We start from the raw sequence: 48,298 nt of genomic DNA on the forward strand, positions 1-48,298 counted from the left end.
TACTTCGACCAGACCTACCAAGCCATCGCCGGCCTGGTCTCCGACCGCGCGGCCATGCGGTAATCAACCACCAGCCAACCCGCCAGGCCAGCACAGCCCGACCTCAATCGAGCACCACGTCGTAAGCAGCGCGCACACCGACCGAGCGGCGTGGGGTGTGTCAGATGCGGCAGGCGTGGATGCGGGTGACCAGGATGGCGCGGGCGCCGACGGTCACCAGTTCGTCCATGATGCTCTGCGCCTGGTCGGCGGGGACCATCGCGCGGACGGCAGCCCACCCCTTCTTGTGCAGCGGCGAGACGGTCGGCGACTCCAGGCCGGGCGTGAGGGCCACGGCCGCCTCCACACCCTCCATGCGGATGTCGTAATCCATCAGTACGTAGCTGCGTGCGACCAGAACACTCTGCAGACGGCGCAGGAAGCGCTGGGCGCGCTCATCGGTGGTGTCTGCGCCGGCGGGGCGGATGACGATCCCCTCGGACTCCATGATGGGCTCACCGATGATCTGCAGCCCGAGGTTGGCCAGGGTGGTGCCGGTCTCGACGACGTCCGCGATGACCTGGGCGACGCCGAGCTCCAGGGCAGTTTCCACGGCTCCGTGGAGGCGGACGATCCCGCCGGCGTGGACGCCGTGTTCGGCCAGGTGCTTTTCGACCACGCCGGGGTAGGAGGTGGCGATGGTCACCCCGTCCAGGTCCTGCACCGCCCCGGCGGTTCCGGGTGTGCCGGCGAAGTGGAAGGTGGAGCGGGCGAAGCCGAGTTGCAGGACTTCCTCGGCTGCGGCTGCGGAGTCCAGCAGCAGGTCGCGGCCGGTGATGCCGATGTCGAGTTTGCCGGAGCCGACGTAGACGGCGATGTCCCGGGGGCGGAGGAAGAAGAACTGCACCTCGTTGGCGTCGTCGAGGATGACGAGTTCCTTGGCGTCGGTGCGTTGGCGGTAGCCGGCCTCATGGAGCATGGCCGCCGCTGGTCCGGACAGTGATCCCTTGTTCGGGACGGCGATGCGCAGCATGGGGATTCCTTCACGGTTTCGGTGGGTGATCTTGCGGATACTTATCGTGCCAGAGTCGTGGTCTGGGCGGGACTGGATATTGCGCGCGCCGATGTGGGGATCGGTGCCTGTCACAGGGTTCGCCTGCGGCGGTGCTGCCTCGGAACAGGGTTTGGAAGTTGGCGGGGCTGAGGTAGCGGGTGTAGAGCGGGTCGCTGGTGAGCTGGGCGCGGGTGCGGCCACAGAAGGCGGCGTCCAGGTACATCAGGCGCCGCAGTAGCGCGGCGTGGATCCGGCGGCGGGTGATGTCCAGGGTCTGGCCGGGGGCCAGGGCCCGCAGAGCGCGGGTGTTGATCAGCTGGTTGGTGTCGAGCAGCCGCAAGCGCCCGTGGGTGTCCAAGGCGAGGTTACGGAACCGGATGTCGATGATGTCGGGCAGGAGAATCTCCTCGACCGCGACCCGTGCCAGCAGGGCCCTGGTCGCCGCGACGAACTGTTCGAGCTGTGCGGCGGTGCCCGGCGCCAGGCCGCCGGCGCGGACGCGGTTCAGCGGCCGGGAGGCGTCGACGCCCACCCACTCCTTGACCAGCACCGTGGTGGCGAGGTGGACATGCCGGTGATGGGCGATCAGGCGCTGGGCGGGGATCAGGCCGGGGAGGGCGGAGTACGCCTGGCGAAGGTAGGCGTACTCCGTGTTGATCCTCTCGACCGTCAGTTCTGTGTCGGGCCGGAACAGCTGGATGCAGTGCCGGCTGCCCGGTCGGCGGAAGACCTCGCTGTGCTCGCCGTCGCCGATCCGCTCGTACCCGGCGGGCGGAGAGATCAGCAGGGGCGTGGAAGTCACCCGGGGACCATCGCGCGGTCGCCGGTCAGCACCAGCGCATCATCAACGACCAGGGCGTCCGCACCGAGGCGCCGCACGCACGCCACCGCTTGTCCGGCGGTCTCCACCAGCGGTTCGCCGGGGCCGTTGAACGAGGTGTTCAGCAACACCGGCGGGTGGCCCCGCTGGACCAGGGCGTCCAGGACGGCAGAGACGAAGTCCTCCTGTCCGGGCTCCAGCCGCTGCGGGCGGGTCGTGCCGTCGACGTGCGCCACGGCGGGCAGCGCGGTGGCACCGGAGCAGGTGAGGCGGGCGGCGCCGATCATGTACCGCTCCAAGTGCCCGGCCGGCTCCCACAGTCCGGGGTCGGTGTGGGTCACCGGCCCGAAGGGGCGCCACTGCTCACGGCGCTTGAGGGAGTTCATCCACTGCCGCATCTGCGCGGTGACCGGGGAGGCGAGGAAGGAGCGGTGGCACAGGGCGCGGGGGCCGACCTCGCTGCGGCCCCGGCAGACCGCCACGATGCGGCCCTCTGCCAGCAGGTCCGCCACCCGGTCGACATCCAGTTCCTGCGCGGTGACGGAGCCGAGGTCGGTGGGCAGCGGGCCGGGCAGGCCGCCGGTGTAGGCGGAGAACACCACCGCCTCGCGGGGGGCCGCGAGGGACCAGGCGGCGCCGAGGGCCACGCCGGCGTCGTGCGGAACAGGCGGTACGTACAGCTCGCCGGGCAGGCGGCCGTTGGCCGCGCAGTTCAGGCCGACACCGCCCGCGATGCATAGGTTGTCGATGCCGGTCATCTCCCGGACCTGGCCGGCCATCCAGCTCACCACCGTCTCGACGGTGGTCTGCACGGCGGCGGCCACTTTGACCGCGTTCGGGTCGGCGTCCAGGTTCGCGGTGGGCTGTTGCGGTCCGGCCGCCCCGGCGAACTGGCGGATGCGTTTGTGCCAGCGGTCCTTGGTCGCGTAGTAGTCGTCGCCCGTGCTGGTGCCCAGCGCGGAGATCAGACCGTGCGGGCCGACGCTCAACCACCCCGGATCCGGCACGTTGTCGGTGGCGCCGTAGGCGGCCAGGCCCATCGTCTTCCCGGCGCCGCGTCGGCCGAGCCCCAGCCACAGGCTGGCGGCTTCGTAGAGGTGGCCGAGGCTGAAGACCTGCGGCCAGCGCTCCAGCCGCACCAGCGGCTGGCCGCGGCGGGCCCGGTAGATGGAGATGCACTCGTCCTCGCCGTTGCCGTCGACCACCAGGACGGCCGCCTGGTCGTAGGGGCTGGCGTGGAAGGCGGAGGCGGCGTGGGCCTGATGGTGGGGGTGGAACTGCAGGTCCGGCAGCTGCGGCCCGTAGAAGCCGAGCTGGCCCAGCAGGTGACGGGGGCTGTCGAAGTGCCAGGGGGCGCCCTGGCGGGCGCTCATGCGCGGTTCGTCCCAGCCCACGGCCACCACGTCGACGTCGGCCGCGTCGATCCCGGCGGTTTCCAGGCACCGGGCGACCGCCAGCGCCGGCGCCTTTACCCCGGCCGAGTGGCGGACCCGGTTCAGCCGTTCCTCCTCGATGAAGGCCAGCACGGTGCCGTGCTCGTCGACCAGGCAGGCGGCGGGATCGTGGAAGATGCCAAGCCCCGCGTTGACTCCCAGGATGTACGTCATCGCACTCCAGCTCCTTCCGCGACCGGCGAGGCGGTGCCCGCGCTGATCGCTGCCTCGTACCCGTCGAACATGGCGCCCAGGGTGAACCGCCCGGCGCTGGAGCGGCCCGCGGCCGCGATGCGGGCGTGCGGCGTCGTCGGTCACAGCCGCTCCAGCGCGGCCGCGATGGCGTTCGGGGCGGCGGGCGGGACCACCAGCCCGGAGGTCTCATCGTCGATGTACTCCAGCGGACCGCCGTGCCCGGTCGCGATGACCGGGACGCCCGCGAGCATGGCTTCGACGTTGGCGTACCCGAACGGCTCCGGCTCCCGGGAGGCCAGCACCGCGACGTGCGCCGCGGTGTAGCAGGCGGCGACCTCCTCACTGCTGAGCTCATCGAGCAGGACCACCTTCCCGGTCAGGCCGAGGTCGGCGATCGCCTGGGTGAGGTCGTCCTCGTGGTTGGGGTACCGGGTGTCGAGCAGGCCGGCGCCGTTGAAGAGCACGACGGTGTCCTCCAGCAGGCCCCGCTCATCCAGCCGGGCGGCGGCCCGGATGACGTCCTCGTGGCCCTTCCACGGCACCCGGCGGGCCGAGACGAGCACGATGCGGCACTTGGCGGGCAGCCGGTTGCGGTCCCGGACCCGGGCGAAGACGCCGTCAGCGCGCGCCTGCCGCAGCCGGTCCTCGAAGTGGCCGACGTCCAGGCCGTTGAGGACCGTGCGCACTCTGCGGCCGGGAACCCCGGCGTCGACCAGCGCCCGCCGTACCGACTCCGAGACCGCGATCAGCTGCACCATCCCACCGGTGTCCGCGGCGATCCGCTGCGCGAGGTAGCCGAACCGGCGCTCGGCATCGGCCCCGTCATGGACCACGCCCATCACGCGCAGCTCTTCCGCCTCGTCCAGGAGGCCGAACTGCCGGGCTTTCAGGACGCTGACGATGGGGTTGGTGTTCTGCAGCAGCAGGTCCGGCACCCCGGCGGCGTGGTCGGCCTGGGCGTACTGCTCGAGAGTGCGAGCAGGCTGATGGCAATGGTGCCCGCCTTGTAGGACGCGCCACGCAGGGCGTAGTCGGCGAGCGTGGAGCGGTGGCTGGTGGCCCATCGACGGATACGGCAGCGCCGGTGCTGACAATGGGCTGGATCGTGTGTGACGGGCATGTCCGCTCCTTGGAGAGGGTGGTGACCCGTGCCGGTCGAGCGAGGTGTGCGGGGCTGGGCTGGGTGGCTGCCCCCTGGGTGTACGTCGGCGACGGGGGTACCGGGCGGGTGGAGGCGCCATGGGGGGCGGGAGACTACCGATGGGCCGGTGCGTCTTAGCAGGCGCGGGCCTCAGTGTGTGCGGGGCAGCGGTACGGGTGCCCGCCTGGCCGGAGAATCCTCGCCCCCGGTGTCACCGGCCTGGTACTGCGGTGGGGGTCAACAAGAGGGCAGGCACTGCTGGAGTTCGGCTGCGAGGTTTTGGTCAGGCCAGGTGATCAGGCCGTACCCGGGATGAGTCTCGGTCTTCAGCCGCTGGACGGCCTGCGTGAGGGAGCTCGAAAGCGTCCCGGTGCGGGTGTGGAAGGCGGTGATCGAGACGTCATCGCTGTGGACGGGCTGCAACGCGTGGAGGGTGCGCAGCAGCATGACGGCCTCGGGGATGCCGGCTGGCGGGCAGTAGGCGGGTACGGGATGGCGGCGGCGGGCGCCGATGCTGTCCTTGCCTCGCTTCTTTCGGCGGGCCTTGGCATCCAGTGCTTCCAGGACTGCAGCCTGCCGGGCCCAGTGGCGGGCGTCGCGCAGGTCACCGCGTTTGAGATGCAGCAGGTACAGGCAGGCGGCGGAGGCGGGCTTGCCCGCGCCGGCGGCGAACTGCCACAGGCGCTCCGCGCCGTCCTCCCGGTCGGCGAGGTGCAGCAGGCAGCCGAAGGTCAGTGCGCCGTCCGGGTCGATCGCATGAGTAGAGGCCAGCTCGGCAATCTGCTCAGCGGCGCCGGTGTTGCTGATGAGCCGGACGGACAGCTCGCGCAGGTACCGGGCTGCTCGCGCGTGCGGCGCGGCATCCGGGAAGGACTGGCCGCCGAGGAGGAAGAGGGAGTCCCCCGCCGGGAGGGCGTATGCGGGGGCGCCCCCGGCTCCGGTGTGCCGGACCGCTTCGGCGAAGTCTGCCTCGATGCGTCGGCCGGAGGCGGCGATTTCCTCTTCGCCTGCTGGGTCGGCGGGGATTCCGGCATCGGCCAGGACGTCATCGAGGCGACGCTGTAGGGGCATGGGACGTACTCCTATTCGTCGACGCGATCCGGCGCGGGATCCAGGTTCAGGTCCCGGGCGATCCGCAGGCGGGCACGGTCGCGGTGGGAGGGCACCGTCGCGGAGGTCACTCCCATGATGCGGGCTGTCTTGTCCATGGAGTATTCCTGGACGTACATCAGGACCATCACGTCGAACGCTCGCCTTGCGCAGGGTGGCCTGCTTGTTCTCCGGGTCGGCCCAGCAGGTCGCGAAGATCATGTAGGGAGTGTCGCCGTAGGGGACGAATCCGAGCGTCGCCCACGTCTCGCGCAGCCGGTCGCGGGCGCTGGTCCACTCGTCCTTGCTCATGCCCGTCGCGTCGATTTAGGTGCCGGGTGCACCATCACCGCGCTGCAGCCGGGTGCGAGGCGGCGGAAGGCTGGGGAAGAGGCAGTGTTCCAACCCTGCGCTATACGGAGTCCGTGGGTGAGCTGGCGCCAGAGGTCAGCCCATCGAGTGCCGATACGGCGGTGTGGGAGTGCCCGCCCTCCTGGAGGGCGGGCACTCCCACACGGTTTTGCGGTGGTGAGTCGGTTGCGACGGTGTTCTTCGGCGATCGCTCATTGGCTTGTGCTCGTCGATCGCGTTCGTCACCTTCCTGCTGGCGGTTCATCAGATAGTGCGAACTCGCGGTTGTCAGCTGGTTAGGCCAGATGGGCGTGGATACGCTCGGTCGCGTCGTCCGAAGGGGGCGGCACCCGTCGCGTGCTGCACGCGCCCAGGCCGTCCCGGCCGTCATGCGCTGGCACGGATCACGCTCGGGCAGTTCCCACGGGAGTGGACATGAGTTCTGTAGGTCGTAAGACCGTCGCGGTGATGGCCGCGGCTTTGGCATCGCTGGGCGCGGGGAGCGGTGTCACCGCGTCTGCGACCACCCCATCGGCCGCGTCGTGCAGCGGGGCGGAATGCCCCAGCCTGAAGCCGACCAGGCTCACGACCAGCCAGGCCACCTTGAATGTCACCCAGATGCAACTGGAGAACATCAACGCGATGGCGGTCGACGCGGTGACCGGGGAGCCCATCCGCGGTGCGAAGATCGTGTTCGCCACCATGGGCGGCCGGACGCTGGGGATGGCCTACACGGACGACTCCGGCATTGCCGCGATCGCCGCTCCGGAGGACTTGGGTCCCGGAACCCTCCAGGAGTTGCTGGGCGGCTACGAAGCCGCGATGGTCGGCGACGGCATTCACGCCCCGGCCGGGGCCCACGGAGCGATCACCATCGGCACCGACCAGGGCCCAGGTGTCCCGGGCGCCCCGTGCTCCATCTGCAGTGACCGCGGGCTCAAGCAAGACGTGGTCCCGGTCGACTGGAGCCGGTAAGGATGCGGATCTTCCACCGGCGGTCCCGGGCGGCCGACCACAATGCCCCGGCCCGTCGTTCGGCCGGCCCGCGGGAGAGTGGCGCTGTGGCCCCGGTCGGCGCGGTCAACGGCTACACGGTCCTGGAGACCGTGGCCGCGCTGCCCGTCAGTACCTGGCGCTACCTCTGGGAGCCCGAAGACGTGCGCCACCTCGGGCCGATGGCCCAGGACTGGCACGCCGCCTTCGGCTTCAACCAGGACGACACCAAGATCCCCGTCGTCGACGGCCTCGGCGTCGCCCTGGTGTGCGTCCAGGCACTGCACCGCCGCGTGGAAGAACTCACGGCCGAAGTGGATCGTCTGCGAGAAGCCGCGAGCGTGAACACGCCCGAGGCCGCGTGACGACGCCAGACGGCCTGCTGTGGTGCTCCAGCGGTCGGAGGCCGGACGGCCAGTGGCCACGGGCGCGTCCCAGGCCGAGCGCGGCGCACGGTCGCCGCCCACTCCCTGAGAGGGCTGGGGGGAGTCGGCCCCTGCGGAACACTCATCGCGATCCAGAAGGCAGGACACCATGACAGGGCAGGACACCTTGGCACGACACGACACCGTGACGGGACCATCCGCGGCGATGGATCAGCGGTCGCCGGTGTGTACGGACGCGATCTGGCGGCTTCCGGTGACGGTCTGTCGCATCACTCAGTTCCTGGGTGAGCAGACGGCCGGCGCCCTACTGGAGCGCGCCATCGCCTCCGCTGGCGACACATTGAAGCCCTCCATGATTCGTGACCGGGAGGTGGTCCCCGACTTTCGCCGGTCCCGCTCGTGCCAGGAATTCGCCGCGTCTGAGTTGATGGCAGCCATCGATGAGGTACTGGAGGCGGTCGAGCACACTCTGGGAGTCTCCTGCCAGCACACCGAACCCAGCTACAGCCTCAACGTGCACAACGACGGCGACTTTTACCGGCCGCACCAGGACACCAGCGCCGAGTTCGCCCCCCGGCGTCTGCTCACGTTCGTGTATTACCTGCACCGCACACCCCGGCCTTTCGACGGTGGCGAGCTGCGTGTGTTCGACGCCGCCCTGCCGCTACACACCGACACAGCTGGAAAGTGGGAGGAGCGCACCTGGCGGGACTGGGAGCCCGAGCACGACAGCATCGTGTTCTTCCGACCCACCGCCTGGCATGAGGTACGGCCGGTTAGCTGCCCGAGCAAGCAGCACGCGGACAGCCGCTTCGCCATCAACGGCTGGCTGTGCAGCCCTGACCCCGCGAACCGCAGGAATGACGTGAGCCTGTGAGACTCATCGTCCCCGACGCCGACTGACGCGGATGCATCCCCGTCAGTCGGGCTCGTTCCAGTCGGGATTTTCGCTGAGCGCCTTCGAACCGGCCGTCGCCGTGCCTCACGGAGCTGGTTCCGTGAGGCACGGCTCCGACTCGCGACCATGCCGTTCCTGGTTCCCTGGACTGGGCAGGACAGTGAGCGGGCTAGCTCCCGGCGAGGATGGCGCCTCCGTCAACGGTGAGCACGGTTCCGGTGACGAAGCGGTTCTTCATCAGGTACAGGTGCGCCGCGGCGATCTGGTCCGCTTCGCCGATCGACTTGGTGAGCGTCCGATCAGCGAGGGTCGCGAACAGCGCGGCACGCTGCGGCTCCGGAACCGGGTCCCACAGCGGCGTCCGAATTGCTCCCGGCCGGACCGCGTTGACGCGGACGGGGGCGAGCTCGGCAGCCAGCCCTCGCGTCAGGCCCTCTGTGGCGGCGGCGGCGCCGGCCGCGAGCGCTGTACCGGGTGCGGGGCGAACAGCGACCGTCCCGGACGTCAGCACGATCGAGCCTCCCGGCCGGACGCGCCGCGCCGCGTGCTTGACCGTGGCGACCGCTCCCCAGAAGCGGACCTCGAACAGCTCCCGGGCGGCGTCGAGCGGCAGGTCTGCCAGCGGCTGCGGACGCACCGTGTCACCCGCTGTGTAAACCACGTGGTCGAGCTCGCCGACGCGGGCGAACAGGGCAGCGACGTCAGCCTCGTCGCGGGTGTTGACGACCGCCCCCTCACAGGTGTCCGGCAACTGCGCGAGCGCGGCCTTCAGGCGCCCCTGGTCGCTCGACGCGATCGTGACTGCCGCCCCGGCCGCCGCTGCGGCGCGGGCCGTGGCCAGTCCCATCCCTGAACTGCCGCCGATGATGACGATGCGCTGACCTGAAAGCGCCATGGTGCCTACTCCTATGCCTCGATGTCGATGACTCACTGAGTCATCAACATAGCAGTGACGATGACGCACCGAGTCATCGCTGTTATGATGGTGGCCATGCCGCGATGGGACCCATGCGCCGAAGACCGGCTCCGCGAGGCAGCGCTGGAGCTGTTCCTTGAGCATGGGTACGAGAACGTCACCGTCGCGGAAATCACCGAGCGGGCCGGGCTGACCCGGCGCACGTTCTCCCGTTACTTCACGGACAAGCGGGACGTGCTGTTTGCCGGATCCGAACAACTTCCGGTCGCCCTCGCCCACTCCGTCCGGCACGCTGACGACACCCTCTCGCCCTTCGAGGCCCTCCTGACCGCTCTCGTGGACGTCGCCGGCGTGCTGGCCGACCAGGCCCCGCTCGCCGCGCAACGGCGCGCGGTCGTCCGGGCCAGCCCGGAGCTGCAGGAACGGGGGCGGACCAAGTTTGCCGCCGCGACCGAGGCGGTGGCGGACGCGCTGCGGGACCGAGGCACCACCGAATCGGAGGCGACGCTGCTCGCGCAGGTCGGTGTCGCCATCTTCCGCACCGCGTTCGAGCGCTGGACCGACCAGCCGGACGACATCGGCCTGCCGGCCCGCATCCGGGAGGCGGCTGCCGAGCTCGCCGCCAGCCTGGGCGCGGTGGACTTCGCCGCGCTGCCCCGCCCGTGAAGCGATGACCGCGCACGGATGAGCGCTGCTTGTACTAGGGTTGCCCCATCTGCTGTTCGCCGCGGAGAGGCAGCGCGCCAAGAAGCTCAAGGGCGCGTCCCGGCGGAGCGTCGCGGGCCTGCCGAGCCGGGAGGCGGCGGCGCGGCGGGCGCAGTGGCAGATACACAAGGCGAACCTGCAGGATCGCGGGAAGTTGATCGACACCCGCGATGTGCTGGTCGCGTACGGCGTGCGGCAGGAGCTGAAGCAGCGGGGGTGGAACCGGAAGAAGTGGCCGCCGCTGCCACAGCAGGCACTGATCGGCGGGCGCTGGCCGGGCTCCCGGGACGTGCACTGCCCAGATCAGATTTCGGTACGGCTGCCGTCCGATCTGGTGCTGCGGGTACGCTCCGCGTGCTGGCACACCAGCGCGAAGTCGATCGCCCTGCCGCGGGACTGACGTGATGAGCACCCCGACGCGCTGCCGTGGGAGGGGTTCCGGTCGGCGGAGGAGGATCAGGCGCTGGCGGAGTACGAGGTGCTGGCCGCTGGAGTGACGACGGCCGGGGAGATCTGGCGGGCCGGGCTCAAGCTCGGCGTGGCCCATGCGGCGACCATCTCCATTTTCCTCCAACCGCAGCCTGCCGAATGAGGGGCGGGGGCCGGCGCAGGCCCCCGCCGAGTACGAGGTCAGGGCGGCGAACCTTCAGCGCCGCTCACAGGGCCGGAACGGCCCTGATGCCGAGCCCGGGGTGGCGAATAGCAGTTCAGTTCAGAGTGCCCGGCTCGTGCCGCACGACGCTCCGGCTGGTCGCGTCCCAAACCCAGACCCATGACTTCCGCCACAACGCTGGGAAATCCATGCGTTCCTCACAGAACGGGTTCCCATCTGGGCCCGGGCAGCTCTCGCGGTCGCTCTGTCGATCCATTCGCCCGTCCCGACAGGGGACGGGCGAAACGCTGGGTCACCGACCAGGATCGCCGCGAGGCCGCCCAGCCGGACGCCCCCGCCGGAGCCCAGAGGCAAGCGCCACTCACGCTCGTGCATCCACAGCGAGTCGGAGTCCGTGCGCACCGCCCAGTGCCCAAGCCCGGCCTGCTCGAACTGCGCTCGGACACCGTAAGGCACGTACGCGACGGAGCCGCCGCCGGCGTTGAGCATCTGGTTGCGGGTGATGACGATGCCCCACGGTGCGAATCCTCGCTCGGCAATCAGGTGGGCGAGGTGGTCCGGCGGGCTCTCCGAGAAGCACACACACGCCCTGGTGGTGCCAAAGGGCGGGAAGCCCTTCGGGTGCAGATCTTTTGAGGGTGTCTGGCACGAGCGTGACCTGCGGGTTCGTGATCCAGCACCGCTACGCCGTGTCAGTTACGCCCGGCCGCTCGGCGCCGACGCGGACGAACGGGTGCTGTGGGATTCCGGTTCCGCTGCACCGGATGCGACCATTCCCGCACCGACGTCTCCTACCTCCCCGACCTGAGCGCCTACCTGGACGACCTCCTGCGCAACCGCGAGCGCATCCGGGCCGCCGTCGAACTCGACGACTGGGCCCGCGCCGAGGCCCTGCCCTCCGAAGCGGAGATCTCCCGAGCGCGGAGCCCGATCACCCGGATCCGCCAAGGCATGAACGACCCGGACGCCACCGCACCGTCATGCTCGGCATGCCCCGCATGCGCGTCACCCCACTCGATACCCGCCAGGAGAAGCAGAGTTGAGCAACCCGCCGACCCTCGCCATGCACGTCGGCCGCCAGGCCGACTCCCACCGCCGACGCACCCGCCTCCACGACGCCCTGAGCCGGGCCCAGCGCGCCGGAGCGGAGATCACCCCCAGCTCCATCGCCCGCGCCGCCGGCGTCGACCGGTCCTTCCTCTATCGCCACCCCGACCTGCTGGCACAGATCCACACCGCACACCAACACGCCCCGACGCCCCGGACAACACCGCGAGGGTCAGCCGAGCCTCCCTGCACGCCGAACTCCTGGCCTCCCAGCACCGCACCACCCGACAGGCCGCCCGCATCCGCCAGCTCGAACGGAAACTGTCCGAACAACTCGGCCAGCAGTCCTGGCAGGACAGCGGAAGCTGCGCCCCCGACGACATCGACGCCCTCCAACAGAAGATCATCAACCTCGAGCAGCAGATCACCGATGTCCGCCTGCACCTCGAGGAACGAGAACAAGACCTCACCGCCGCCCGCGCAGCCAACCGCGCACTCATGACCGAAATCAACGCCACCCGCCCCACCCGATGAACCATGCACCACAGGTGTCGGTCAAGCACTCAAGACGCGGACCCACTCTCATTTCCACAAACTCCAGCTCCGCAACCACAGGCAACGAAACGACCCCAAGAGAACCGGCGCCATCGGGCTCGAGGGCAGCTCCCCTTGTCGCGGAGCACCCGGTGCCCTTGGGCGACCCTGCCACTGACCCTCTCCTACGCACGCGAGTGCTCGGCGGCGGCGTCAACGAGTACAGACACACGGCGTGACCAGCAGCGATGCGTTTCTGAACGGCACAGGTTTCCGGCAGGCGCAGCGTCCGGGATGAAGTGGGCGTAGCTTTCACGTAGGTGCTGGGTGACGCGGTCGTCAGTGGCCTCGTAGTTCAGCTGGCGTTGGAAGAACCGCAGTCGGCAGGTCGCGACTGTTCACCAACTCCTGTAATTCGGCGGCCTGTTTTACAGAGAGCTCCATGCCAGAATCAACGAGCTCCATCGATTCAAGTAACGACTGCAGGATCACGAGACGCTAGAGCGCTCCTCGGTGCTGCGGAGAAAAAATCCGGGCGCGGCGGATAATATCAAACCATCAATAGCTATTCGTAAATACGCTATATGTGCGCCGTGTTTCGCCTCTTAGCGCTCCACTGAACGGTTGACACCGTGTCGTAAGTCTTGTCTTAAGAACCACCCTGATGGGTTAATTCCTGTGTCCGCTTCGGCAGGCGTACGAATCATCGACGGACACGAGGAAGCCCTGAATCGGCGGCAGCTGATGCCGGAGCGGCGGTGTTCCGATAGCCCCGTGCGATGCAGGCGGCCGCAGACCGCCAATCAGCACCAGCGCAAGGCCATCGAGATACCACCTGGCCAGTGGACACGAGAGCTGGCTCGCATCCACCCGGGACGTACTCCGGTCGGAGCATTCCCATCACTGCTCGGCAATGTACCGCATTCCGAGCGAGGAGGAATCCCATGCCCATCAGTCCAAACCAAGGATCCAGCGGCGGCGGCACACTCGTCACCGTCACCGGCACAAATCTGAGCGGCACCTCGGCGGTGCGCTTCGGCCACCGCCGTCCCCATCGTCTCGCCCACCCAGGTCACCGCCCTCTCCCCCTCTGGCAATGGGGCAGTCGGCGTCACCCTGACCGCTCCGGGAGCAGGACTGGGACCTCGTCAGGGGGCAGAAGGGAGAGCCGTGACCCGGTGGCAGTGGTACTGGGCGGCGTGGCTGGTGATCGGCTTCCTGCTGCCGGAGACGTGGGCACTACTGACGGGCTCTCGGAACACCCTGTCGGACACGGTGTGGTCGTGGTTCGGCGTGCGTGAGGGCGTACCGATCTGGCAGTGGAACGTCCTGCACCTCGTTCTGTTCGCGTTCATGGTGTGGCTGCTCGGCCACATGGCATTCCGAATCTGGCCGTAACCGGGCGCAGGCCCACAACAAGAACGGAGGCGCCTCATGGCGTCCATCAATTGGAAACAGTTCGCCAAGAGCCCACAGGGTCTCGTGTCTCTCGCCGCAGCGGCCGTGGTGGCTCTGGGCACGGCGGGGATCATCTCCCAGAACATCTCCGGAGCGATCCAGACGCCGCTGGTGGCGATCCTCGGCCTGCTGGCGGCGGCCGGGCACACTGCAGCGGCTGCGCAGGTCGCTGCTCGGCCGACCAAGCCCGCGCCGCCGGTGGCTCCGGTGCCGCCCGCGCCGCCGTATCCGCCCGTGCCGGGTCCGGGAGCCTGATATGCGGACGATGTACGACGGGGTGACGCCGGGGAACATCCCGGCCAGCGCCACAATGGTCGCCGGGTACGCCGACGGCCTGTATGCCAACGTGCCGGAGATGCGGGCCCGGTTCCCGCACGCCACCGTCGTCAGCATCGCGGTGCGCTACACCACTCGCGCGCAGGTACTCGACGTCGAGAACGGCGACGCCACTCCAGCCGAGGCCGTCCTGTGGTGCACCGACACCATGTCGGACAAGCCCAACGGCGAGTTGACGGTCTACTGCAACACCTCGACCTGGCCCGCGGTCCGCTCCGCGTTCCAGACTGCCCACGTAAGCGAACCGAACTACTGGGTGGCGCAGTACGACAACGACCCGGCCATCCCGGTCGGCGCCATCGCCAAGCAGTACGAGAACACCACCGCTTGGGACAAGTCCGTGGTCGCGGAGTACTGGCCCGGCGTCGACCAGCAGGCGGCGCCGGCGGCCGCCGAGATCTACCCGGGGGCGTCCACGGGCCACTGGTACGACAGCGGCCCCAACAAGGGCGACCCGATGACCACGAACACTATCGTGTGGCATTCCACCGAGACGACCGTCCTGCCGGACTACAACGGCGGGTCGATCGCGCCGAACCTCACAGCCGTGCCGGACTTCAAGGCACAGAGGCTCCTTTGGTACCAGCACTTCGGATTCGACACCTCATCAAGGGCGCTGGTCCACACGGCCGGGCAGATCGCCACCAACACGCTGAACGTTGCCCAGGTGGAGATTGTCGGCACGTGTGACCCGGCCACCCACGCGGCCTGGTCCAAGGCGGGCACCCCGCATCTGTACATGCCGGAACTCCCGGACTGGGCTGTGCGCGACCTGGCCGCTTTCGCGAAGTGGTGCCACGACGCGCACGGAGTGCCGCTCACCTCCGGCCTGACGTGGAAGCCATACCCCGCCTCTTACGGGGTCAACGGCGTCCGCATGAGCACCACGGCCTGGTCCAACTTCAAGGGCCACTGCGGGCACATGCACGTCCCGGAGAACGACCACGGGGACCCGGGCGCTTTCCCGATCGCCGCGGTCCTCACCACCAAGCCCACCCCTGCCCCGGCGCCTGCCCCCATGCCTTTCTCGGAGGTCGACATGCCCCTGTTCACCGTTACGCCGACCGGCCTGTGCGGCACGAGCTTTCTGCGCGGGGGCGCCCGCACCGTGGGCTTCTTCACCGACAACACCCTCATCGGCGGTGCGACTGACCCGGGCGCCACGCTGCGCGTCGTCGTCTGGTCGGACACCCACGGCGCCGAGGTTCACGACGGCGTCGTGGTCAACAACACGAGCGGGAAGCAGGTGGTCATCCAGTTCACGGATCCGGCCGCGACGCACAGCGTGACCGTGACCCGCACGGACAAGGGCGCCCCTTACCCGGTGTTCGCCGAGGTGAGCTGAGGTAGCTGCTCCTGCTGAGGCCGCTGCCGATCGTCGGCCTTCCCTCCAGGAGCATGTGCGATGAGTGAGTCCCGTACGCCCGCGCAGGTCCTGCGTGAGGCCCGCCAGAAGGACGCCCGCGACAAGCGCGCCCGGGTCCTGGCCGTGGTCGACCAGATGCTCTCGGAGAATGAGCCAGTCACCTTCACCGCGGTGGCCAAGGCCGAGAAGGTCTCGCGCTGGCTCGTCTACGCCAAAGGCGTGCGCGAGTACATCGAGCAGGCCCGCCTGCGCCAGGCCCGTCAGCCGCGCGAGGACGGTGCCCGGAAGGCTCCGGCCGACTGGAAGGCCGAACAGCAGATCACCCGGGAGGACAACCGACGGCTGCGCGAGGAAGTCGAACGTTTCAAGGCCGCCCTGCGCCGCTCCCTGGGCCAGCAGATCGACCAGGCCGGCGCCGCCGACCTCGGCGCCCTCGTCGACGAACTCACCGTCGCCAACCAGCGTCTCGAAGACGCCCTCGCTCAGGAGCGGTCGCAGCGAGGAACTGCAGGGCCGGCTGACCGAGACGGAGGACGATCTCGCCGCGACGCGGACCAGCCTGCGCCGCATGATCCGATCGGAGAACCAGCAACCCGCCTCGTGAGGCACGGCACCGGCCGCCGCTCACCGCGTGCGGCGGTCGGGCCGACCCGACGGGAACAGGCACGACCTGAGCAGGGTCCAGGTTGCGGGAGGTGGCTGCCGCGTCACTCGCGGCGTGTGGGTCCTTCACCAGGCGCGGGCGATTGTGTTGGTGGCCAAGGTGACGGAGCCGTCGCGGGCCAGGGTCTGGCCGTTGACGGTTACACCGGCGTTCACAGTGATCGAGATCGCGGCCAGGATTCTGCCTACGAAGGCGGTATCGGTGCCTAGGGTTGCCGGACTTCCGATCTGCCAGATGACATTGCGGGCCGTGGCACCGCCTGTGAGGAGCACGCGGCTTGCGGTTGCAGTCGTCAGGGTCGATCCGATTTGGAAGATCCATTCGGCGTTGCGGTTGCCCTGGGCATCCAGCGTGAGCGTGCCGGTGAGCCCGATGGATCGGCGACGTCCACAACGGACCCACTCGCAACACCCTAGTGTTTCGGCATTCCCACAGGCGAGAAGCCTGATGTGGAGCAAACATTCACCGCGGGACTATCACGTTTGGGTGCAGATCTTTTGAGGGTTTGGCCCACCTGCGATTTCGTACGGATTGAGTCCATTGTTGCCCCGCAGCCGTCGCGGCCGACCTGCGTGAACCCGCAGGTCACGCTCGTGCCAGACACCCTCAAAAGATCTGCACCCAAGCCCTTCTGCACACGGCTGCCAAGGATCGAGTTCAGCCTCTCCCGGGGCCGCATCCGCCGGATTTCGTCGGGCACTTCCAGCGGAAAGGGCCGCCCTGTGCCCCGGCTCGTGAAGTGCACCAGCTCGTCGCTCTGAGCCGGATCCACTGGGCCCAGCACCGGTATGTTCCCCACCCATCCCCACCCTGCCCGTCAGTAGCGGAAGCCGAACAGCCGGGTCTATCAGGAATTAGGCTCTGACAAGATTTTCGTAGCCGGTGATCGAATGCGTCGAGGTGCGTGGTTTTTCCCTGTTCCGGGTGCAGGATGGGACGTGTATGACGTCGAGTTGGAGATCCTGCTGCCGCAGCTGGCCGCAGTGCGGATCGAGGGAGTGCAGGTCGGCACTGTCTACGACGCCTTTGAGGACTCGCTGCGATGGTGAACCACTCCTCGGCTGACAGCGCCGGGTTCGTACCGCTGGCACCTCCGACAACCTGGCAAGGGTGGGATGCTTTCGTGCACCGGGCACCGGTGTCCGGTGCAAGACTCGGACGGCGTCACATGGTCACAGGCTGACCGCGAGGACCCACCGCGGTACATGACCCGTGGGCCAGCGGCCCCCGGTGCGCGCCTGCACCGAGCCACTACTGACTCGCGGCTGGTCCGCCCCCGTCGGGAACAAGGCCGTCGAACCACCGCAGCCCAGCCGGCCCGGCCGACCGCGGTGCGGTGGGTCGGCGGAATGACGCCGAGCGCGAGGAGGCCGACGAAGGCGGCCAGCGGCACGTTGACGCAGAAGACGGCGGCCCAGCCGAAGACCTGCGTAAAAACACCGCCGAGCAGCGAACCGAGCACCATGGCGCTGCTACCGGTGGCTCCTGGCCCAGGGCCCGGTTGCGTTCGCCCTCTGGCGAAGGTGATGGTGATAGGGAGAGAGTGGCCAGGGCGCGGCAGACACCGCCGAGGAACATCCGCGTCCGATCTTCCCTGGCGACCGTGCGGTGAACGTCGTGCGATGCCCGCACGACGTCGGAGGCAAGCGTGGGCAATTCCTCGTCAGGAATCCGCCAGGTGCGGGAAACGGAACTCGGTGCGCGTGCGGTACTCCTCGCCGGGCTGCAGGACGGTGCTCGGGTACTCCGGGCGGTTCGGCGAGTCGGGGAAGTGCTGGGTCTCCAGGCACACGGCGCCGTGGCGCTCGTAGGGCTTGGCGTCGGCCCGGGCCAGCGAGCCGTCCAGGGCGTTGCCGGTGTAGACCTGGATGCCGAGCTCGGTGGTCCACACCTCCATCCGCCGGCCGCTGTCGGGGTCGGCGAGGCGGGCCGCGCGGCGCAGCTCCCCTGTGGCGGCGGCCGGGGAGAGCACCCAGCAGTGGTCGTAGCCCCCGGCGTCGGTGAGCTGGCCGTCCTGATCGGCGATCCGGTCGCCGATCGGGTGGGCGTGGCGGAAGTCGAAGGCGGTGCCCTCAGTGGGTGCAGGCGGGCCCAGCGGGATCGCCTCGGCGGTCACGGGCAGGTACGCCTCGGAGTCCAGTGCCAGGGTGTGGCCGAGCACGTCGCCGCGGCCGGCTCCGGCGAGGTTGAAGTACGAGTGGTTGGTGAGGTTGACGACGGTGGGCCGGTCGGTGCGGGCCCGGTAGTCGACGGCGAGGGTGCCGCTGCGGTCGAGGCTGTAGGTGACCGCGACGTCCAGGGTGCCGGGGAATCCCATGTCACCGTGGGGGCTGCGCAGTTCGAGCCGCAGTGCGGCCAGGTCGCCGCCGTTGCCGGAGGCCGGGCGGCCGTCCCACAGCCGCCGGTGGAAGCCGTCGGGGCCGCCGTGCAGCGCGTGGCCGCGGTCGGCGGCGGGCACGTGGTGGGTCACTCCGTCGAGGGTGAAGCGACCGCCCGCGATGCGGTTGCCGTAACGGCCGACGAGCGCGCCGAGGTAGGGGTTGGGCGCGGTGTACTGCGCCATGCCGGGCAGGCCGAGCACGATGTCGTCGACGCGCCCGGACGGTCCCGGCACGCGCAGGCTGTGCACGATGCCGCCGTAGGTGAGCACGTCCGCACGGACCCCGCCGCCGGAGTCCAGCCGCCAGCGGTGCACGGGTCGGCCGTCGGGCGCGGTGCCGAACGGTGAGCCGGTCAGGGTGGGGCGGGACATCGACATCGTCATCCTCGGTCGTCCTCGGTGGGGAGGTGGTGGCGGCGCTGAGGTTGGTGCCGGTCAGGCTCTTCGGATCGCGGTGGACTCGCGCACGATCAGCCGGTAGCCGGGCAGGATCCGCTGGGGCGCCGGCGGCGTGTCCTCCCCCCGGGCGGCGATCCGCTCCACGAGGCAGTCCACGGCGAGGCGGGCGAGACCCGACTTGTCCGGGGCTACGGTGCTGAGGGAGACCGCTCCGTAGCGCCCCTCCTCGATGTCGTCGAAGCCGACCACGGCGATGTCCTCGGGCACGCGCAGGCCGCGTTCGACCAGGGTCCGCATGGCGCCGAGCGCGACCAGGTCGTTGTAGGCGAAGACGGCGTCGGGGCGCTTGTCCCGGTCGAGCAGGCAGGCCATAGCGGCGGCGCCGTCGGCCCGGTCGTAGCCCTCGGTGGCCACCACCATGGACTCGTCGGGGACCAGGCCGGCCGAGGTGATCGCCTCTCGCCAGCCGCGCAGCCGCAGATGGGCGGGCTGGCGGGCGCTCTCGCGGCGCGCGCCGAGGAAGGCCACCCGGCGCCGGCCGAGGTCGAGCAGGTGGCGCACCGCGATCCGGGCCGCGCCGACGTTGTCGATCATGATGTGGTCATAGGGGACGTCGTACTCGCGCTCGCCCAGCAGCACCATCGGCGGGTCCTCGGGCCGGGCCAGCAGGTCCTCGCGCTCCAGCCGGATCGGGCTGAGGATCAGACCGTCGATGACGTGCGAGCGGAAGCCCTGCGAGACCAGTATCTCCTTCTCGCGCAGGCCCGCGGTGTGGTCGAGCAGCACCGTCAGGTCGTGTCGGGCGGCCGCGTCGATCACAGCGCCGGCGACCTCCGCGAAGTAGGGGTTGCCCAGCTCGGGGATGGCCAGCGTGATAAGGCCGGTGCGGCCCTTGCGCAGGTGGCGGGCTGTCAGGTTGGGCCGGTAGCCCAGCTCGTCGATGGCCCGCTGGACCCGCTGGCGGGTGCGAGGGGTCACGTGCGGGTAGTCGTTGACGACGTTCGAGACGGTCTTCGCCGACACGCCGGCCCGCAGCGCGACATCCTTCAGGCTGACGCCCACGGCAATCCTTTCTCAGGGGGCCGGAGGGATGGTCCGGCTGTCTGCTGGGCGGCCGCGCGGGCGCCAGGTTCGGCAACGGGTGCTCATTCCAGCTGCTGGGTGCGGCTGAGCAGGGTCTGCATGAGGACTACCACAGCGAGGAAGGCGCCGTTCACGGTGTCGGTGAAGGCGGAGCCGTACTGCGAGAAGTAGTGGTCGATGAGGTTGTGGATGACCGCGAGCAGCAGAACGCCGCTGACGGTGCCGCTGACCGACCCGCTGCCTCCGGTGAGCAGGGTGCCGCCGATGACGACCGAGGCGATGGCGGTCAGTTCGTAGCCGACGCCGATGGTGGTCACGCCGGAGCCCAGGCGCGCGCCGCCGAGCGCTCCCGCGGCGGCGGCGAGCGTGCCCGACAACAGGTAGACCAGTACCTTGGCGCGGGCCACCGGCAGGCCGAGCAGCAGCGCCGCGTTCTCGTTGCCGCCCATCGCGGTGAGGGTGGCGCCGAAGCGGGTGCGGGTCAGCAGCAGGGCGCCCAGCGCGAAGAGCGCGGCCACGATCAGCACGGGCGTCCAGGTGCCGGCCCCGAGCGGGCGGAACGCGGAGTGCTGCGGCACGAGGTAGGTGGTCGCGCCCTCGTCGGTGATGGCCTGCAACAGCCCGCGCAGCCCGAGCAGTCCGACCAGGGTGACGATGAAGGGCGCCATGCGGGCCTTGGCGACGAGCAGTCCCTGCACGGTGCCCCAGGCGGCTCCGACGGCCGGCGGCAGCAGGATCGCCAGCCATGTGCCGTGGGTGGACCCGTAGGCGCCGAGCACTCCCCCGAGCGCGTACATCGAGCCGACCGACAGGTCGATGCCGCCCGTGATGATGACGAAGGTCATACCGAGCGCCAGCAGCCACACGAACGCGTTGTTACCGAGGATGCTGCTGATGTTGGACCAGGTCGGGAAGGTGGAGGAGGTCGCGGAGGCGATGGCGACGACCAGCACCAGCACGGCCAGCGCGCCGCGCCGCTGGATCTGTGAGGCGATCCGTTCGCCGAGGGTGGAGCGCGCTGTGCCCGCCCCCGCGGTCGTCAGGACGGTGGAGGTCATCGGGTACCACGCTCCTGGGAGGCGTACACGGCGAAGCAGATGATGGCCGCCTCGACGATCTGGGTGTACGAGGTGTGCACGTTGTGCTGGGTGAGCACCGCGGTGATCAGCTGCATGAACAGCGCTCCGGCGACGGTACCGAGCACCCGCACCCGGCCGCCCGACAGCGGGGTGCCGCCGACGACGACCGCGGTGATCGCGTCGAGCTCCATGTTCAGGCCCTGGTTGGCGGGGTCGGCCTCGGCGCCGTGGCCGACGATGAGCACGCCGGCCAGCGCGGCCAGCACCCCTGAGATCATGTAGACGGTGATCAGCACGCGCCGCACGGGCAGCCCGGACAGCCGGCTGGCCTGCCGGTTGTCGCCGACGGCCACCAGCTGCCTGCCGAAGGTCGTGCGGCGCACCAGCAGGCCGGTGAGCAGCGCGCACACCCCGGCGATCCACGCCATCTCGGGCAGCCCCGCGATGTTGCGCGAGCCGAGGTCGAGAATGCCGGACTGGGTGACGGGTTTGGCGGAGTTGCCGTTGATGATCTCGGCCAGGCCGCGTACACCGATCATCAGCGACAGGGTGGCGACGATGGGCTGGATGCGGGCGAAGGCGACCATCGCACCGCCGACCGCTCCTGACGCGGCGCCCAGCAGGAGGGCGGCGACCACGACTCCGCCAAGCCCGTACCCGGCGTAGAGCGGCACGACGGAGGCGGCCAGCGCGATGACGGCGCCGACCGACAGGTCAATGCCCTCGGTGCCGATGACCAGGGCCATGCCGAGCGCGACGAGCAGGGTAGGCGCCACCTGGAAGAGCTGGACGCGGATGTTGCTCATCTCGACGAACGACGTGTCAAGTCCTACGGCGACGAGGAACAGCGCGACCAGGGCGGCGTAGACGCCGAACTCCTGGAGCAGGCGCAGCAGGCGGGCCCGGTCGGCGACGGGGCCGGGCCAGGTGAGCGAGGTCATCGCTGGTTCTCCTTGACGGGTGCAGGCTCGGACGTCCCGCCCGGGTCCGTGGCGGCTTCCTCCGACGGGCCTTCGCCCTGCGGATCGTGCGCGGCGGGCTCAGCCGGCTCCTCGCCCTGCGCATCGTGCACGGCAGGCTCAGCAGGGGCCTCGCCCGTCGCATCGTGCGGGGCGGGCTCGCCGGCCGTCTCCTCGGGCGCGGTGGCGAGCGCGTCGAGCAGGCCCTCCTCGGTGACCTCCTCGTCGGCCAGGTGCCCGACGACGTGGCCGTCCTTGAGGATCACCACGCGGTCGGAGCCCTCGATCAGCTCCTCCAGGTCGGAGGAGATCAGCAGTACGCCGAGGCCGTCGCCGGCGAGTTCGTCGATCAGCCCCTGTACTTCGGCCTTCGCGCCGACGTCGATGCCGCGGGTCGGCTCGTCGAGCAGCAGCACCTTGGGGTTGAGGCACAGCCAGCGGGCGAGCAGCACCTTCTGCTGGTTGCCGCCCGACAGGTCGCTGACCTTCTGGTCGGGACCGGACGCCTTGATCCGCAGCCGCTCCATGAAGAACGTGACGATCTCGTCCTGCTTGGCCTGCGAGACCAAGCCGGCGCGCGAGAGCCGCGGCAGCGCGGCGAGCGAGATGTTCTCGCGCACCGACAGGTTGGGGATGATGCCCTCGGCCTTGCGGTCCTCGGGGAGCATCACGACCCCGGCCCGGATCGCGGCCGCGGGGCTGCGCCGGTGCATCGCGCGCCCTTCGACCTCGACGGTGCCGCTCTCGGTGGCGAGCGCGCCGACGATCGCCTTCGCGGTCTCGCTGCGGCCAGCGCCCAGCAGCCCGCCGAGGCCCACGACTTCGCCGGGGTGGACGTCGAGCGAGACGCCATGCAAGCGGTGACGGATCGACAGGCCGGTTGCCCTCAGGACGGGTTGGCCCTCCTGACGGTCGTGGCGGTCGGTGTCGAACGCGGTGGTGCCCTTGTCCCGTACGGCCGACATCTCCCGGCCGAGCATCAGTGAGACCAGCCGGAGCCGCTGGAGTTCGGCGATGGCCCCGGTGTGCACGACCGCGCCGTCGCGCATCACGGTGACCCGGTCGCAGATCGCGTACAGCTCGTCGAGCCGGTGGCTGACGTAGACCACCGCGATACCCTGCTCCTTCAGGTCGCGGATGACCGAGAAGAGGGTGTCGACCTCGCGCGGCTCCAGTGAGGAGGTGGGCTCATCCATGATGACCACGCGCGCGTCGACCTGCACCGCGCGGGCCAGCGCCACCATCTGCTGGGCGCCCAGGCCCAGGCTGCGCAGCGGCCGGGTGACGTCGACGTGCACGCCGTAGCGGTCGAGCACCTCGGTGGCCTCGCGGTTCATCCGGGCGACGTCGACCAGCCCGAAGCGGCGCGGTTCACGGCCGAGGTGGAGGTTGCGCGCGACCGACATCAGGGGGACGAGGTTGACCTCCTGGTAGATGGTGGAGATCCCGGCGGCCTGTGCCTCCAGCGGGTTCCTGAAGTCGAGTGCGCGGCCGGCCAGCCGCACCGTCCCTGAGTCCGGACGGTAGACCCCGGTCATCACCTTGATCAGGGTGGACTTGCCCGCGCCGTTCTCGCCGATCAGCGCGTGCACCTCGGCGGGGCGCAGGGCGAAGTCCACGTCGCGCAGCGCGTGCACGCCGGCGAAGCTCTTGTTCACCCCGGCGACCTCCAGGACGGAGTCGCCGCGGGGCTCGGGGTCCTTGTGGACCACGTCTGCCTCCTCGTACGGGACTGCCGGGCGCGGTGGTACGGCGCGGCAGCCGGTGCGGCGGGTCCGGTGGCCGCGGGAGGAGGACCTCCGCGGCCACCGGACCCGGCGGCTCGGTCAGTACACCAGGCCCTGGGAGAGCGCCTGCTTGGCGTTGCTCGCGGTGAAGTGGCCGTCCTTGATGATCACCTTGGGCTGCACGCCTGTGGTGCCGTAGAAGTCCTGCAGCGACTGGAAGGCGAGCGGACCGAACCGCGGGTTGGTCTCGATGTCGGCGACGGCCTGGCCGCCGGCGACGTTCTGGACCATCTGCGAGATGCCGTCGATGGTGACGATCTTGACGTCCTTGCCGGGGGTCTTGCCGGCGGACTTGATCGCCTGGATGGCGCCGAGTGCCATCTCGTCGTTCTCGGCGTAGACCGCGTTGATGTCGGAGTGCGCCTGGAGCAGCTGCTCCATCACCTTCTGGCCGTCGGTCTGGGCGAAGTTGCCGGTCTGCGAGGCCACGACCTTCACGTTCGGGTATTTGGCCTTGACCCGGTCCTCGAAGCCCTTGGTCCGGTCGGTGGTGACGTTGTTGCCGGGGGTGCCGGTCAGGATCGCCACGTGCGCGTTGCCGCCGGTGGCGCCCACGAGGTCGTCGGCGGCTATCTGCGCCTGGCCGTAGAAGTCCGAGCCGATGAAGGCGATGAAGTCGCCGCACGCGGTGCCGGTCACGGTGCGGTCGATGGTGAGCACCGGGATCTTCTTCGCCTTGGCCTGCGCCAGCGCGGGGCCGAGGCCGTCGGAGTTCTCCGGGGCCACGATCAGGGCCTTGGCGCCCTGGGCGATCATGTCCTCGATCTGCGAGTTCTGCGCGTTGACGTCGGCGTTGGCGTTGCGCTCGATGAGCTTGACGCCCAGTTGCTTGGCCTGCGCCTCGATGCTCTTGGTCTCGGTGGCCCTGAAGGGGTTGCTGGTCGACTCGGACTGCGAGAAGCCGACCACCGTCTTACCGTCGGTGATGTCGAGCTTGGGCACTCCGCCGCCGTACGTCTGGTACGTGCAGCCCTTGCCGGTGGCGGAGTCGGTGGGTGTGGCGAGCTGCTGGGCGGCCGCGGTGTTGTTGGCACTCGCGCCGGCGTCGGACTTGGGCGAGTCGTTGCCGGAGTTGGTGCAGGCGGTCGCGGTCAGGCACAGGCCGGCGGTCAGTACCGCGGCGGAGACGGCCTTGGCCCGGAGGGAGGCGTACATGCGCCGATCACATCCTCGTCGAAACGGTCGGGGCGTGCGGGGTTCTGGTGGAAGAGCGAAGAGGAAACCAGCCGGGCGGGCTTGGGGAGCGACCTGGCCTGACAGGTTGTTACAACGATGTAGAAGGACCTTGGGGTACGGCCCCGAACGCTGTCAAGACATCGGTCCGTCTTCGTCGCAATCGGCTTCGGCGGCGGGCCCGCAGGACGGCCCTGGAGGGCACTGATTTGCGTCTCCTGGCCCCCCCCAGCTCTCCGCGAGACACTTCGGGCAACGCTGACTGACCATCAAACCGGCAGGTGAGGTGGGGTGTTCGGGGTCCTCCGGCAGGCCCCGGAGGGCACGGAAACACCTCCGAAATATGTTGGACCCGAAGGGTGGACATGACATCCGGGCTGTGCTGTCATCGTCCTGCTCCGCTTTTACATCGTTGTAGGAACTACCTCCGACGCCTGCCGTGCGGTCGCTGCCGGGCCCTCCGCGCGATCCCTCCACGGTTCCTTCCGGCGGCTCGACGCGCCTGCCCGCCCTCGCGCGCACTTCCCTGCCCTTCACCGCTGTCCCCGAGCGGCTCCTCCAGGAGAACCGATGACCCCAAGGAACGACGACGCCGACCTGCCCACGGGCGGATCGAACGACCCCGACTCCCCGGCCGGCTCCGGCGCCCCCGCCGAACGCCTGAGCCGCCGCGGCCTGATCCGGTGGACCGGCGCAGCCGGCCTCGGCGCGGCCGGCGCGGGCCTGCTGCCGGGCCTCACCCAGAGCGCGCAGGCCGCGCCCCTGCCCGCGCAGGACGCGTCCGCGACCGGCAACGCCGCCCCGGCCACCTCGGGCGGCCGCTTCCCCACCCCGGCTGCTCCGTCCTTCGACCCGATCCGGCCGCCCGCCATCCCGCTGGCCGTGCGCTCGCCCTACCTGAGCACGTGGCTGAACGCCGACCTGCCGACCGGTCACTGGTCCAACTTCTGGACCGGCCGCACCACCGCCATGACCGGCATCATCCAGGTCGACGGCACCAGCTACCTGTTCCTGGGTGCGCCGAACGTCCCGAACCACCCGCTCTCCCGCGGCGCGGTGCAGCGCTCCCTGACGCTCACCGCGACCCGCTCGCAGTTCGTCTTCGAGGCCGGGGGGGCACAGCTGACGCTGACCTTCCTGTCCCCCGTCGAGCCTGGCGACCTGCGCCGCCAGTCGATGCCGCTGTCGTACGTCGTCGCGGACGTGCGCAGCGTCGACGGGAAGGCGCACGACGTCGCGCTGTACTTCGACATCTCCGGCGAGTGGGCCTCGGGCGACTCGGGGACAAAGATCCGCTGGTCCCAGGACCAGTTGTCCGGCTCCGGCGGCACCTCGGCGACCTCGCTGTCCTTCACCCCCGACAGCCCCGGGGTACTCAAGGAGAACGGCGACATGGCCGCCTGGGGCACCGTCGTGTGGAGCGCCACCAACCGCCCGGGCCTGACCTGGCAGATCGGCGCGGACACCGCCGTGCGCGGCACCGCCCTGGCCGGTGACGCGCTGGCCAACACCGCGGACACCCGCCAGCCGCGCGCCATCAACGACAGCTGGCCGGTCTTCGCCTTCCGCTTCGACCTCGGCAGCGTCCATGGCCCGACCCGCGCGCTGCTGTCCGTCGGCCACGTCCGCGAGCCCGCTGTGAGCTACCTCGGCGCGCAGCTGCCGCCGCTGTGGAAGTCGTACTGGTCGAACTGGCAGGACATGGCCGCCTTCTTCCACTCCGACGCGGCCGCCGCGCAGAACCGCACCGCGGCCCTGGACCGCAAGGTGCGGCAGGAGGCGACGGCCGCGGGCGGCGCCAAGTACGCGGCGCTGTGCGCCCTCTCGCTGCGGCAGGCGTACGCGGGCACCGAGCTGGTCAGCCGCAACGGCAAGCCGTGGGCGTTCTTGAAGGAGATCTCCTCCGACGGCAACGTCTCGACCATCGACGTGACCTACCCGGCGATGCCGGTCTTCCTCTACCTGGACCCGCAGTACCTCGCACTGATCCTCGAACCGCTTTTGGACTACCCGGAGAACGGCGGCTGGCCCAAGGAGTTCGCCGAGCACGACCTCGGTTCCAGCTATCCCAACGCGACCGGGCACAATGACGGCAACGAGGAGGACATGCCGGTCGAGGAGTCCGCCAACATGCTGCTGATGACCGCCGCCTACCTGGCGCGCAGCAACTCCGCCACGGCCCGCGCGTTCGCCTCGGCGCACTACCCGATCCTCAAGCAGTGGGCCGACTACCTGGTGGCCAACGCCCTCGACCCGGGCTACCAGAACCAGACCGACGACTTCACCGGCTTCATCGCGCACAGCGCGAACCTCGCCCTGAAGGGCATCCTCGCCATCGGGGCCATGGGGCAGATCGCCACCGCGGCGGGCAACTCCTCCGACGCCGCCCGCTACGCCGGCACCGCCAAGGACTACATCACCCAATGGGTGGACAAGGCCCAGGACACCACCAAGGACCACCTCAAGCTCGCCTACGACCAGCCCGGCACCTGGAGCCTGAAGTACAACGGCTACCCCGACTCGCTGCTCGGGCTGAATCTGGTGCCGCGCGCGGTCGCCCAGGCGGAGGCGGACTGGTACCTGTCGCAGGCCAACCAGTTCGGCGTTCCGCTGGACCTGCGGCACAGCTACACCAAGGGCGACTGGGAGATGTGGACCGCCGCATGGCTGCGCGGCCACCCGGTCAGCGACCTGCTGGTCTCCGCGCTCTACGAGTTCGCGCACACCTCCCCCTCGCGTGCGCCGTTCACCGACTGGTACGACACCGCCTCGGACAGCCAGAACGGCTTCCAGGCCCGCCCGGTCGTCGGCGGCATCTTCGCGCTGCTCAGCCTGCGCGGATAGCGGGCGCACCCCCGACTGGTGCCGGCGGTGGTGCCTCCACCGCCGGCACCCGCCCCACCTCACCCTCCCCCCGCGAAGTCCAGAACAACGGGACGTCCAGAACAACGGGACGTCCAGAAAGGACCTCCGCATGGAACGACGTGCGTTCCTCACCGGCTCGCTTGCCGTCACCGGCGGCGTCGCGCTTACGGGCACGACCGCGCTGCCTGCTTCGGCCACCGAGTCCGGGGGGCCGATCCGGCTCGTGGGCGGCGCCCGGGCCACCGGCCACTACACCGCCAACCGTGCCCCGCTGCAAAAGGAGGCGTTCCTGCGGCTGCCGCCCGGCAGCATCATCCCCAAGGGCTGGCTGCGCACCCAGCTCGACCTGCAGCTCAACGGCCTCAACGGGCGCATGCCCGAGGTCTCCGACTACCTGACCGCCGACAGCGGCTGGGCGGTGCCCTCGGGCGTCGGCTGGGAGGAACTGCCCTACTGGCTACGCGGATTCGGCGACCTGGGCTATGTCACCGGCGACGCGGCCACGCTGGAGCTGACGAAGACCTGGATGGACCGCATCCTGGCCACCCGGCAGTCCGACGGCTTCTTCGGCCCGACGTCCCTGCGCACATCGCTGAACGGACTGCCCGACTTCTGGCCGTACATGCCGGTGCTCGACGCGATGCGCACCTGGTACGAGTACAGCGCCGACGACCGGATCATCGACACCCTCACCGGCTGGCTGAAGTTCCTCGACGGGCTGCCGGGCACACAGTTCGGGCAGGGCTGGGGCTCCGCCCGGGTCGGCGACACCATCGACACCGCGTACTGGCTCTACAACCGCACCGGCGACGCCTTCCTGCTCGACCTGGTGCGCACCGTGCACGCCAACAGCGCCGACTACACCCACACCATCCCGACCTGGCACAACGTCAACCTCGCCCAAGGATTCCGTGAACCGGCACAGTACGGCGTGCTGGCCGGCGACCCGTCCTTCCTGGCCGCCACCCACCGGGTCTACGACACGGTCATGGGCACCTACGGGCAGTTCCCCGGCGGCGGCTTCGCCGGCGACGAGAACGTGCGCTTCGGATTCCACGACCCACGGCAGGGCTTCGAGACCTGCGGCGTTGTCGAGTTCATGCACAGCCACGAACTGCTCACCCGGATCACCGGCGACTCCTTGTGGACCGACCGCTGCGAGGAACTGGCCCTCAACACGCTGCCCGCCGCGCTCGACCCGCAGCACAAGGGCACCCACTACGTCACAGGCGCCAACACCGTGCAGCTCGACAACGTGCCCAAATCCCACGGCCAGTTCAACAACTCCTTCGCGATGCAGGCGTACATGCCCGGCATCCACCAGTACCGCTGCTGCCCGCACAACTACGGCATGGGCTGGCCGTACTACGCGGAGGAGATGTGGCTGGCCAGCACCGACGGCGGGCTGTGCGCGTCGCTGTACGCGGAGTCCTCGGTGCGGGCGAAGGTCGGCCCGGCCGGCGGCACCGAGGTCACCGTCACCGAGCAGACCGCCTATCCCTTCGACGACACCGTGACGCTGACGCTGTCCACGCCCCGCCCGGTCCGCTTCCCGCTCTACCTGCGGGTGCCCGGGTGGTGCCAGGACCCGTCGGTACGGATCGGCGGCCGCCCGGTGAAGGCGGCAACCAGCGGCGGCTACCTCGTGCTCGACCGCACCTGGCAGCACCGCGACACCGTGCAGTTGCGCCTGCCGATGCGCACCACCGTCCGCACCTGGGGCGTCAACGACGACGGGGTCTCCGTCGCCCACGGCCCGCTGACGTACTCCCTGCAGATCGAGGAGGACTGGCAGCAGTTCGCCGGCACCGCCGACTGGCCCGAGTACGAAGTCAGGCCCGCCTCGCCGTGGAACTACGCCCTGGAGGTCGACGCGCGCGACCCGGCCCGCTCGTTCACGTTCGAGCACACCCGGGCCGCCGCGGCCGACCCCTTCACCCAGACCGGCACGCCGGTGCGGATGCGGGCGAAGGGCCGCCGGCTGATCGCCTGGCAGGTCGACGACCAGAACGTGACGGCGCCGCTTCAGCCGGGCCCGGCGCGCACCGGCGAGACCGTCGAGCAGCTCACCCTGATCCCGGCCGCCGCGGCCCGCCTGCGGGTCACCGCCTTCCCCACGGTGGGCTCCGGCTCTCGCGCCACCGATTGGGCGGCGGTCAGCGCGTCCTTCAGCGGCGTGGACAGCCCGCAGGCGCTGCTGATGAACGCGACCGCGCAGCCGACCGACTCCTACGACCAGTCCCTGCCGCGCTTCACCTGGTGGGACCACACCGGAACCGCTGAGTGGGTGGCCTACACCTTCGCCGAGCCGGTGCGGGTCAGTGCCGTGTCGGTGTACTGGTACGACGACACCGGCCACGGCGCCTGCCGGGTCCCGCAGTCCTGGGTGCTGGAATACCTTGCGCCGGACGGGAGTTGGCAGCCCTCCGGCGGCGACCCCGGGTACGGCACGGCCAAGGGCGCCTTCGTCCGGGTGGCCGTCACCCCGGTCACGACCACCGCGCTGCGCGTACGCGTCCAGCTCCAGCCCGGGGTCTCCGGCGGCCTGCTGACCTGGCGGGTCGAACACTAGACGCACCAGCGGAAGCAGGGCGCGACGCAACAACGCAACAACGGAACAGGGCACAACGCACCAACGGCACGGTCCGGTCGCGCGCGACCGGACGTCCGCGCGCCCGGCGCACGCCACCACCGTGCCGGCACGCGGCATTGCACAGGCAACGGCAGGCAACGAGGATGCGGAGGACGACCGCGATGAACTCGACCAGACCGGCGTGGTACAGGCCCTTGGCACCGACGTCCAGTCCCCCGCCGGCGCCCCGCCCCGCGCGGCGCGGCGCCGTACGGCGGCGGCTGGCCGTCGTCGTGACGCTGAGCACGGCGGCGACGGCGCTGGCCGCCGGAGGGGTGGCCGCGCACGCGCCCCACGGACAACACGCCATCCCGTCGGTGACCGTCTCCGACGCGCGGTTCGAGGTGCTCTCGCCGACGCTGGTCCGCACTGAGTATGCGGGCGACGGCGCCTTCACCGACGACGCCACCTTCAACGCGATCGGCCGTGACGGCTTCACCCCGACCCCTTACACCTCCACTACCTCCGACGGCTGGCTGACCCTGAAGACCAGCAAGCTGACCCTGCGGTACAAGGTCGGCTCCGGCCCGTTCACCGCGCAGAACCTCACGGTGGACCTCAAGGCGGGCACCGCCTCGATGACCGCCGCCCCCTGGAACGGGTTGACCTGCTCTCTCAACGCCCTGTGCGAAGCGGAGGACCTGACCGCCAGCGGGTTGAGCGTGGCCTCGGACCACTCCGGCGCCACCGGCACGGGCTTCGTGGCCGGCTTCCAGTCCACCGGCAACGCGCTGTCGGCGGACGTGGTCGTCCCCTCCACGGGGAGCTTCGAGTTCGACGCCCGGTACGCCAACGCACTCGGCGGCGACGGCCAGGACACCACCCGCACCCTGTCGCTGTCGGTGGACGGCGGCGCCGCCCGGACGGTGAGCCTGCCGGTCACCGCGAACTGGGACACCTGGAGCGTGGCGAAGGTGCCGCTGGACGTGGGCGCCGGCCACCACACGGTGGTGCTCGCCCGCACCTCGGCGGACTCCGGCAACGTCAACATCGACAGCGTCGCCGTCGTGAACCCGGGCGGCCCCTACCCCCCGACTTCCTCCTCCGCCATCGCCGACTGCCGGTTCGGGGTCAGCTGCGAGGCCGAGGCGGGCCGTGCCACCGGCTCCGCGAAGGTGGCCACCGACCACCAGGGCTACTCGGGCGGGGGCTTCGTCGCCGAGCTCAACCAGGGCGCGGGCCTGACCCACCGGATCGTCGGCGTGCCCGCGGACGGCACGTACGTGCTGCACCTGCGGTACGCCAACGGCCCCGGCGGCGACGGCCTGCACCAGGCCCGCACCATGACGGTGACGGCGGGCGGCAGCACGAGCACGCTGTCCCTTCCGGCGACCACCGACTGGAACACCTGGAGCACAGCCTCGGTGCCGGTCACGCTGACTGCGGGCACCGACGACATCACCCTCGGCTGCCCGGACGCCACCAGCTGCCATGTCAACGCCGACGCGGTCGCGGTCACCGCCACGGGCGCACCCGCCCCCGCGCCGCACCTGTCGCTGGGCGGCTACCGCCGCGGCCTCGACGGTGTCAACGGCGACAACGGCAGCCCCGCCACCACCCCCGGCCTGCTCTACCAGGACGGCTGGTACCTGCTCGACGACAGCTCCTCCGCGCTGTACGACACGGCCGCGGGGAAAATGACGCCCCGGCCGGGACACGGCGGCGCGCCCTACCAGGACGGCTACCTCTTCGGCTTCGGCCACGACTACGAGCAGGGCCTGTCGGACCTGGCCACGCTCACCGGCCCATCGGAGCTGCTGCCCGAGTGGGCCTACGGCGTCTGGTACTCGGAGTACATGGACCGCACGGCGGCCGACTACGAGAACACCATCCTGCCCGCCTTCCGCTCCGAGGGCGTACCGCTCGACGTCCTGGTCACCGACACCGACTTCAAGTCACCGGCCACCTGGGACGGTTGGGAGATGGACCCGACCAAGTTCCCCGATCCCACGGCGTTCTTCTCCTGGGCGGCGAGCCAGGGCTTGCACAACACCCTCAACATCCACCCGAGCATCGTCAGCGACGACCCGCAGTTCGCCCAGGCACAGGCCACCGCGAAGGGCAAGCTCACCCAGAGCGGCTGCAGCGGCCAGGTGTGCACCTACACCTTCGACTTCGGCGACCCCGACCAGCTGAAGGCGTACCTCGACCTGCACCAGCCGATGGAGCAGCAGGGCGCCGACTTCTGGTGGCTGGACTGGTGCTGTGACAACTCGCTGTCGTCCCTGAAGGGCGTCACCCCCGACGCCTGGATCAACCAGCAGTACGCCACCGACGCCGACAAGACGGTGGGGCGCGGCTTCGTGCTCTCGCGCGCCTTCGGCTCCCTGCAGTCCGGCGGCTACAGCAGTCCCACCGGGCTGCCGACCGGCCCGTGGGCGGACAAGCGCTCGACCGTCCACTTCACCGGCGACACCTCCTCGACCTGGGGCACCCTCAAGATGGAGGTGGGCTACACACCTGGCGAGTCCGCGGCCACGGGCCTTTCCGCGGTCAGCCACGACATTGGCGGCTTCAACGACGCGACCGGCCTGAAGGGCTCGGAGACGTACAGCGACGGCGGGCAGACGAAGTCCACCACCAAGCTGCCCGACGACCTGTACGCGCGCTGGGTGCAGCTCGGCACGTTCCAGCCCGTCGACCGGCTGCACGGCAACCACAGCGACCGACTGCCCTGGCAGTACGGCGCAGCGGCGCGGGCGTCGGCCGACAAGTTCCTGAACCTGCGCGAGGACCTGGTCCCGTACACCTACAGCCTCGCCCAGCAGGCGCAGGCTACCGGTGTGCCCGTGGTCAGGCCGACGTACCTGGAGTACCCGGAGGAGGCGAACGCCTACGCCACGGCCGGCAGTGAGTATCTCTACGGCCCCGACATGCTGGTCGCCCCGGTGACCACGCCGGGCACCACGGCCACGACCTCGGTGTGGTTCCCGCCGGGCCAGTGGACCGACTATTTCACCGGCAAGACCTATCAGGGCGGCACCACCCAGGACATCACCACCGACCTGAGCACGATGCCGGTGTTCGTCAAGGCCGGTGCCGTGGTGCCGACCCGCACCGGCAACGTCCCCGACAACGACCAGAGCCCGCTGACGAACGCCACGCTGACCGTCGCGCCCGGCGCCTCGGGCTCCTCCACCCTCTACGAGGACAACGGCACCTCCGCCGCCCGGCACGCCACCACCACCGTCCACGTCAAGCAGGCGGGCACCGCCCGCACGGTGCGGATCGACCCGGCCAAGGGCTCCTTCCCCGGCCAGGTCACCACCCGCACCTGGACGGTGGCGTTCCTGGGCGCCACGGCGCCGCACACGGTGACCGCGTCCGGTGTGCGCCTGTCGCCGCATGCGTGGCACTTCGACGCCGCCACCGGGCGGCTGACCGTCACCCTGCCCCCGCGCAGTGTGCGCACCCCGGTCACCGTCACCTACCGGTGAGACCCGACTGGTATCGCTTGAGCGGCGATCCTGGGCGGTAGCACCGCTCGACCACACAGCAGGGTGGGGGCGCGGAGTGATCCGCGCCCCCACCGTTTCATGTGTGCGCCGGGGTCAGTGCAGCAGTTCCACCTCCGCCTGGGACGTGGCGGAGCCGCCGCTGTTGGCGGTCACCACCAGGCGGTAGGTGAAGTTCCGCTGAGTAAGCCCGGGGCGCGGTGCCGGGATTGCTCCCGCCTCGGTGATTCACTGCGGCTCGGATGTTGGTGACTGAGTGTCATCCGAAAGAAGTGCCTCTACCTGCGATGATGCGAGCTGTCGAAGAACACATCGCTGCAAGGTGGGGGCACCGAATCCGTGCGCAAGAGTAGTGGACGACTCGCCGGTCTGGCCATGTCGGCCGAGGGGAAGGGGCAGGTCGGGCACGCGGGCGGGGTGCACCTTCAGGTGCTCGCCGAGCGGGTCGGGCTCGGCGAGGAGCTCACGTACGCGATGCGCCGGACCGGCTTCGCCGCGCGGGCGGGTGCTGACGGATCTGGCCTGCGCGATCGTGCTCGGCGCGGTCGCCATCGCCGACATCGCCGTCCTCGAACACCAGCGCCCCGTACTCACGGACACCGCGTCGGCGTCCACGGTGTTGCGCACCCTGGAGGAGACGGGCGCGGTCGTCGGCTGGGGCGTGCAGGTCCAGAGCCCGGTGCGGCCTTCCGCAGTTGTAGTGCTCGGCGTACTCAGCGAGGATTCGCCGCGCGTGCTGCTCGTTGTAGATCAGCAGCCGGTCGGTGCACTCGGCTCGGACGGTGCGTACGAACCTCTTTGCGTGGGCGTTCATCTGGGACCTGGCCTCGGGCGAGCCGGTCGACCAACCCCTCACCGGACTGCGATCGACACGGATTCCTGGACCGCCGTACGCCAGGCGACGGCCAGCCCGATGATCCCACCGCCGATCACCAACACGTCGGCACGGGTGCGTGGCACGTCTGCGACTCTCCCCTCGCCGGTATGACCCGGATCAGCGTGTACGCTCCCCACCGTAGCGCAGGGCCGGGGGCCGCCCGAAGACGAATGGAAGGGGCTGCGGTGGAGGGCTGGTTCGGCCTGCTGACCGACCCCCCAGGCCTGGCCGTGCCCGTGGCTGCCGCACATCTCAACCAACTTACCCAGCAACGACAGTTGGCGCGAATATGCCCAAGCCCTGCTGCGCCGGCTGCTGCTGAGAGCGGGATCGCCTCGCATAGCGATACCGACCAGGTGCGGTGGATGGGTGCGGCGTTCACCCGATGCCCTTATGAGGACGCCCGGTCTCCTCAGGGTCAGGAGGAGTCGCAGCCATTGGCCGCGTCTCAGCGCAGCGGTGCCATGTGATCTTGGCATCAGTTGGGCCAGCCGTAAGACACGAACCGGTGCTCCGGGGACCACGGTTGGGGTGTCGATCGCGCTGATGTCGTGGTGGGCCACCTCGGACGAGATGGCTGCGACGCAAGAGCTGAGACGTGGCTTGAAGCGATTGAGCGTGCAAGATTGGTCTCTTCAGGGCCGAGAAGTTACTGCGGCGAGATGCGGTGTCGTCGGGTCCTGTTCTTCCGGATTCACCCGGCGGGGATCCCCCCCCGCCGGACATGCGTAAGGAGCCCACTATGTTCACATCGATCGAGGGCCGGTCGGTGGTCGTCACCGGTGGCACCAAGGGCATCGGCAAGGGCATTGCCCGGGTCTTCGCCCGGGCGGGTGCCCAGGTCCTGGTGACCGGCCGGGACGCGGATACCGCGGCCGCTACCGCCAAGGAGCTGACCGCGCTGGGGGGCGGGCCGGTCACGTATGCGGTGGCGGATGTCTCGCGCGCCGAGGACAACGCCCAGGTGGCCGAAACAGCGATCGAGCGTCAGGGCGGGATCGACGTGGTCTGCGCGAACGCCGGGATCTTCCCCGCCGCCAAACTCGCCGCGATGACCGAGGAGGACATCGACATCATGTTCGGCATCAACGTCAAGGGCACAATACTCGCGGTGCGGGCCTGCCTGCCCGCTCTGATCACCTCCGGCCGGGGCCGGGTCATCCTCACCTCGTCGATCACCGGGCCAATCACCGGCTACCCGGGCTGGTCCCACTACGGAGCCAGCAAGGCAGCGCAGTTGGGCTACATGCGGAGCGCGGCGATCGAACTCGCGCCGCACGGCATCACCGTCAACGCGGTCCTCCCGGGCAATATCGCGACCGAGGGGATGGCCGAGCGGGGAGAGGACCACCGCCGGTCCATGGAGGCATCCATTCCCTTGGGCCGGCTCGGCGAAGCCGACGAGATCGGCAACGCCGCGTTGTTCCTGGCCACCGATGAGGCCGCTTACATCACCGGGCAGGCCCTGGCGGTCGACGGCGGGCAGGTACTGCCGGAGTCGTTCGCCGCTCTGGAGTGAGCGCAGTCCGGGCGTTGTGCCGCTGCTCGGTGCCCCGTCGTCGGCATGGTGACCGCGGCGGTGACTCTGTTGGTGATCTTCGGGGGTCATCCGGCCGCTGCGTTACAGAGGGTGTGGAATCGGCTTGATCGTGTACGCCCTCGGGGCGTTTCAGCGATCCAGTCGGCGGTGCGGGTGAGGTTGCAGGCCATGGCGGTGAGTACATGCTGGACGTGCGTCTTGGCGAGCCCTCGGTAGCGCGTACGGCGCAGACCGTTACGTCGGACAGCCTGGGAGAGCGTCGCCTCGAAGCCGGCGCGGATGGCATAGCGCCGTTGCCACTGCTCGGTCTGCTGGTCGAGGCGGTTACGGACCTGGATCTCGTGCAACGGCCGTGGGAGCAGGGCGATCGTTCGGGGTCCGGTGGCCGAGGCGGTGCACGAGGGGCGGTCCGGGCAGGCCAGGCAGTCGGCCTTGGCAAAGCGGAACTGGAGGTACTCGTGGCCGTTGATACGGAGCGTCCCCGGCTGGGTGCTGGGTCTTGCCCCGAGGACACGTTGCCTGCTGTAGGTCCCAGTCGATCGTGAAGGCGGACTTCCCGAAGCCCTCGCCGCCTGGCGGACACTGTGGCCCCAGCCAACCTTTACGGCCCGGACCGGCCACGGACCAGGCGCAGCAGCCCGGTCCGGGTCTCCTCCGCCGGCATGTCCAGCTCCTGGATGAACCAGTCCACGTCGCCGAGGTCCCCGCACACGTCGTGCAGCCACAGGCAGCGGACGTAAAGGCCGAGGTCAGCGAGCGACAGACGGCTGCCGGTGATTGGGGCGTGGCGCACTACCAGCGCGCACGGCTCGCCGCCGCTCGCGTCGATGGTGATGATCGGCCGAACCGTGTCCATGGCCGCATCCTGGCGGACGATCCACGCGGATGGCCTCAGACGGCCCCGTACGGCCCGCAGAGCGCCATTCAACCCCTCCAATGGCCTAGAAGACGGCGGCCAGGACGCCTGCGTGGTCCCGCGATGTCGCCGGGTACAACTTCGATCTGGCCACAGGCTCCCCATCCCACCCATCGATCATGCCCCGCCCCTGTGATAGCACCCCGGCACGGGGGCCGGGCCGCGCCGCAGCCCAGCGCCGGGAACCCTCAGCGCGACCGCTCCAACCACCACCCACCCTTCGCTTCACACAGGGCAGTGGATCAGGGAGCGAAGAGGGTTCCCGGAGTTTTCGGAGAGGCCCGGACAAGGGGGATGAGCAGCGATTATGCCGTTGTTGCGGCGGAGAGTTCCGGTAGTGGTCGTGGGAGTAGTTGCGGCAGTACTCCCAGCATCACGCCCCGCCCCCCTTCAAATGATCCCGCAAGTGATGATATGAACTCACCACGGTTCCGCCCGCCAGTCCAAGCTGGCCGGTCCAGTTTGGCCTGGCGGGCGGAACCGGCCAGCACCGTTGCACAGTGGCCGGAGCAGCTGCGCACCCGGGGGCGGGCTGCACAATGGCAATTGCGCAGCGCCCGCGTTGCGCAGCCCGCCCCTGGGCGTTGCGCGATGGAGGCTGCTCACGCCGGGCCGTGGTGAGTGGCTGGTGAGTACCGAAAACTCACCACGCCGATTCTGACCGCCGCTCGGCTCCCGCAAGCCCTCCGGCAGGCGGGCACTGTTGACTTGCCGCCGAACGTGCCCCCTGGCGCCGTGCGGGTGGTCACCGGCAGCCCGCCCGACGCGACCGCCTGCACACCGCGCCGTGAACGGCCCTGCCCCAGCTGTATCGGGGCGGATCAGAGGGCGAACACGCGGACACGACGCGACGCGTGGCACACAGGCGACAGCAAGTCAGGCGGTCGCCCAGGCCCGGAGCTGGGCGGCGACCTCCTGGACGCCTGCGCTCTTGTGCTTCGCCCGCAGCACCAAGGCGAGGGGTCCTCAGGCTCGTACTGCATGTAGATGCCGTTGGTGTTGAGGAACACCTCTGCCACCAGCCAGGCGAAGAACAAGTTCTTGTCCTCCAGCGGCTCGTGCAGCGCGGTCGACTCCAGCATGGCCGCGGCCTTGAGCCAGTCGGAGCCATACACGTCACGCCCCATGTACCGCGCGCGGGCCCGAGCACAGATACCGTCCAGGACGCCCAGATCGTGACAGGCCGGATCGCCGGGGAGAGTCTGGGCGACCTGCAGCAGCTCCTGAGGAGTGAGGAACCGCGTCACGCGGCGTGGCCGTGCTGCGCGGCCTGCAAGTCATGGCTGCTCATCGGCGCCGGGTCCGGCCACGGGCCGTCGGAGGCCAGCGGCCCCGCAGTCCCGGCTTCCTCGGCCGCGAAAACAGCAGCGAGACGCGTGACGGATTCGCCAGTGTGCTGGAGCGCCTTGAGAAACGGGTCCTCGGTCGCTGCGAGGGCAGCGTCCCGTACGAACGCCTGCGGGTCCTTGCCGATCAGGCGCGCAGCCCGCGTGACTCGCTCGTACTCCTCCGGGGCAAAGCCCGCAGGCGCCTCAGCACCGTTCTGCTCCCTATGAGGGACGGTACCAGCGCGCAACCAGTCAAGCCCAGAAGCCAGCCCTCACAGCAGGCGCTTGATCTCTCCCACGGCGCGGTAGAACCCGCCCTGTCGGGGTCGGGTGGTCCGGGGAATCTCATCCCCGGACCACCCCGCGCGGGGGGCATTCCCGGACTGGCGCCGGCAGTCGTGGGCGTAGGCCGTCAGGCGGTGTGTCTGAAGGCCAGAGCGGCCGGGATGACAGCGTGCTGGCCGAAGCGCCCCTCGGCTGGACCATCCCCAAGGTCCGCGACCCGCACACCGCCGACCTGTGGACCTGGCTGATCATCGCCGCCCACACCCAGCTCCGCCTCGCCCGACCGCTCGCCGAGGATCTCCGCCGCCCCTGGGAACGGCCGGCCGAGCCCCGCCGGCTCACCCCCGCCCGGGTCCGCCGGGGGTTCCGCCACCTCCGCGCGAAGACCACCCGTCCCGCCGGCGTGCCCAAACCCTCCCAGCCCGGCCCCGGACGCCCACCCGGCTCGAAAAACCGCAGACCAGCCCCACGCCACGAACCCGGGAAGACCGTAAAACGAGCCGAAACCCTCACCGAACACGTCCACCTGAAACAGCAGCGAGGTTAAAGATCAAGCTCAGGGCAGTAGGGACTGCTTGTCAAGCGTGAGCAGCCGGTTCGACCCTTCGCTGAGTAGGTTCGACAGCACCCCGGGGCTTGGGCCGGTGCTGTTACGGCACGCGCGTTGGCTGGATCACTTGTCCTGGGGGTTGAGTGCCCGGAAGGCGAGTCCGGCGGCGGCACCGGCGATGAGCTCGACCACCAGGTAGATAAAGAAGGTTGACCAGCCGAAGAGACCCATCACAGTGCCACCGAAAGCGACGGCCGGGTTGAACGCGCCGCCGGAGATCCCGCCGACGGCGAAGGCGCCCACCATGACGGTGAAACCGATCGCCAGGCCGTAGAAGGAGTTGTTCGGGTGGTCCTTGCTGGTGGCGACGTTGAGCACGACGTGGGCCAGGGCGAAGGTGAACAGCAGCTCGACCACGATGGCTGCCGTCAGAGCGTGACCTGCAGGGGCCAGGGTCTTGACCGCCGCCGGGGTGACAACGCCCCGGACGACCCCCGCGGCGAGCAGGCCGGCAGCCAGCTGTGTGATCCAGTACCCGACCGCATCCCGGGTCCCGATCCGGCCCCGCACCAGCGCCGCCATGGTCACGGCGGGGTTGTAGTGGCCGCCGGAGATGTGCCCACCGGCGTAGACCATGACCATGAGGGACGAGCCGATGGCCAGCGGGGCAAGCGGACTGCCGCTGTAGACCATGGCGCCGACTGTGAAGACGAGGAAGAACGTACCGATCAGCTCGACGGCGTACTTCTGACCTGCCCGCGGGGCAGCGACGACCTTCGGGGCTTCCTGGCGGGTGACGACCTTTGCGGCCTCCTGGGCGGTGACGGACATCTCAATTCCTTCCGTTTCTGCGGCTACTCGCTAGCCTGCGCGGCCCGGTTCCTCGGGTGTTGGCCGCATGCACCTCAGGTGGTCGCCCGTCACGGGCCTGGAGTTCCCGACCAGTCGTTGTGGCGTGCGTCACAGCACGGCATGCGGGGCGGCCGTTCGGGCGTCACCGCTCGCGTCGTTCGACCCGGCACGTGCGGACGCGGCCTACCGAGCCGGCGCCGGTCTCGGAACGGCAGGGACGGCGATCCGAGGCGTCAAGCGCATCCCGGTGCCGCCGCGGCTGGAACGCGCTTGGCAACCGGGTCAGCAACGCCGGAGCCCGCTGCCGCAACTCCACCCGAACGCACCGGCGACCTCGACATCCCTGAGCGAGCCGGCTGCTACCGCGGCCATCGCGCGGTGCGGCGTTTGTGTGCGGCGCTGTCCGGCGCGGTGCTGGACAGCGCCGCCTCCCCGCCTGAGGGATACTCCGCACCGCGGGCGGAGGGAGTAAGGGCGGCTGGGCCGATCCGGTCCTGCAGCATCGGCCCAGCCGCCGGCCCCGGGGCATGACGGATTCAGGCGGCGCGGCGCACCGGACTGCCCTCCTCGGCACCATCCGTGCCGTTGTCCGCGGGCGCCGGCGCGGTCCGCGCCCGCGCCGAGCCGTGGGCTGCCTTCCAGGCCATCGCGCGTGCCGGTGGCGGTACGAACCCCGCGAGGCCCGACAGCAGACGGCGCTGCCGGAGCGTACGCAGCAGGTTCTGCCGGCGCAGCCGCCGCTGCCCCGGGCCGCCGCTGTCCGCGCCGACGAACCTGGTCAACATCGCCAGGAGCACGGCCCCCAGCAGGGTGATCAGGTGCGGCGTTTCGGCGGCCAAGGTGGTGGCGCCGCTCGCGGTGTCGACCAGGTCGATCAGCTCCAGCAGGCCGGCGGACACGCCCACCACGGGCAGCATCGCCCGAGCCCAGGTCGGACGTACCGCCGCGCCCAGCAGCGCCACCGCGAGCGTGAGGTTGAACACGGCGAGTTCCCGAGCCGCTTGCAGCGGCACCCCGAGGCCCGCCCGGCCGACCAGCGCGGGGACGATGATCACTCCGTGGGCGAGCGCCGTCACCGCCAGACCGGCGCGGAGCAGCCGCGCGCTGCGACTGCCGTCCCGGGGAGGCCGGTCCGCCAGGACGGCCGTCAGGATGCGCTCCGTGCTGTCGGTTACCGGCGGCGCTGAGGTGAGGCGGGCACGCCGGGTCACCAGGTGGGCGTCTTCCCGCCACTGCCGGCACTCGTGGCAGGCGGTCATATGGGTGTCCAGGTCCTCCCGGGCGCAGGGCATCGCCTCACCGTCGAGGAGGGCGGACAGCGCCTCCCGGGCGGTGCCGCAGTCCTTTTCGGTGCGGTCGTCCCGGCCCCCGGTAGTGCCTCTCATCGTCACCATTCCTTCACCCCTCGCTAGGGCGTCCGGCCTCGTGCGGCAGAACCTGACTGCCAATCAGGGCTGGTCAGACGTGACAGATCGCCGCGGCGGGCACGTCCGGCGCCCCGTGCCCGTGTGGCGGAGCCGCCCGGTCCCCGCCCAACGCCTCGATGAGGTCGGCCCGGGCGCGCGCGACGCGGGACCGGATCGTTCCGACCGGGCAGCCGCCCACTTGTGCCGCCTCGTCGTAGGACAGGCCGAGCAACTGCGTGAGGACGAAGGAGGTACGCCGGTCGGTGTCGAGGTGGGAGAGCAGCACCTGCACCTCGACCTGCTCGGCCACATCGGCGGTCATGGCCTCTTCACGGTGCAGGTCGACCAGGTGGGCGTTGCGCCGGCGCTGCCGGATCCGCGTACGCAGTTCGTCCATGCAGGTGTGCCGGGCGATGGAAAGCAGCCAGGTCCGTGCCGAGGAGTCCCCTTTGAAGGATCTAAGGGCACGGAAGACCCGCAGGTAGGTCTCCTGGGTCAGGTCGTCGGCGGACTGCGGGTCCACCAGGTGTTCGCACAGCGACCACACCTCCTGCTGGCCGGCCCGGATGAACTCTCTCATCGCGTGCGGTTCAACGCGCTGGGCTTCGACGGCGAGACTGGTTAGATTGTCCACTGCACCGGCCTCAGTCGGGTGAGGGCGGAGGCAGCAGGAGCACCGGGCATGGATCGTGCCCCGCCGGGCACCAGGCCTGACCGGGCTGGGCAGGTGTGAGCCGGGACAGACGTAACGTGTTGAGAACACTGGGTCATGGTGCTCCTCGGCTTCCGGTAGCCATGCGACTGCGGGACGGGGCGGACCAGCCCATATCCGTGAACACTTCGTTGGTCGTACGAGCGGGGCGATACGTTCCTGAGAATTCGATGACTCCGGTCACACCCGACCGGGACCCGCGCCTGGTCTTCACACCACCGCTGTCGGAGCAGCGATGAGACCGTTACATCTCGGGCTGCTCCTCATCGGCCTGCCGGCGCAGGCGTGATTTTCCTGACTCACGGAAAAGCCCCCGCCCGGCCAAGCTCGAGGTTGTAGTGTCCTGCGTCGTAAATATCGAGTCTAAATATTTGTTGTTTTCTTGGTGCCCGGCGGGGTGATCTTTGAGAGGTAGTCGGCGAGTGATTTCAGGATCTCGTCGGCGGTCTTGGTCCAGGTGAAGGGGTGCGGGTCTTCGTTCCAGGTCTGGATCCAGGTCCGGATGTCGTTTTCCAGGGCCTGTACGAAGGTGTGGACGCCACGGCGGATGAGTTTGCCCGAGCGGGCCGTAGTGCTGTGCGTGGATGAGAAGTCGCAGGTCCAGGCACTGGACCGGTCCCAGCCCATGCTGCCTACGCTGTGGGACGGCCTGGGCTGCCGTGGCGCGGCCCGGATCGACTTCATGGTCACCGACACCGGGCAGCCGTACGCGCTGGAGGTGAACACCACGCCCGGCATGTCGCGGGACTCCAACCTCATCACCGGCGCGGGCCTGTGCGGCCTCAGCCATGCCGGTGTCGTCCGGGCGGTCCTCCACGAAGCGCTCACGCGGCCGCCGTACGATGTCCCCCTGCCCACCCCCGTGTTTGCTTGAAGAGGACGAGGCGCGTCGAAGTTATTGACGCGGGCATGCCCGTGAGCGACAACATCTGTACGAGTTCCACATTCCCTGACGTCTTCCCGGGACGGAGACCAGCAAGGTGACGCTTCCCGCCCTACGGGGAGCCGGCCGGACGCCACACCGCCGTGCTCTCCTGCTCAGCGCACTGCTCGTCCTCACCGCCGGCCTGCTCACGGCCGCGCCCACGACACCCGCCGCGCACGCCGCCGCGGGCTGCACGTCCACCGCGGACTGCCTGTCTAAGATGACGCTGGCCGAGAAGGCCGGTCAGATGACGCAGGCCGCCAACTCTTACATCAGCAACAAGCAGGACATCGCCACGTACGGCCTCGGCTCGGTGCTCAGCGGCGGAGGCGGCGGCCCGAACGGCGCGGGCGGCACCGCCACCCAGTGGGCCGACATGGTCGACAGCTATCAGAGCTACGCCCTCAACAGCCGGCTCGGGATACCGCTGCTGTACGGCGTGGACGCCGTCCACGGCCACAACAACGTACAGGGCGCCACCCTGTTCCCTCACCACATCGGAATGGGGGCCACCCGCGACGCGGCGCTCGTCCAGCGCGTCGAGGACATCACCCGCCAGGAAGTCCTGGGTACCGGGATCCGCTGGTCCTTCGCACCCTGCGTGTGCGTCGCCCGCGACGACCGCTGGGGCCGCACGTACGAGAGTTACGGCGAGGACCCGTCGGTCGTCTCGCCGCTCGCCTCGGCGGCGGTCAAGGGTCTCCAGGGCAGCGCGATCAGCTCGACCTCGGTCCTGGCCACGGCCAAGCACTACATCGGCGACGGCGGCACCACGTACGGCACCGGCAGCAGCGGCTACCTCATCGACCAGGGCAACACGCAGATCAGCGAGAGCGAGCTGCGCGCTGTCCACCTGCCGCCCTACCAGTCGGCGATCACGGCGGGCGTGGGGTCGGTCATGGTGTCGTACAGCAGTTGGAACGGCACCAAGATGCACGGCGACAAGTACCTGATCACCGACGTCCTCAAGACCGAACTCGGCTTCACGGGCTTCGTGGTCAGCGACTGGGCGGGCATCAAGCAGCTCCCTGACGCCACGTACGCCGACCAGGTCGCGCACGCCATCAACGCCGGTCTCGACATGATCATGGTGCCGGACGACTACGTGGGCACCATCAACGCCATCGTCACCGACGTGAACAACGGCAAGATCCCGCAGTCGCGGGTCGATGACGCGGTGACCCGTATTCTCAACGCCAAGTTCGCGCTCGACCTGTTCAACCACCCTTACACCGATCGCAGTTACACCCCGCAGGTCGGATCACAGGCGCACCGGGACGTCGCCCGGCAGGCGGTCCGCGAGTCGCTGACCCTGCTGAAGAACGACAGCAGCGCGCTGCCGCTGCCGAAGACCGGCACGTACAAGATCGTGGTGGGCGGGAAGTCGGCCGACGACCTCGGCAACCAGACCGGCGGCTGGTCGATCAGCTGGCAGGGCTCCAGCGGCACGCACACCACGGGCACCACCTTCTGGCAGGCACTCCAGCAAACCACCGCCGGCACCGGCATAACCCTGCAGAACGTCGGCACCCGCACCAAGGGCAACTACAGCGCGGATGTCGGCATCTGGGTAGGCGGCGAGACTCCGTACGCGGAAGGCAAGGGCGACTCCTCCACCCTCGCCTTCGGCAATGACAACTCCACTCAGCTCAGCGACATCTGCTCACGCGTGAAAACCTGCATCGCGATCCTCTACTCCGGGCGCCCGCTGATCATCGGCAACCAACTCCCGAAGGCGCAGGCGTTCATCGCGGCCTGGCTGCCCGGCACGGAAGGCGCGGGGATCACCGACGCTCTCTTCGGCGCGGGTTTCTCCGGCAAGCTTCCAGTCACCTGGCCCACGGCGGTCACCGACGAGCCCATCAACAGTGGCGACGGCAAAACACCCCTCTTCCCCCTCGGTTACGGCATCACGCCCTACTGACCCCGCAGGCCGCTCCGCACCGACGGCCCCAGACCGCCCCGAGGCCCACCCGCCCCACGCAGCCGGTGGCCCCCGGGCGGCCTCCGCGGGCCGACCCGGAAAAAGCGCTGGTCCCAGTCATGGGCGCCAGGCGAGGGCGGCAAGCTCCGCGACTGGGTCTGTCCAGCCAACGAGGCAGAGGGGTCGCCTCCATCGCGCTCGATGGCGCCCTGCGGGAGCCCGACTTGGCGGAGGAACAGTGGAGAGCTACCCCGAGGACACCGAAGGCCGGCCGGTCTCACAGTCATTCCTCCACCACCGCACGGTGCCGATGTTCGAGCGCCATGGGTTCGAGCGGGATCACCGCATCGGGAAACATCGGTGGGTCCTCACCAAGTTCGTGCCCCGCAGCGTTGACGCCGCTGGGTGCGTGCGCCCCTCGACACCGGTCACCTGACCCCGGTCCAGGCCGGCATCGGCCTCGGCCCGCGGCGACCCGCCGCCGCGGCGTACGAGCCGGAACGGGACGACGGAAGTGCTCTACCGGGACTGGATGAAAATCGAGTTCGCCGCCGGGAACACCACCGGCGTCCACAAAGCCATCACCCGCTGCCAGCACGCCGCCCGCTCCTACCAAACAGACCATCAAAATCCTTCGGGTGCAGACCTTTTGACGGTGTCTGGCAGGAGCGTGACCTGCGGGTTCTTGATTCACCACGGCTACGCCGCGTCAGTGACGCCCGGCCAGACGGAGCCGTCGCGGCTGAACGGGTGCTGTGGGAGACAGGCACGCAAGTCGGCCGCGACGGCTGCGGGGCAACGATGGACTCAATCCGTACGAAATCGCAGGTGGGCCAAACCCTCAAAAGATCTGCACCCAAATCCTTCTGGCCGAACGGCCCGCCCCCGCCCGCGCAGGCCGAGCCTGACCAGATGAAGAAAGCCGGGTGCCGGGCCGCGACGGGGGATACGCGGCCCGGCGCCCAGACCTGCAGCCCAGCCCTGCCGGGAATCAGCATCGACACCGCGCGCACCTGCTGCGCCAGATGGCTGTCCAGTGCCTGCGAGCCGCCGTCCTCACGGTTCGGGCCGGTCACCACAGCGGCCCCGTACAGGCCGTAGACCTCCATGCCCTGCCATGCGCCGGCCAGCGCCCAGGCCGCGACATTCACCGGCAGATCCTGCGCCATCGGACCGCCGCCGCGGACGTCCAGCACCGCCTGCCGGTGATACACGCCCGCGTCCACGGTGCCACCCAGCAGGTCCCGCAGCTGCTGCCGTCGTGCTGCGTACGCCTCCGGCAACCGCAACGCGCCCGGCGCACAACGGCGCTTGCGAAGTGGCCCCACCCCCTCGCGCATGAGGGTTCCTTCCGGGAAGACGGTGCCTCATGCCTTGGCCGTCACGCGGGCTGCTCCCGCTTCGGCGGACCACCGGCCGGCACGGATGGGGAGCAGCACGACCAGCCCGGCGACGACGATCGCGGCATCGAGCCACACCGCCGCGTTCCAGCTACCGGTGCTGTCACGGAGCACGCCGCTGATGGCGGGCGAGAGCACGGCGCCCATCTCGCCGATGAGGTTCTGCATCCCGAAGGCGGAGCCGCGCAGGTCGGGCCGGGCGATGTCGGCGGTGAGGGCCTGTCCGATGGGTTGCAGGGCGTTGAAGAACAGGCTGGTGACGAACAGCAGAAGTCCCATGACCACAAGGGACGGTGTGGCGTCGGCGCTGATGTACCAGGCGAAGGCCACCGTCAGCACGGCCTGCACGGCGGTGAAGGACACCAGTATCGGCTTGCGGCCCCACCCGCGCCGTACGGCGTAGTCCGACAGCCAGCCACCGGCCGGGAAACCGAGGATTCCGGCACCGGCGTTGAAGGCGGCGGTGAGTGCGCCGCTCACGAAGGAGGAGTGAGCGGCCCCGACCACGATCGCCACTGACCAGAAGCCGAAGAACCACAAGTTCCAGAGCACGGCGATGTAGGCGAGGTAGATCAGGAACAGATCACGGTTCTTCAGGACAGGAGCGAGCTCTTCACCCTTACGGACGAGGGCAAAAAACACCAGGCCGACGGCGAGGGCGACCTCCAGCAACGGGATCCACAGGACGGACAGTCCCGCCCGGTCGCCCAGCAGGTAGACGGACATGATCAGGACCAGGGAGAGCGCCGAGTATCCGGCCAGGTGCAGCGTGGCCCGGCCCAGCGTCGGCAGGCTCAGATGCCTCCGGAACCACCACGCGACCGCCAGGGCCACCACGAGGGTGCAGGCACCAAGGACCCAGAACGCCATGCGCCAGGCTTGGGCATCGGGCAGTACGAGCTTGCCGAGGCCGATGAATTGCGGGGTGAAGATGGTGGCGATGGTGATGCCCAGGGCGAGCCCGGTGATGACCACGCCCAGACCGAGACTGCGGTCGCTCTGCGGTGTTTCCAAGGTGATGATGGTGCGGTCGTTGGAGTAGAAGGCGCCCTCACCCAGTCCGGTGACCACTCGGACGACGATGAAGGCGATGAGGCCGCCCGTGAAGCCGGTGAGCACAGTCAGGACTCCGGCCCAAAGGAGGCTGACCACGATGAGCGTGCGGTGACCGTAGCGGTCTCCCAGATAGCCGCCAGGGAACTGCGTGAGCATGTACCCGGCGAAGAACAGCCCACCGATGAGACCGCCCAGGGCGTTGGGGTTCTTGGCGTCGGCGAGGAAGCCGACATGATTGTTGATCATCCAGGTCACCACCGGGCCGGTGACAGCGCGGTCGGCGGCGCTGACGGTCCAGCCGAGCAGCAGCAGGACCCACAGCGTGTGCCAGGGCCTGACGCGGCCGCCGGCGGTCTTCAAGGATGCGGTACCCAGTGATTCAGAGTGCATGGTGGCTCTCCTCCTGGCAAGGAAAGTAGGTGTTCCGCAGGAAGGAAGGGTGAGTCATCCGCCTCCTTGTCGGGATGGGCAGGACTCCGCAGAGTGCACTTCTATGCGGAACGCACTGGAGTATCGAACAAATCGGCTGACGTCTAGGGTGCCAACTCCGTCGCCAACCGCTGTACCCCTCATGTGGGGTTGAGGAACATCGACGTCGGATCGTGCGCGAAGCGTCTCTGGAACTCTGTGTGTGCCTGAGTGATTCAGGCTTTTCGGGCGCGGCGTGGCCGTCTGTCGTGGCGGTGGGGTCCGAACCTCGGGGTGAGGGTGTGGACTCCGGTGGCGTACAGGTGGTG

General features: G+C 69.7%; 38 protein-coding genes and 5 pseudogenes. 18 read left to right on the top strand and 25 right to left on the bottom strand.

Annotated elements, in window-relative coordinates; genetic code table 11:
- Window positions 1–160: 160 nt before the first annotated feature.
- The 6 genes from hisG to FCI23_RS62610 form a co-directional block, all read right to left on the bottom strand.
- Window positions 161–1,012: an ATP phosphoribosyltransferase gene (gene hisG / locus FCI23_RS38380; protein ID WP_136728797.1), complete on the bottom strand. Its 852-nt coding sequence runs from the start codon at window positions 1,010–1,012 to the stop codon at window positions 161–163.
- A 10-nt stretch (window positions 1,013–1,022) separates the two neighbouring features.
- A complete protein-coding gene (locus tag FCI23_RS38385; RefSeq protein ID WP_136728798.1) occupies window positions 1,023–1,835 on the bottom strand; it encodes a hypothetical protein in 813 nt (270 codons plus the stop codon).
- The gene (locus tag FCI23_RS38390; protein WP_136728799.1) at window positions 1,832–3,460 is read right to left on the bottom strand and encodes a carbamoyltransferase C-terminal domain-containing protein; all 1,629 of its coding nucleotides are present in this window, start codon (window positions 3,458–3,460) and stop codon (window positions 1,832–1,834) included. Before FCI23_RS38390 ends, FCI23_RS38385 begins: the two co-directional genes overlap by 4 nt.
- Window positions 3,461–3,600: 140 nt before the next feature.
- Window positions 3,601–4,416 carry a glycosyltransferase family 4 protein gene (locus FCI23_RS38395; RefSeq protein WP_169317120.1) on the bottom strand — a complete coding sequence of 272 codons (816 nt, stop codon included), beginning with the start codon at window positions 4,414–4,416 and terminating at the stop codon, window positions 3,601–3,603.
- Window positions 4,417–4,859: 443 nt separating this feature from the next.
- Entirely contained in the window at window positions 4,860–5,693 is an 834-nt protein-coding gene (locus FCI23_RS38400) for a hypothetical protein (protein ID WP_136728801.1), read from the bottom strand.
- Window positions 5,694–5,704: 11 nt separating this feature from the next.
- Window positions 5,705–5,830 (bottom strand): hypothetical protein, encoded by a 126-nt coding sequence (locus tag FCI23_RS62610; RefSeq protein WP_322973951.1) that lies wholly within the window; start codon window positions 5,828–5,830, stop codon window positions 5,705–5,707.
- A 667-nt stretch (window positions 5,831–6,497) separates the two neighbouring features.
- On the opposite strand from FCI23_RS62610, the gene FCI23_RS38410 reads away from it, so the two are divergent.
- The 3 genes from FCI23_RS38410 to FCI23_RS38420 all read left to right on the top strand — a co-directional run bounded on the left by FCI23_RS38410 (window position 6,498) and on the right by FCI23_RS38420 (window position 8,318).
- Entirely contained in the window at window positions 6,498–7,037 is a 540-nt protein-coding gene (locus FCI23_RS38410) for a hypothetical protein (protein ID WP_136728802.1), read from the top strand.
- Between the two features lie 2 nt (window positions 7,038–7,039).
- Window positions 7,040–7,420, top strand: coding sequence for a tail fiber domain-containing protein (locus FCI23_RS38415; RefSeq protein WP_136728803.1), 381 nt, complete (start codon window positions 7,040–7,042; stop codon window positions 7,418–7,420).
- 226 nt (window positions 7,421–7,646) lie between these two features.
- Window positions 7,647–8,318 (top strand): 2OG-Fe(II) oxygenase, encoded by a 672-nt coding sequence (locus FCI23_RS38420; RefSeq protein WP_136728804.1) that lies wholly within the window; start codon window positions 7,647–7,649, stop codon window positions 8,316–8,318.
- A gap of 190 nt (window positions 8,319–8,508) precedes the next feature.
- Here the strand turns inward: FCI23_RS38420 and FCI23_RS38425 are convergent, their stop codons facing one another.
- Window positions 8,509–9,234 carry an SDR family oxidoreductase gene (locus FCI23_RS38425; RefSeq protein WP_136728805.1) on the bottom strand — a complete coding sequence of 242 codons (726 nt, stop codon included), beginning with the start codon at window positions 9,232–9,234 and terminating at the stop codon, window positions 8,509–8,511.
- A 96-nt stretch (window positions 9,235–9,330) separates the two neighbouring features.
- Between FCI23_RS38425 and FCI23_RS38430 the strand changes: the two genes are divergently transcribed.
- From FCI23_RS38430 to FCI23_RS63275, 8 genes and pseudogenes are all read left to right on the top strand, one after another.
- Window positions 9,331–9,921 carry a TetR family transcriptional regulator gene (locus tag FCI23_RS38430; protein ID WP_136728806.1) on the top strand — a complete coding sequence of 197 codons (591 nt, stop codon included), beginning with the start codon at window positions 9,331–9,333 and terminating at the stop codon, window positions 9,919–9,921.
- Between the two features lie 40 nt (window positions 9,922–9,961).
- Window positions 9,962–10,360, top strand: a complete 399-nt coding sequence (locus FCI23_RS38435; RefSeq protein WP_136728807.1) for a hypothetical protein — start codon at window positions 9,962–9,964, stop codon at window positions 10,358–10,360.
- Between the two features lie 951 nt (window positions 10,361–11,311).
- Window positions 11,312–12,154, top strand: a complete 843-nt coding sequence (locus tag FCI23_RS60695) for a hypothetical protein (RefSeq protein WP_246144483.1) — start codon at window positions 11,312–11,314, stop codon at window positions 12,152–12,154.
- A 944-nt stretch (window positions 12,155–13,098) separates the two neighbouring features.
- A pseudogene (locus tag FCI23_RS64665) lies at window positions 13,099–13,300 on the top strand (IPT/TIG domain-containing protein); the annotation flags it as partial.
- 24 nt (window positions 13,301–13,324) lie between these two features.
- A complete protein-coding gene (locus tag FCI23_RS57055; RefSeq protein ID WP_169317119.1) occupies window positions 13,325–13,552 on the top strand; it encodes a hypothetical protein in 228 nt (75 codons plus the stop codon).
- Window positions 13,553–13,588: 36 nt separating this feature from the next.
- A complete protein-coding gene (locus tag FCI23_RS38450) occupies window positions 13,589–13,867 on the top strand; it encodes a hypothetical protein (RefSeq protein WP_136728808.1) in 279 nt (92 codons plus the stop codon).
- A 1-nt stretch (window position 13,868) separates the two neighbouring features.
- Window positions 13,869–15,293: a hypothetical protein gene (locus FCI23_RS38455; protein ID WP_246144484.1), complete on the top strand. Its 1,425-nt coding sequence runs from the start codon at window positions 13,869–13,871 to the stop codon at window positions 15,291–15,293.
- 156 nt (window positions 15,294–15,449) lie between these two features.
- Window positions 15,450–16,187 carry a hypothetical protein gene (locus FCI23_RS63275; RefSeq protein WP_322973953.1) on the top strand — a complete coding sequence of 246 codons (738 nt, stop codon included), beginning with the start codon at window positions 15,450–15,452 and terminating at the stop codon, window positions 16,185–16,187.
- On the opposite strand, the pseudogene FCI23_RS38465 reads toward FCI23_RS63275, so the two are convergent.
- The 7 genes and pseudogenes from FCI23_RS38465 to FCI23_RS38495 form a co-directional block, all read right to left on the bottom strand.
- Window positions 16,119–16,436 (bottom strand): annotated as a pseudogene (locus FCI23_RS38465) (ice-binding family protein); the annotation flags it as partial. The gene FCI23_RS63275 and the pseudogene FCI23_RS38465 sit on opposite strands and share 69 nt — an antisense overlap.
- Window positions 16,437–17,641: 1,205 nt before the next feature.
- Window positions 17,642–18,742, bottom strand: coding sequence for an aldose epimerase family protein (locus FCI23_RS38470; protein WP_246144485.1), 1,101 nt, complete (start codon window positions 18,740–18,742; stop codon window positions 17,642–17,644).
- 51 nt (window positions 18,743–18,793) lie between these two features.
- Complete coding sequence (locus tag FCI23_RS38475; RefSeq protein ID WP_136728810.1) at window positions 18,794–19,819, bottom strand: LacI family DNA-binding transcriptional regulator; 1,026 nt, start codon at window positions 19,817–19,819, stop codon at window positions 18,794–18,796.
- An 83-nt stretch (window positions 19,820–19,902) separates the two neighbouring features.
- Complete coding sequence (locus FCI23_RS38480) at window positions 19,903–20,898, bottom strand: ABC transporter permease (RefSeq protein WP_136728811.1); 996 nt, start codon at window positions 20,896–20,898, stop codon at window positions 19,903–19,905.
- Window positions 20,895–21,860, bottom strand: a complete 966-nt coding sequence (locus FCI23_RS38485; RefSeq protein ID WP_136728812.1) for an ABC transporter permease — start codon at window positions 21,858–21,860, stop codon at window positions 20,895–20,897. The genes FCI23_RS38480 and FCI23_RS38485 overlap by 4 nt, the downstream gene beginning before the upstream one ends.
- Window positions 21,857–23,590, bottom strand: a complete 1,734-nt coding sequence (locus tag FCI23_RS38490) for an ATP-binding cassette domain-containing protein (RefSeq protein ID WP_136728813.1) — start codon at window positions 23,588–23,590, stop codon at window positions 21,857–21,859. The genes FCI23_RS38485 and FCI23_RS38490 overlap by 4 nt, the downstream gene beginning before the upstream one ends.
- Before the next feature lie 114 nt (window positions 23,591–23,704).
- A complete protein-coding gene (locus FCI23_RS38495) occupies window positions 23,705–24,820 on the bottom strand; it encodes an ABC transporter substrate-binding protein (protein ID WP_136728814.1) in 1,116 nt (371 codons plus the stop codon).
- Window positions 24,821–25,408: 588 nt separating this feature from the next.
- Between FCI23_RS38495 and FCI23_RS38500 the strand changes: the two genes are divergently transcribed.
- The 3 genes from FCI23_RS38500 (at window position 25,409) to FCI23_RS38510 (ending at window position 33,772) form a co-directional block, all read left to right on the top strand.
- Entirely contained in the window at window positions 25,409–27,682 is a 2,274-nt protein-coding gene (locus FCI23_RS38500; RefSeq protein ID WP_136728815.1) for a glutaminase family protein, read from the top strand.
- 130 nt (window positions 27,683–27,812) lie between these two features.
- A complete protein-coding gene (locus FCI23_RS38505; RefSeq protein ID WP_136728816.1) occupies window positions 27,813–30,275 on the top strand; it encodes a beta-L-arabinofuranosidase domain-containing protein in 2,463 nt (820 codons plus the stop codon).
- A gap of 293 nt (window positions 30,276–30,568) precedes the next feature.
- Window positions 30,569–33,772: a TIM-barrel domain-containing protein gene (locus tag FCI23_RS38510; protein ID WP_169317123.1), complete on the top strand. Its 3,204-nt coding sequence runs from the start codon at window positions 30,569–30,571 to the stop codon at window positions 33,770–33,772.
- A 481-nt stretch (window positions 33,773–34,253) separates the two neighbouring features.
- Here the strand turns inward: FCI23_RS38510 and FCI23_RS38515 are convergent, their stop codons facing one another.
- Entirely contained in the window at window positions 34,254–34,604 is a 351-nt protein-coding gene (locus FCI23_RS38515; RefSeq protein ID WP_136728818.1) for an integrase core domain-containing protein, read from the bottom strand.
- 805 nt (window positions 34,605–35,409) lie between these two features.
- On the opposite strand from FCI23_RS38515, the gene fabG reads away from it, so the two are divergent.
- On the top strand, window positions 35,410–36,186 hold the full coding sequence (gene fabG / locus FCI23_RS38520) for a 3-oxoacyl-ACP reductase FabG (protein ID WP_136728819.1): 777 nt from the start codon (window positions 35,410–35,412) through the stop codon (window positions 36,184–36,186).
- An 86-nt stretch (window positions 36,187–36,272) separates the two neighbouring features.
- Here the strand turns inward: fabG and FCI23_RS38525 are convergent, their stop codons facing one another.
- The 4 genes from FCI23_RS38525 to FCI23_RS38535 form a co-directional block, all read right to left on the bottom strand.
- Entirely contained in the window at window positions 36,273–36,917 is a 645-nt protein-coding gene (locus FCI23_RS38525) for a transposase (protein WP_169317121.1), read from the bottom strand.
- On the bottom strand, window positions 36,809–37,063 hold the full coding sequence (locus FCI23_RS57060; RefSeq protein ID WP_169317122.1) for a hypothetical protein: 255 nt from the start codon (window positions 37,061–37,063) through the stop codon (window positions 36,809–36,811). Before FCI23_RS57060 ends, FCI23_RS38525 begins: the two co-directional genes overlap by 109 nt.
- Window positions 37,064–37,944: 881 nt before the next feature.
- Window positions 37,945–38,370 (bottom strand): hypothetical protein, encoded by a 426-nt coding sequence (locus FCI23_RS38530; protein ID WP_136728821.1) that lies wholly within the window; start codon window positions 38,368–38,370, stop codon window positions 37,945–37,947.
- Window positions 38,367–38,699, bottom strand: a complete 333-nt coding sequence (locus tag FCI23_RS38535; RefSeq protein ID WP_136728822.1) for a hypothetical protein — start codon at window positions 38,697–38,699, stop codon at window positions 38,367–38,369. The genes FCI23_RS38530 and FCI23_RS38535 overlap by 4 nt, the downstream gene beginning before the upstream one ends.
- A gap of 224 nt (window positions 38,700–38,923) precedes the next feature.
- Between FCI23_RS38535 and FCI23_RS38540 the strand changes: the two are divergent.
- Window positions 38,924–39,283 (top strand): annotated as a pseudogene (locus FCI23_RS38540) (NF041680 family putative transposase); the annotation flags it as partial.
- Between the two features lie 126 nt (window positions 39,284–39,409).
- Here FCI23_RS38540 and FCI23_RS38545 read toward each other — a convergent pair.
- The 4 genes and pseudogenes from FCI23_RS38545 to FCI23_RS38560 form a co-directional block, all read right to left on the bottom strand.
- Entirely contained in the window at window positions 39,410–40,117 is a 708-nt protein-coding gene (locus FCI23_RS38545) for an MIP/aquaporin family protein (RefSeq protein ID WP_136728824.1), read from the bottom strand.
- 557 nt (window positions 40,118–40,674) lie between these two features.
- Window positions 40,675–41,523 carry a hypothetical protein gene (locus FCI23_RS38550; RefSeq protein ID WP_136728825.1) on the bottom strand — a complete coding sequence of 283 codons (849 nt, stop codon included), beginning with the start codon at window positions 41,521–41,523 and terminating at the stop codon, window positions 40,675–40,677.
- A 73-nt stretch (window positions 41,524–41,596) separates the two neighbouring features.
- Window positions 41,597–42,124: a sigma-70 family RNA polymerase sigma factor gene (locus FCI23_RS38555; RefSeq protein ID WP_136728826.1), complete on the bottom strand. Its 528-nt coding sequence runs from the start codon at window positions 42,122–42,124 to the stop codon at window positions 41,597–41,599.
- 495 nt (window positions 42,125–42,619) lie between these two features.
- Window positions 42,620–42,817 (bottom strand): annotated as a pseudogene (locus tag FCI23_RS38560) (IS630 family transposase); the annotation flags it as partial.
- On the opposite strand from FCI23_RS38560, the pseudogene FCI23_RS58595 reads away from it, so the two are divergent.
- Together FCI23_RS58595 and FCI23_RS38570 are read left to right on the top strand one after the other, a co-directional pair.
- Window positions 42,813–43,130, top strand: a pseudogene (locus tag FCI23_RS58595) (hypothetical protein); the annotation flags it as partial. The pseudogenes FCI23_RS38560 and FCI23_RS58595 overlap by 5 nt on opposite strands.
- Before the next feature lie 106 nt (window positions 43,131–43,236).
- Window positions 43,237–45,105: a glycoside hydrolase family 3 protein gene (locus tag FCI23_RS38570; RefSeq protein ID WP_136728827.1), complete on the top strand. Its 1,869-nt coding sequence runs from the start codon at window positions 43,237–43,239 to the stop codon at window positions 45,103–45,105.
- Between the two features lie 581 nt (window positions 45,106–45,686).
- Here the strand turns inward: FCI23_RS38570 and FCI23_RS38575 are convergent.
- Window positions 45,687–46,445: a hypothetical protein gene (locus tag FCI23_RS38575; protein ID WP_136728828.1), complete on the bottom strand. Its 759-nt coding sequence runs from the start codon at window positions 46,443–46,445 to the stop codon at window positions 45,687–45,689.
- Between the two features lie 27 nt (window positions 46,446–46,472).
- Window positions 46,473–47,951, bottom strand: a complete 1,479-nt coding sequence (locus FCI23_RS38580) for an MFS transporter (protein ID WP_136728829.1) — start codon at window positions 47,949–47,951, stop codon at window positions 46,473–46,475.
- Window positions 47,952–48,298: the final 347 nt, after the last annotated feature.

This window comes from Actinacidiphila oryziradicis, from assembly GCF_005047355.1.
GTDB classification, from domain to species: Bacteria; Actinomycetota; Actinomycetes; order Streptomycetales; family Streptomycetaceae; genus Actinacidiphila; species Actinacidiphila oryziradicis.

What these genes read in the sequence shown, in the direction of transcription:
- FCI23_RS38495 (WP_136728814.1), bottom strand. Translation starts at nt 24,820, where the DNA reads ATGTACGCCTCCCTCCGGGCCAAGGCCGTCTCCGCCGCGGTACTGACC.
- FCI23_RS57060 (WP_169317122.1), bottom strand. Translation starts at nt 37,063, where the DNA reads ATGGACACGGTTCGGCCGATCATCACCATCGACGCGAGCGGCGGCGAG.
- FCI23_RS38500 (WP_136728815.1), top strand. Translation starts at nt 25,409, where the DNA reads ATGACCCCAAGGAACGACGACGCCGACCTGCCCACGGGCGGATCGAAC.
- FCI23_RS38410 (WP_136728802.1), top strand. Translation starts at nt 6,498, where the DNA reads ATGAGTTCTGTAGGTCGTAAGACCGTCGCGGTGATGGCCGCGGCTTTG.
- FCI23_RS38425 (WP_136728805.1), bottom strand. Translation starts at nt 9,234, where the DNA reads ATGGCGCTTTCAGGTCAGCGCATCGTCATCATCGGCGGCAGTTCAGGG.
- FCI23_RS62610 (WP_322973951.1), bottom strand. Translation starts at nt 5,830, where the DNA reads ATGGACAAGACAGCCCGCATCATGGGAGTGACCTCCGCGACGGTGCCC.
- FCI23_RS38430 (WP_136728806.1), top strand. Translation starts at nt 9,331, where the DNA reads ATGCCGCGATGGGACCCATGCGCCGAAGACCGGCTCCGCGAGGCAGCG.
- FCI23_RS38550 (WP_136728825.1), bottom strand. Translation starts at nt 41,523, where the DNA reads ATGAGAGGCACTACCGGGGGCCGGGACGACCGCACCGAAAAGGACTGC.
- FCI23_RS38415 (WP_136728803.1), top strand. Translation starts at nt 7,040, where the DNA reads ATGCGGATCTTCCACCGGCGGTCCCGGGCGGCCGACCACAATGCCCCG.
- fabG (WP_136728819.1), top strand. Translation starts at nt 35,410, where the DNA reads ATGTTCACATCGATCGAGGGCCGGTCGGTGGTCGTCACCGGTGGCACC.
- FCI23_RS38580 (WP_136728829.1), bottom strand. Translation starts at nt 47,951, where the DNA reads ATGCACTCTGAATCACTGGGTACCGCATCCTTGAAGACCGCCGGCGGC.
- FCI23_RS38400 (WP_136728801.1), bottom strand. Translation starts at nt 5,693, where the DNA reads ATGCCCCTACAGCGTCGCCTCGATGACGTCCTGGCCGATGCCGGAATC.
- FCI23_RS63275 (WP_322973953.1), top strand. Translation starts at nt 15,450, where the DNA reads ATGCTCTCGGAGAATGAGCCAGTCACCTTCACCGCGGTGGCCAAGGCC.
- FCI23_RS38515 (WP_136728818.1), bottom strand. Translation starts at nt 34,604, where the DNA reads ATGAACGCCCACGCAAAGAGGTTCGTACGCACCGTCCGAGCCGAGTGC.
- FCI23_RS38390 (WP_136728799.1), bottom strand. Translation starts at nt 3,460, where the DNA reads ATGACGTACATCCTGGGAGTCAACGCGGGGCTTGGCATCTTCCACGAT.
- FCI23_RS38485 (WP_136728812.1), bottom strand. Translation starts at nt 21,860, where the DNA reads ATGACCTCGCTCACCTGGCCCGGCCCCGTCGCCGACCGGGCCCGCCTG.
- FCI23_RS38455 (WP_246144484.1), top strand. Translation starts at nt 13,869, where the DNA reads ATGCGGACGATGTACGACGGGGTGACGCCGGGGAACATCCCGGCCAGC.
- FCI23_RS38420 (WP_136728804.1), top strand. Translation starts at nt 7,647, where the DNA reads ATGGATCAGCGGTCGCCGGTGTGTACGGACGCGATCTGGCGGCTTCCG.
- FCI23_RS38505 (WP_136728816.1), top strand. Translation starts at nt 27,813, where the DNA reads ATGGAACGACGTGCGTTCCTCACCGGCTCGCTTGCCGTCACCGGCGGC.
- FCI23_RS38545 (WP_136728824.1), bottom strand. Translation starts at nt 40,117, where the DNA reads ATGTCCGTCACCGCCCAGGAGGCCGCAAAGGTCGTCACCCGCCAGGAA.
- FCI23_RS38480 (WP_136728811.1), bottom strand. Translation starts at nt 20,898, where the DNA reads ATGACCTCCACCGTCCTGACGACCGCGGGGGCGGGCACAGCGCGCTCC.
- FCI23_RS38575 (WP_136728828.1), bottom strand. Translation starts at nt 46,445, where the DNA reads ATGCGCGAGGGGGTGGGGCCACTTCGCAAGCGCCGTTGTGCGCCGGGC.
- FCI23_RS38555 (WP_136728826.1), bottom strand. Translation starts at nt 42,124, where the DNA reads ATGAGAGAGTTCATCCGGGCCGGCCAGCAGGAGGTGTGGTCGCTGTGC.
- FCI23_RS38450 (WP_136728808.1), top strand. Translation starts at nt 13,589, where the DNA reads ATGGCGTCCATCAATTGGAAACAGTTCGCCAAGAGCCCACAGGGTCTC.
- hisG (WP_136728797.1), bottom strand. Translation starts at nt 1,012, where the DNA reads ATGCTGCGCATCGCCGTCCCGAACAAGGGATCACTGTCCGGACCAGCG.
- FCI23_RS38470 (WP_246144485.1), bottom strand. Translation starts at nt 18,742, where the DNA reads ATGACGATGTCGATGTCCCGCCCCACCCTGACCGGCTCACCGTTCGGC.